42 protein-coding genes and 2 pseudogenes (1 of these 44 cut by a window edge) are annotated in these 51,473 nt (G+C 68.9%); 14 read left to right on the top strand and 30 right to left on the bottom strand.

Translation table 11 applies throughout. The features are described from left to right. A pseudogene (locus ABIB25_RS10925) lies at positions 1 to 181 on the top strand (IS630 family transposase); the annotation flags it as partial. A 215-nt stretch (positions 182 to 396) separates the two neighbouring features. After that, positions 397 to 2,787 carry a bifunctional lysylphosphatidylglycerol flippase/synthetase MprF gene (locus ABIB25_RS10920; RefSeq protein ID WP_354528460.1) on the top strand — a complete coding sequence of 797 codons (2,391 nt, stop codon included), beginning with the start codon at positions 397 to 399 and terminating at the stop codon, positions 2,785 to 2,787. Here ABIB25_RS10920 and ABIB25_RS10915 read toward each other — a convergent pair whose 3' ends face one another. Further along, entirely contained in the window at positions 2,788 to 3,060 is a 273-nt protein-coding gene (locus ABIB25_RS10915; RefSeq protein WP_354528459.1) for a hypothetical protein, read from the bottom strand. A gap of 56 nt (positions 3,061 to 3,116) precedes the next feature. On the opposite strand from ABIB25_RS10915, the gene ABIB25_RS10910 reads away from it, so the two are divergent. Then, a complete protein-coding gene (locus ABIB25_RS10910) occupies positions 3,117 to 3,407 on the top strand; it encodes a type II toxin-antitoxin system Phd/YefM family antitoxin (RefSeq protein ID WP_354528458.1) in 291 nt (96 codons plus the stop codon). Next, a complete protein-coding gene (locus tag ABIB25_RS10905; protein ID WP_354528457.1) occupies positions 3,404 to 3,808 on the top strand; it encodes a type II toxin-antitoxin system VapC family toxin in 405 nt (134 codons plus the stop codon). Before ABIB25_RS10910 ends, ABIB25_RS10905 begins: the two co-directional genes overlap by 4 nt. A 560-nt stretch (positions 3,809 to 4,368) precedes the next feature. On the opposite strand, the gene ABIB25_RS10900 is transcribed toward ABIB25_RS10905, so the two are convergent. The 3 genes from ABIB25_RS10900 to soxR all read right to left on the bottom strand — a co-directional run bounded on the left by ABIB25_RS10900 (position 4,369) and on the right by soxR (position 5,674). Next, the gene (locus ABIB25_RS10900; RefSeq protein ID WP_354528456.1) at positions 4,369 to 4,800 is read right to left on the bottom strand and encodes a TA system VapC family ribonuclease toxin; all 432 of its coding nucleotides are present in this window, start codon (positions 4,798 to 4,800) and stop codon (positions 4,369 to 4,371) included. Further along, entirely contained in the window at positions 4,797 to 5,057 is a 261-nt protein-coding gene (locus ABIB25_RS10895; RefSeq protein WP_354528455.1) for a CopG family transcriptional regulator, read from the bottom strand. Before ABIB25_RS10895 ends, ABIB25_RS10900 begins: the two co-directional genes overlap by 4 nt. 137 nt (positions 5,058 to 5,194) lie before the next feature. Next, complete coding sequence (gene soxR, locus ABIB25_RS10890) at positions 5,195 to 5,674, bottom strand: redox-sensitive transcriptional activator SoxR (protein WP_354528454.1); 480 nt, start codon at positions 5,672 to 5,674, stop codon at positions 5,195 to 5,197. Positions 5,675 to 5,793: 119 nt separating this feature from the next. Between soxR and ABIB25_RS10885 the strand changes: the two genes are divergently transcribed. Together ABIB25_RS10885 and ABIB25_RS10880 are read left to right on the top strand one after the other, a co-directional pair. Next, positions 5,794 to 6,582 carry an SDR family NAD(P)-dependent oxidoreductase gene (locus ABIB25_RS10885; RefSeq protein WP_354528453.1) on the top strand — a complete coding sequence of 263 codons (789 nt, stop codon included), beginning with the start codon at positions 5,794 to 5,796 and terminating at the stop codon, positions 6,580 to 6,582. After that, complete coding sequence (locus ABIB25_RS10880) at positions 6,561 to 7,700, top strand: S-adenosylmethionine:tRNA ribosyltransferase-isomerase (protein WP_354528452.1); 1,140 nt, start codon at positions 6,561 to 6,563, stop codon at positions 7,698 to 7,700. Before ABIB25_RS10885 ends, ABIB25_RS10880 begins: the two co-directional genes overlap by 22 nt. Here the strand turns inward: ABIB25_RS10880 and ABIB25_RS10875 are convergent. Both ABIB25_RS10875 and ABIB25_RS10870 read right to left on the bottom strand, forming a co-directional pair. Continuing rightward, entirely contained in the window at positions 7,679 to 8,044 is a 366-nt protein-coding gene (locus tag ABIB25_RS10875; RefSeq protein WP_354528451.1) for an MmcQ/YjbR family DNA-binding protein, read from the bottom strand. The genes ABIB25_RS10880 and ABIB25_RS10875 overlap by 22 nt on opposite strands. A 31-nt stretch (positions 8,045 to 8,075) precedes the next feature. Further along, a complete protein-coding gene (locus ABIB25_RS10870) occupies positions 8,076 to 8,834 on the bottom strand; it encodes a deoxyribonuclease IV (RefSeq protein WP_354528450.1) in 759 nt (252 codons plus the stop codon). Between the two features lie 71 nt (positions 8,835 to 8,905). On the opposite strand from ABIB25_RS10870, the gene ABIB25_RS10865 reads away from it, so the two are divergent. The 3 genes from ABIB25_RS10865 to ABIB25_RS10855 all read left to right on the top strand — a co-directional run bounded on the left by ABIB25_RS10865 (position 8,906) and on the right by ABIB25_RS10855 (position 11,713). Further along, positions 8,906 to 9,274 carry a GNAT family N-acetyltransferase gene (locus tag ABIB25_RS10865; protein WP_354528449.1) on the top strand — a complete coding sequence of 123 codons (369 nt, stop codon included), beginning with the start codon at positions 8,906 to 8,908 and terminating at the stop codon, positions 9,272 to 9,274. A gap of 77 nt (positions 9,275 to 9,351) precedes the next feature. Further along, entirely contained in the window at positions 9,352 to 10,482 is a 1,131-nt protein-coding gene (locus ABIB25_RS10860; RefSeq protein WP_354528448.1) for a M48 family metallopeptidase, read from the top strand. Between the two features lie 76 nt (positions 10,483 to 10,558). Then, positions 10,559 to 11,713 carry a metallophosphoesterase gene (locus ABIB25_RS10855; RefSeq protein WP_354528447.1) on the top strand — a complete coding sequence of 385 codons (1,155 nt, stop codon included), beginning with the start codon at positions 10,559 to 10,561 and terminating at the stop codon, positions 11,711 to 11,713. Positions 11,714 to 11,734: 21 nt separating this feature from the next. On the opposite strand, the gene ABIB25_RS10850 is transcribed toward ABIB25_RS10855, so the two are convergent. Beyond that, entirely contained in the window at positions 11,735 to 12,649 is a 915-nt protein-coding gene (locus tag ABIB25_RS10850) for a hypothetical protein (RefSeq protein ID WP_354528446.1), read from the bottom strand. Positions 12,650 to 12,718: 69 nt separating this feature from the next. Beyond that, positions 12,719 to 13,090: a hypothetical protein gene (locus tag ABIB25_RS10845; protein WP_502919784.1), complete on the bottom strand. Its 372-nt coding sequence runs from the start codon at positions 13,088 to 13,090 to the stop codon at positions 12,719 to 12,721. Positions 13,091 to 13,164: 74 nt separating this feature from the next. Here ABIB25_RS10845 and ABIB25_RS10840 point away from each other — a divergent pair, with 74 nt between their 5' ends. The 3 genes from ABIB25_RS10840 to ABIB25_RS10830 all read left to right on the top strand — a co-directional run bounded on the left by ABIB25_RS10840 (position 13,165) and on the right by ABIB25_RS10830 (position 15,382). Then, entirely contained in the window at positions 13,165 to 13,929 is a 765-nt protein-coding gene (locus tag ABIB25_RS10840) for a glycerophosphodiester phosphodiesterase family protein (protein WP_354528445.1), read from the top strand. 55 nt (positions 13,930 to 13,984) lie between these two features. After that, positions 13,985 to 14,719: a thymidine kinase gene (locus tag ABIB25_RS10835; RefSeq protein ID WP_354528444.1), complete on the top strand. Its 735-nt coding sequence runs from the start codon at positions 13,985 to 13,987 to the stop codon at positions 14,717 to 14,719. Positions 14,720 to 15,040: 321 nt separating this feature from the next. Further along, positions 15,041 to 15,382, top strand: a complete 342-nt coding sequence (locus tag ABIB25_RS10830) for an RNA polymerase-binding protein RbpA (RefSeq protein ID WP_090478812.1) — start codon at positions 15,041 to 15,043, stop codon at positions 15,380 to 15,382. Positions 15,383 to 15,468: 86 nt separating this feature from the next. Here ABIB25_RS10830 and ABIB25_RS10825 read toward each other — a convergent pair whose 3' ends face one another. The 3 genes from ABIB25_RS10825 to ABIB25_RS10815 form a co-directional block, all read right to left on the bottom strand. After that, complete coding sequence (locus ABIB25_RS10825) at positions 15,469 to 16,278, bottom strand: polyprenol monophosphomannose synthase (protein WP_354528443.1); 810 nt, start codon at positions 16,276 to 16,278, stop codon at positions 15,469 to 15,471. 107 nt (positions 16,279 to 16,385) lie between these two features. After that, positions 16,386 to 18,062, bottom strand: a complete 1,677-nt coding sequence (lnt, locus tag ABIB25_RS10820) for an apolipoprotein N-acyltransferase (RefSeq protein WP_354528442.1) — start codon at positions 18,060 to 18,062, stop codon at positions 16,386 to 16,388. 76 nt (positions 18,063 to 18,138) lie between these two features. Next, the gene (locus ABIB25_RS10815; RefSeq protein WP_354528441.1) at positions 18,139 to 19,785 is read right to left on the bottom strand and encodes an amidohydrolase; all 1,647 of its coding nucleotides are present in this window, start codon (positions 19,783 to 19,785) and stop codon (positions 18,139 to 18,141) included. Positions 19,786 to 19,893: 108 nt separating this feature from the next. Between ABIB25_RS10815 and ABIB25_RS10810 the strand changes: the two genes are divergently transcribed. Beyond that, positions 19,894 to 22,317: an HAD-IC family P-type ATPase gene (locus tag ABIB25_RS10810; protein WP_354528478.1), complete on the top strand. Its 2,424-nt coding sequence runs from the start codon at positions 19,894 to 19,896 to the stop codon at positions 22,315 to 22,317. A gap of 32 nt (positions 22,318 to 22,349) precedes the next feature. Here the strand turns inward: ABIB25_RS10810 and ABIB25_RS10805 are convergent, their stop codons facing one another. The 4 genes from ABIB25_RS10805 to ABIB25_RS10790 form a co-directional block, all read right to left on the bottom strand. Continuing rightward, positions 22,350 to 23,702, bottom strand: coding sequence for an MDR family MFS transporter (locus tag ABIB25_RS10805; protein ID WP_354528477.1), 1,353 nt, complete (start codon positions 23,700 to 23,702; stop codon positions 22,350 to 22,352). A gap of 220 nt (positions 23,703 to 23,922) precedes the next feature. After that, positions 23,923 to 26,043, bottom strand: a complete 2,121-nt coding sequence (locus ABIB25_RS10800; protein ID WP_354528440.1) for a prolyl oligopeptidase family serine peptidase — start codon at positions 26,041 to 26,043, stop codon at positions 23,923 to 23,925. 45 nt (positions 26,044 to 26,088) lie between these two features. Next, complete coding sequence (locus tag ABIB25_RS10795) at positions 26,089 to 26,604, bottom strand: Lrp/AsnC family transcriptional regulator (protein WP_502919791.1); 516 nt, start codon at positions 26,602 to 26,604, stop codon at positions 26,089 to 26,091. Next, positions 26,601 to 27,761: a M24 family metallopeptidase gene (locus ABIB25_RS10790; protein WP_354528439.1), complete on the bottom strand. Its 1,161-nt coding sequence runs from the start codon at positions 27,759 to 27,761 to the stop codon at positions 26,601 to 26,603. Before ABIB25_RS10790 ends, ABIB25_RS10795 begins: the two co-directional genes overlap by 4 nt. Positions 27,762 to 28,323: 562 nt before the next feature. On the opposite strand from ABIB25_RS10790, the gene ABIB25_RS10785 reads away from it, so the two are divergent. Beyond that, positions 28,324 to 29,322: a 5'-3' exonuclease gene (locus tag ABIB25_RS10785; RefSeq protein WP_354528438.1), complete on the top strand. Its 999-nt coding sequence runs from the start codon at positions 28,324 to 28,326 to the stop codon at positions 29,320 to 29,322. Positions 29,323 to 29,340: 18 nt separating this feature from the next. Here the strand turns inward: ABIB25_RS10785 and ABIB25_RS10780 are convergent, their stop codons facing one another. The 15 genes and pseudogenes from ABIB25_RS10780 to prcA all read right to left on the bottom strand — a co-directional run. Continuing rightward, positions 29,341 to 30,183 (bottom strand): DUF4333 domain-containing protein, encoded by an 843-nt coding sequence (locus ABIB25_RS10780; protein WP_354528437.1) that lies wholly within the window; start codon positions 30,181 to 30,183, stop codon positions 29,341 to 29,343. Between the two features lie 288 nt (positions 30,184 to 30,471). Next, entirely contained in the window at positions 30,472 to 33,297 is a 2,826-nt protein-coding gene (locus tag ABIB25_RS10775; protein ID WP_354528436.1) for a DEAD/DEAH box helicase, read from the bottom strand. Continuing rightward, positions 33,294 to 34,277 carry a twin-arginine translocase subunit TatC gene (gene tatC / locus ABIB25_RS10770; protein ID WP_354528435.1) on the bottom strand — a complete coding sequence of 328 codons (984 nt, stop codon included), beginning with the start codon at positions 34,275 to 34,277 and terminating at the stop codon, positions 33,294 to 33,296. The genes ABIB25_RS10775 and tatC overlap by 4 nt, the downstream gene beginning before the upstream one ends. A gap of 175 nt (positions 34,278 to 34,452) precedes the next feature. After that, positions 34,453 to 35,412: a helix-turn-helix transcriptional regulator gene (locus ABIB25_RS10765; RefSeq protein WP_354528434.1), complete on the bottom strand. Its 960-nt coding sequence runs from the start codon at positions 35,410 to 35,412 to the stop codon at positions 34,453 to 34,455. Further along, the gene (locus ABIB25_RS10760) at positions 35,409 to 36,509 is read right to left on the bottom strand and encodes a helix-turn-helix transcriptional regulator (RefSeq protein WP_354528433.1); all 1,101 of its coding nucleotides are present in this window, start codon (positions 36,507 to 36,509) and stop codon (positions 35,409 to 35,411) included. The genes ABIB25_RS10765 and ABIB25_RS10760 overlap by 4 nt, the downstream gene beginning before the upstream one ends. A gap of 161 nt (positions 36,510 to 36,670) precedes the next feature. After that, a complete protein-coding gene (gene pafA, locus ABIB25_RS10755; protein WP_354528432.1) occupies positions 36,671 to 38,029 on the bottom strand; it encodes a Pup--protein ligase in 1,359 nt (452 codons plus the stop codon). A gap of 9 nt (positions 38,030 to 38,038) precedes the next feature. Beyond that, the gene (locus ABIB25_RS10750) at positions 38,039 to 39,241 is read right to left on the bottom strand and encodes a hemolysin family protein (protein ID WP_354528431.1); all 1,203 of its coding nucleotides are present in this window, start codon (positions 39,239 to 39,241) and stop codon (positions 38,039 to 38,041) included. Next, a complete protein-coding gene (locus ABIB25_RS10745; RefSeq protein ID WP_354528430.1) occupies positions 39,238 to 40,674 on the bottom strand; it encodes a hemolysin family protein in 1,437 nt (478 codons plus the stop codon). Before ABIB25_RS10745 ends, ABIB25_RS10750 begins: the two co-directional genes overlap by 4 nt. A 128-nt stretch (positions 40,675 to 40,802) precedes the next feature. Then, positions 40,803 to 43,466, bottom strand: coding sequence for a CHAT domain-containing protein (locus ABIB25_RS10740; protein ID WP_354528429.1), 2,664 nt, complete (start codon positions 43,464 to 43,466; stop codon positions 40,803 to 40,805). A gap of 75 nt (positions 43,467 to 43,541) precedes the next feature. Further along, on the bottom strand, positions 43,542 to 46,130 hold the full coding sequence (locus ABIB25_RS10735; protein ID WP_354528428.1) for a CHAT domain-containing protein: 2,589 nt from the start codon (positions 46,128 to 46,130) through the stop codon (positions 43,542 to 43,544). 10 nt (positions 46,131 to 46,140) lie between these two features. Beyond that, on the bottom strand, positions 46,141 to 46,641 hold the full coding sequence (locus ABIB25_RS10730; RefSeq protein ID WP_354528427.1) for a carboxypeptidase regulatory-like domain-containing protein: 501 nt from the start codon (positions 46,639 to 46,641) through the stop codon (positions 46,141 to 46,143). Next, a complete protein-coding gene (locus tag ABIB25_RS10725; protein WP_354528426.1) occupies positions 46,638 to 47,318 on the bottom strand; it encodes an RNA polymerase sigma factor in 681 nt (226 codons plus the stop codon). Before ABIB25_RS10725 ends, ABIB25_RS10730 begins: the two co-directional genes overlap by 4 nt. Then, positions 47,315 to 49,000, bottom strand: a complete 1,686-nt coding sequence (locus ABIB25_RS10720) for a S8 family serine peptidase (protein WP_354528425.1) — start codon at positions 48,998 to 49,000, stop codon at positions 47,315 to 47,317. Before ABIB25_RS10720 ends, ABIB25_RS10725 begins: the two co-directional genes overlap by 4 nt. 169 nt (positions 49,001 to 49,169) lie before the next feature. Then, complete coding sequence (locus tag ABIB25_RS10715) at positions 49,170 to 50,609, bottom strand: S8 family peptidase (protein WP_354528424.1); 1,440 nt, start codon at positions 50,607 to 50,609, stop codon at positions 49,170 to 49,172. Positions 50,610 to 50,861: 252 nt separating this feature from the next. After that, positions 50,862 to 51,473 (bottom strand): annotated as a pseudogene (gene prcA / locus ABIB25_RS10710) (proteasome subunit alpha) (its annotated part continues 192 nt past the right edge of the window); the annotation flags it as partial.

Raw genomic sequence — 51,473 nt, 5'->3', positions numbered from 1 at the left:
CATCATCACCCGGCAGGCGATCCGCCGCGGCACCTTCACCTCCGTCAAAGACCTCATCGCTGCCATCGGTGCGTTCATCGACGGCTGGAACGAACGCTGCCACCCGTTCATCTGGACCAAAACAGCCGACCAGATCCTCGCCAAAGCCCACCGTAAGAAGACTTCAAACACGCGACACTAGGGCCTCGGGGTCACGACAACCGAGTACCAGTTCACTGATTCGACATGCCATGGGCGAAACCTACTCGCTGACGGCTGCAAAGACGGCCTCGGTCACGCCATCCGGTGTCAGGGGGCTAGCACCCCCCGAACATCGGGTGGTAGGCGGCTTCCGCCTGCCAGGCAGCACATCTGTACTGGGGTGGATGGGTCTAGCTGTCTACGTCAGGAGTCACCATGCCCTCTGCTGCAACCGTTCTCACTTCGAACGAGCGAGCACCCGCCGTCACGGTGCCACCCCGCCCACGCCTGACGCTCCTTGCGGGCCGACACCTGGTCGCGGCGTTCAGGGGCATCCCGTTCACCATTGCCGCCCTGACGCTACTGCTGGGCATGGGGATCGCCACGGGCACGCTGTGGCGGCCGATGGATCCGTCATCCGGCGTGCTCGAGGTCATGTCCTTCGGCACCGCGCGGTTGCACGACGGCCACTGGCGGACGTTCGCCACGGGCGCGTTCGTGCTGCCGAGACCTGAGTTCTACCTCGTCGTCGGCGCTTTGCTGATCGGCGGGCTGGGCAGCTACGAACGTAGGGTCGGTCCAGCGCGGGCAGCATTGGCGCTGCTCGGCACTCAACTCGCCGGCACCGTCGCAGCGGCCCTGCTGGTGTGGCCCTTCCAGGATTCCCCGTGGGCATGGGCGTCAAGTCTCACCGGTCAGGTCGATCTCGGACTCTCCGCCGGCGCTCTCGGAGTCGCCGGCGCGGCGACCGCGCTCATGAGCCAACCATGGCGGCAGCGGATTCGGGCCGGCGGGCTGATCTACCTGTCGGTGACAGTGCTGCGGTCGGGCTTGCTCTGGGATGTCGAACACCTGCTGGCATTCTCCGCCGGAATCCTTGGTGCACCCTTCTTGGCCGGACGGCCACGCCCTGCCCGCCCCGTCACCAAGATCGACCGCCTCCAGATCAGGGTCGGCGTCAGCTTCTTCATTGCTTGTTTGGCAATGACAAACCTGGTGGACGCGGTGTATCCAGGATTGGGCGGCGTGTTCGGGAATGGTCTTCCGGTCCATTCCCCGATGCATGGGATAGTCACGATGGTCGGCGAATCGGTGATCGCCCTGCTGGTGGCCGATGCACTGCGCCGGGGCCGGGCGGCGGCCTGGTGGGTAGCCGTCTCCGGTGCCTCGTTGATCGCGCTGAATTCGGCCCTGAACACCGCAGGCTCTATTCGTGTGATGGACTTCCTCTGCGCCACAACCGCTCTGGTGCTGCTAGTGTCGTACCGCAGTCGTTGGTCGTGGCGTGCGCCGGACGGTCTGGCGGGGCGGTCGGTGCGACGCCTGCTCATTGCCGTCATAGGGTTCGGAACTGCCGTCATGGGAGTCATTGCGATTCTCGGTCAGCACTTCCGGCCGGTACCGGACCTGCTCGACGTCGGCCGCGAAGCCATGGCGCGGCTCACCTTCAATACCGGTCCACTCACCCCTGAGGATGGACTCGCCAGGGCTTCGCTGGGCGTTCTCGCCCTCGGATGGGGTGGAACCCTGATCATCCTGATGGCCAGTTGGATGTACGCAGATCACGGTCCGAGGTCGGGCCCGACCGAGCTCCTCGGCCGACTATTGCGACGCTACGGCGGCGGGTCGCTCGGCTGGATGCGAACCTGGCCGGCCTTCAGCAACTGGACCAGCCCGGACGGCCAGAGCATCATCAGCTACCGCGTCGTCGGGACCGTCGCCATCGCCATCGGCGACCCGGTGGGTCCGCAATCACGTCACGCCGATGCCATCCGCGGATTTTGTAGCTTCTGTCGGGACGCGGGGTGGACTCCCTGCGCCTTCGCCGCCACGTCGGCGTTCACGGCGGGAGCGCCAGAATTGCACAAAGTTCAGATCGGCGAGGACACCGTGCTGAATCTGCCTGACCTGGAATTCGTCGGGAAGTCCTGGCAGGATGTCCGAACCGCGATCAATCGTGCAAAGCGGGAAGGCATCACGATGATGACAGGACGGCTGATAGATTTTCCCCCCGACCTGAGGGCCAAGATCGAGCGCCTGTCCCAGGAATGGGTCGAGGGCAAACCACTGCCGGAGATGAGTTTCACGCTGGGGACCGTCGACCATGCCCTTGATCCGGAAATGCGAACCCATATCGCGATCGACAACTCGGGCACCGTGCAGGGAATCACCACCTGGCTGCCGGTACACCGTGACGGCGATGTCGTGGGCTGGACGTTGGACCTCATGCGTCGACGAGGAGATGGCTTTCGCCCGGTCATGGAGTATTTGATTGCCGAGAGCGCACTTGCCTTCAAAGCGGAGGGTTGCGCGACGGTCAGCCTGTCGGTTGCGCCATTGGCGCGGAGATCTCGGATCGTCGGCCCTCGGAGGTTGCTGGACCGGACTCTGGACGGTATGTCAGCGGCGCTGGAACCCACCTACGGATTTCGGTCGCTGTTGGCCTTCAAGGCAAAATTCCAGCCGGAGTTCAAGCCCGTCTACCTGGTGTACTCACACGCAGCCGACCTCCCGGTGGTCGCGATGGCCATCGGCCGGGCGTACCTGCCGAGCCTGCACGCCGGGCAAGCCGCCGGTCTGCTACGCAGTCTCTGCGCGCGAGGATGATCAGGCACCCGATCGTGTGCCGATCGCCCTGACCTTCGCGGACTCCAGCCAGGTCGTGTAGCCGATGGTCGCCGGCGCTTCGATGGGTAGATCACCTTGGGCCAGCGCGGTGGTCTCGTAGTCCAGCAGCGCACCGGTCTGCAGGTCGAAGATCAGGGTCTGGCGTTCTGTGTAGCCAGGGGTGTTCGTGTCGGTCCCGACGGCGAGACCATTCCGTCCCGCTCGATCGGTGACAGTTCCCAACAGTGAGATGTCCGGTTTTCCTGAAATCATCGCGAGATCTGATATCAACCTGCCGCCCTGTAGCACCTTGGTGCTACAGTGTCTTCATGGACACGACGATCAGCCAACGCGAGTTGCGCAACGACAGCGGCCTGATCATGAGGCGAGTCGAGCAGGGGGAGTCCTTCGTCGTTACCCGTAACGGCACCCCGGTCGCTGATCTCGTACCGCACGACAAGAATGGCGGTGTCCGACGGCCACGGTTCGTCCCGGTTGACGCCATCGCAGCTGGGATCGCGGTGCTTCCGGACTGGGACACCAGTCGGTTCCGTGATGAGCTCGACGACCTCGACCGCGTCGTTGACGATCGCGACGTCGATCGCTGGAACGATCGATGAGCTCGGTCGTCGAATCGGCCTTGCTGGATACTTCTGTCGTCATCAACTATCCGGCTCGGACGGTAGCGGCACACACGGCATCCGCGGCCGTCAGCACGATCACGCTCGCCGAACTGGCCTATGGGCTCCACTCGACCGATCCGCTACTGAACACAGCGCGAGAGCAGCGCTACCACTGGGTCAGTGACACCTTCGACCCGATCCCGTTCGACAGCAACGCAGCGCGCATCTACGGTGCGCTCTGCGCCAGCGGCCGTGCGGCCGGTCGCGATCCGAAGCCCCGTCGATTCGACCTGCTCATCGCGGCGGTGGCCGTCTCACTCGGCATCCCGTTGCTCACTCGCAACGAGAAGCATTTCCGGGGTATCCATGCATCGCTGACAGTCATTCCGGTCGGCTGATCTGGATCGGTCCGTCGCGCAGCACGGGAGTGATCTACAAGGAGGTCCTGCCCATAGCCCTCCTTACTGACACCCGGCGTATCAGACTGAGGCGAGTTCGGCGGAGCTGCCGAACCTGCACGCCCGCCAAGCGCCCGGTCTGCTCCGCAGTCTCTGCACGGGCCGGCATCCCAACAACGGTCGACCGGGACGGCCTGTACTCGGTCGTCACTGTTGTATCCGGTGGAAACCCATCGTAGGTATAGAAGCCCGAGGTCCAGCTCAGGCAAAGACTGGAGGCGAGCGACGATGACCGTCAACGAGCCAACCAGCGAGGCAACCAACACGGTGCGACCCCTTCGATTCGGAGTCGTCGCCCCTGTTGGATCTGATCTGGCGGCGTGGCGGGACCAGGTTCGGCGCGTCGCCGACAGCGGCTACTCGACGCTACTGGTGCCCGACGTCCCACCGGTCGGCAGACCCAACCTGACATAATGTTCATTATCGGCATCTTGGATGCAGGTGGATCGACCAGCCGGGATCTGCAGCACACCCATTTTCGTCACTATGACGAATAAGGGTCAGACCAGCGGGTTGCGCGCACGCAACCCGATATCCGCCCAGCGCGCGAAGTCACGGTCACGACTGCACAGCTCGAGTCCGTGTTCCAAGGCAATGGCCGCGATGTGGGCGTCGGTCACCAGACGCGCACTGGTTTGCGCCCCCAGCAGATCGTCGAGGAGATCAAGGTGCCGCGGCCCCGGTTCCGGGATCCAGGTGCAGGGACGAGCCAGCCAAGAGCGGGCTACTGATAGGGCGTCCTCGACGGGCATCGGGCGCTCCCACACGCGGGGCTGGCTCACGACGCGGACGAAACCGGTGATGCACACCCATGGAAGTCCCACTCGCGCCGTGCCGGACAATCTCTCCTGCAGCCATGCGTGAGCAGCCGGGTGATGTGCCGCAGACGTCATCGTGGCGTCGACGAGGAGGTTGACGTCGATCAGGATCACGATCGGGCCGGCAGTGCTCGCTCGATGTCCTCGGTGTCGAGGAGTTCCACCAGGGCGCGAAGGTCGGTGACCAGCGGCCGGCCGGGGTCGAAGGTGGGCAGCTCATAGGGTTCCTGACCCGTCGAGGGCTCTTCGGATGCAGCCAGACCGGCGCGAAGCAGGTCGTTGACTTCCTCGCGCAGCCGGGTTCCTCGGGCCGCGCGCCGTCGTTCCAGCGCCGCAGCAACGTCGTCATCCAGCGTCAGCGTCGTCCGCACCCTCCCAGTCTACCTGACGAGACATCACGGCATCAATAACTTGATGCGGGCGCATCAAACCTGACAGAGAGCGGGGTCGACCCGTGGTTCAACCTGTCTTTCACGTCTGCCCGACGGCAACCGGCGCGACGACAGTCTCAGCGGTGTTCCGACCCGTGCTGCTCACGGAGCAGTGGCGGCAGCAGGGCCGCCCCGGCCGGGACGGCCGAGCTACCGAATGAATCGCCCGGGTTGTACAGACCGCACACCTTCATCGACAGGCATCCACACCCGATGCAGGAGTCGAGCCTGTCCCGGAGAGCCTCGATCGCCGCGATCCGGTCGTCCAGCCTGCGACGCCAGTGCCGCGAGATACGGCGCCAGTCCCCCGGTGTCGGTGTCCGCGATGACGGCAGCTCGGCCAGCTCCGCACGGATCTCCTCCAGCGAGAGGCCGACATTCCGGGCGGCCCTGATGAAGGCCAAACGGCGCAGCACTTGTCGGTCGTACCGACGTTGCCCACCACCGGAACGGTGGGCCTCGATCAATTGTTCGCGCTCGTAGAAACGCAGCGCGGACGCCGCGAAACCACTGCGGCGGGCCACATCCGCCACTGTCAACAATTGCTCGACGTCCATACGAAAAGGCTACGCCACACTTGGAGTTGTCTTCAACTATAAGTCTGCTCTAGCCCTTGACCTCAACCATGGTTCAACTTCCAGGATGGAATTCAGCAACCCATCTCGGAAGGAACATCATGCCCAAGGCACTCATCACCGGCGCGTCCCTCGGACTCGGCCGCGCGTTGGCCCTCGCGCTCGCATTTGACGGATGGCACGTCATCGTCGATGCACGCGGACCCGATGCCCTCGAACGACTTCTCGACGACGCCGGCCCCGCCCGGAGATCGCGGATCACCACCATCGCGGGCGACGTCACCGATCCGGCGCACCGGGCCGATCTCGTCGCAGCAGTAGGCCGCTCGACCGCCCTCGATCTGCTCGTCAACAACGCCAGCACACTGGGCGCCACTCCCCTGGCTCCGCTCTCGGCGACGGCATCCGGTGCGCTCGACGCCGTGCTGCAAACAAATACCATTTCACCGCTGCTGCTCGCCACGGCACTGCTGCCGCAGTTGTCGGCGTCCGCTGGGACCGTCATCAACGTGTCGTCCGACGCCTCCGTCGAGCACTACGAGAACTGGGGGCTGTACGGAGCGAGCAAGGCCGCGCTCGACCATCTGACACTGACGCTTGCCGTCGAGAACCCGGCACTCCGCTGGTACGCCGTCGACCCCGGGGACATGCACACCGCGATGGCGCAGGAAGCCTTCGCCGGGGAGGACATCTCGGATCGTCAGGTACCCGAGAAGGTAGCCGTACCGGCCATTCTCGACCTTCTCACCTCACGACCACCCAGCGGCCGGTACACCGTCGGCGAACTGCGCCCACGCGCCGACACAGCACCGATGGCAACAGCACCGATCGCCACATTACCCAGCGCCACACCACCCACCACCACGGCATGGATCGGAGCAACGAGTTGACCACCCACATGGCCTCCCCCAGCACCACATTTACCTTCCCGGCCAGCCGAACTGCGACCCGACCGGCGGAGGCCAGAGGACTCCGCCGAGACGGCGTGCGTCTACTCGTGGCCTCCGGCGCTGGCATCGTGCACACCACCTTCGACCGGATCGGCCAACACCTCCGGCCGGGAGACCTGCTGGTGGTGAACAACTCCGCCACGGTGGCAGCCGAGATCGACGCCACGGCGGAGCAGCACGGGCCGGTGGTGCTGCACCTGGCCGCGCGCCTGGAGGATCTCGACTTCGTGGTCGAGCTCCGGAGCGCACCGGACGCAGCGGAACCGGTGCTGGACGCTGCCGTCGGCGAGATGGTGGCCGTGGGCCGGGGGGTCACCTTGCGACTACTCGCCCCGTATCCGGGAGCCGGGTCCTCACCAACAGGGTCGGGCAACCGGTTGTGGCGGGCATCGGCGTCGGACCCCACGGCACTTGAAACTGTATTGGCCGCACGGGGCCGGCCGATCAGCTACGGGTACCTGCACGGCCGATTCGATCTCGCCGCCTACCAGACGGTCTTCTCGCTGATCCCCGGCAGTGCCGAGATGCCAAGTGCAGGGCGGCCTTTCAGCGATCGACTGGTCACCGAACTGGTTCGCTCTGGAACAGCGGTGGCACCGATCACCCTGCATACCGGGGTGTCGTCGCAGGAAGCCGGCGAGGGTCCGCAGGCCGAGTGGTTCGAGGTGCCGCCCTCCACCGCGGCTTTGGTGAACCTCACCAGATCCAGGGGTGGGCGGATCGTCGCAGTCGGCACCACGGTGACGCGCGCCCTGGAGTCGACCGTCGACGCCGACGGTAGGGCCCAGGCGGCCTCAGGTTGGACGGAGCACGTGGTCACGCCCGAGCGACCTCCGCGCCTCGTCGACGGACTGATCACCGGATGGCACAACCCGGAGGCATCACATCTGCTCCTGGTAGAAGCGATCGCGGGCCCGGCGATGACCCAGCGTGCCTACGACGCGGCGGTCGAGAACGACTATCTCTGGCACGAGTTCGGCGATTCGGCGCTCCTGCTCCCGACCACGACTCCTGATCGAAGCATCGGCAGGCGGGCCTATCGCAACCTGATCCGCTGATGCTTCGGAAGCGAGTCGACCACCAGGTCGAAGGAGTCCTGGATCATCTCGAGGACCTGTTCGTCAGGGAGGGAACCGTCGATGGTCACCGTGTTCCAGTGACGTTTGTTGAGGTGCCAGCCCGGCGTGATCGCGGGATGGCTGTTCCGCAGCGCGACTGCGATCTGGGGGTCGCACTTCAGCGCCACATGCAGGGGCGGGGGCGCCGTCAGCTGGGTGAACACGAACACCTTGCCGACCACCTTGAACGTGCAGAGTTCCGGACTGCTGTCGAACGGATACTCCTCGACGGCAGCCGGCAGGTCGAGACAGAACCGGCGGATCTCGTCCGTGGTGAGCGGCATGGGTCCGAACCTTTCTCCGGAGCGAAGAAACTCAGTCCAGGAACTTCCGCAGGAAGGTGATGTCGGCACTCTGACCGTCGCCCGGGGTCTCGACGATCACGTCGGAACCGGCGGCGGTGCAGACCGCGGCGATCTGCTCGGCCTCGATCGTGCCGTCGTCGAAGTTGGCGTGCCGATCGGCTCCGGAGTCGAACCCGTCGCGACTGCTGTTGGCGTGCACGAGGTCGATCCGGCCGGTGATCGCCATGACCCGATCGACGACGGCACCGAGTTCCTCTCCGCCGGCGAACGCGTGACAGGTATCGAGGCAGAACCCGACGCCGTACTCGCCGACCGCATCCCAGAGACGGGCCAGCCGATCGAACCGTCGGGCGATGGCGTGATTTCCGCCGGCGGTGTTCTCGATCAGGATCGGGACGGGGAACTCCTCGCGCTCGAAGACCTTGTGCCAGTTCTCGAATCCCTTGTCCAGCTCGCTGTCGGACGCCACGTGACCGCCGTGCACGATCAGGCCCCTGGCCCCGATGTCGGCGGCCGCGGCCGCGTGCTGCGAGAGGATCTTGCGGCTCGGGATGCGAATCCGGTTGTTCATCGTCGCGACGTTGATGATGTACGGGGCGTGGATGTAGAGCGGGATGTCGGCCGCTCGCAACGCCGCGGCGTGCGGATGCTCGACAGGCTTCTTCCAGCCCTGGGGATCGGCGAGGAAGAACTGGGCCGCGCCGGCACCGACTGCGGCAGCAGCCGTCAAGGGATCCGACGAGTCGACGTGAGCACCGATGGCAACCATGCTCCGAACGCTAGCCGAACACCCCGACACCGGCAGCGGACACGGCCCGCCCAGGTCCTATCGTTGACCCCATGGACAACCCGACTCCGCACGCCACCACCGACTCGAAGACACCTGAGACGCCACCGGCGATCGTCGTGCGCGACAACGAGGTGGAGGACCGGTTCGAGCTGTTCGTCGACGGAGCGCCCGCCGGGCTGCTCGACTACCGGGTGCAGGGCAACGACTATGCGCTGACCCACACCGAGATCGACCCCGACTTCGAGGGCCGTGGCATGGGGTCGCAGCTCATCTCCCACGCGCTCGACCAACTCCGCGCCGGCGGCAACGGGATCATCCCGGACTGCCCCTTCGTCCTCTCCTACATCCAACGGCACGGCGAGTACCTGGATCTGGTCCCGACCCGATACCGGGCGGATTTCGACCTCCCAGCGCACTGACCGGGGCTAGGGTTCGGCTGCAGGGTCCAACAACGCCAACAGACGAAACAGCAGTTACGAAACGGGGAGGGCTTTTCATGGCCAGAACGGTCGCACGCAAGCGAGTCACCTTTCCGGGGATCAGCTCACGCGCCTGGGAACATCCCGCCGATCGATCGGCGCTCGTCGCGTTGCGAGCCGTACCCGGCTTCGACACCGTGCTCAAGGCCCTCGCCGGACTGTTCCGCGAGCGCAAGCACCGGCTGATCTTCCTGGCGTCCTCGGTCCGCGTCAGCGATCGGCAGTTCGCCGAGATCGACCGGCTGTTCAGCGACGCCCTGCTGACGCTCGACTCGCCCAAGCGCCCCGAGCTCTACGTCCGCCAGAGCCCGGAGGCGAACGCGTTCTGCATCGGGATGGACGAACCCTTCATCGTCGTCAGCACAGGCCTGATCGAACTGCTCGACGATCCCGAGGAACTCAGGTTCGTCCTCGGGCACGAACTCGGCCACGCGATGAGCGGCCACGCGGTCTACCAGACCATGCTGAACCACCTGCTCCGCATCGCGGACAACCTCGGCTGGCTGCCGCTGGGTGGTCTGGCGCTCCGCGGGATCATCGCTGCGCTCTACGAGTGGAGCCGCAAGTCCGAGCTGTCCGCGGACCGGGCCGGGATGCTGGTGGCACAGGATCCCCAGGTCGCGCTGCGGGTGAAGATGAAGATGGCGGGCGGCGCCAGCCTGGGCAAGATGGACACGGTCGCGTTCCTGGAGCAGGCCGCCGACTACGAGGCGGCCGGCGACGTTCGTGACGGCGTCCTGAAGTTGATGAACCTCGAGCGCCAGACCCACCCGTTCTCCGTCGTCAGGGCAGCGGAGATCCGCAAGTGGGTCGAGGACGGCGACTACAAGAAGATCATGGCCGGCGACTACCCGCGCCGCACCGACGACTCCCAGGCCTCGATCGCCGACGAGCTCAGGTCTGCCGCCCGCAGCTACCGGGACAACTTCAACGCCTCGAAGGACCCGCTGGCCCAGACCGCCCGTGACGTGGGCCGTGACTTCGGCGGCGCGGCCAGCTCGGTCGGCCAGAGCATCGCCGACGGACTCACGGGTCTGTGGAAACGATTCGACGGCAGCCAGTCCGGCGATGCTGCACCGGATGCCGGGCCAACCGACGAGGAGGATCCGAAGCCGCCGTCGGGCAAGAAGGGTTCGTCGAAGAAGTAGACCGATCACCGGACGTGACCAACTCGAACAGCCCGCCGCACCCCGCACCGCGGACGTCCCCAGCGAAAATGAGCACATGCGCCCCAGCCGTGGACCCTTCCTGACGGTCCTCATCGTCGTTCTGCTGCTCCTGCACGGTCTGCCCTGGTGGCGTCTGGTCCTGGCCCCGCAGTGGCCGACGGCCGCGACGGTCGCTGGCACCGTGCTGGCGGTGGTGGCGTTGGTCGGCTTCCCGCTGGCCATGTTCAAGGGGCACGGCAAGGCGCACCACGACGGCCTGGCGGTGCTGGGTGACAGCTGGCTCGGCATCATCTGGCAGCTGTTCGTCTGGACCATCGTCGGTGAGCTGCTCGACCTCATCCTGGCGATCACCGGGATGCACGGTCCGGAACGCAACCGCTGGACTGCCGGCGTCGTGCTGGTGTGGACGGCACTGATCTGCGGCTGGGGCCTCTGGCAGGCCCGCCGCATCCCGCCGGTCCGCACGGTCGAGATTCCGATGCCGCGTCTCGGCGCCGGGTTGGACGGTCTGCGACTGGTGATGATCGCCGACACCCACTTCGGGCCGATCAACCGTGCCCGGTGGTCGGCCGGGGTCGTCCAGCGCGTCAATACGTTGGATCCCGAGATCCTCGCCCACGCCGGTGATCTCGCCGATGGATCGGTCGAGATGCGCCGGCTGCAGGTGGCTCCGCTCGGGAACGCCGAGGCGTCATTGGCGAAGGTCTACATCACCGGCAACCACGAGTACATGTCCGGCGCCGCGGACTGGGTCACCCACATGGACGGCCTCGGCTGGACGGTGCTGCGCAACGGCCACCTGATCGTCGAACGAGGCGGCAGCCGACTTGCCGTCGCCGGGATCGACGACCTGACGGCCAAGGCGTCCGGAGTGCCGGGGCACGGGGCCGATCTGGACGGGGCTCTCGCCGGGCTCGATCCCGACCTGCCGATCCTGCTGCTCGCCCACCAGCCGAAGTCGGTCCGGATGTCCGCACCGGCCGGGGTGGACCTGCAGATCTCCGGACACACCCACGGCGGCCAGATGTGGCCCTTCCACCACATCGTGCGGCTCGAACAGGGCGCTGTCGCCGGGCTGTCCCGGCACGGTGAACGCACCATGCTCTACACCAGCCGGGGCAGTGGATTCTGGGGACCGCCGTTCCGGATCTTCGCGCCCAACGAGATCACCCTGCTGATCCTGCGCAGCAGCGTCCCGTCCAACGGTTGAGGGCCGGTCGGGAATCCGGCGTCAGACCAGCGGTACCGGCCCGTTACCCAGGTTCATCAACGGCCCGACGAGCTGGTGACCGACGTCCGCAGTCACCACACAACTGAGTGCGCCACCCCCGCTACCAGCGACCGCGGCTGACGTGAGCCGACCGCCCGCACTGGGGTCCGTCATGCCGGTCAGCTTCCTGGTCAGGGCCGCGCACGTCGAGTTCAACGCGGACCGTGGAACCGTGTTGTCGGCGAAGGTGTAGCCGAAGATCTCCGCGGGGTGCGGCAGGCTGCAGTCCACCAGGTCCAGCGTGCCGGCGCTCACCGTCCGGAGGCAGCTGGCGTAGTTCGCCGGCGGTGCCCCGTCGCGGAAGGCGTTCCTGACCGTGTGGTCGTAGTGGGTGGCCCGGCGGCTGACAGGATCGGGAACGTAGCTGACGCAGGCGATCCACTGCTGTCCCATGGTGCGCTGCAGCGCGTCTGGACCGGCCACGAACAGGAACGACGACAGCACCACCGGCGACCAGTAGGTGAACAGACTGGCCGGGTGCCCGAAGATCGTCGGATCGCCAGGGTGGCCCGGGCGGCTCCCCAGCCCGAGGTACCCGATCACGTCCTGGGCGCAGATGTTGACGTTCGGGTCGACCGGTGGTCCGTCGCTGCCGTCCTGGGGGAAGGCCGGTTCGGCCGCGACCGGCAGGACCGACACGACCTCCCCGTAGCGGGGTCCGGCACACGGTCCGGTGCTGACCGCGGCGTGGTCCGGCGCCCGGACCTGCTGGTCCGGGTCGACCGGCTTCAGCAGGCAATCACCCACCGACGGCGGCGGCGGGACGGGCACCGTGACCGCAGTCCCCGCCAGGCGCCTCGGCGTGAGCTGCGGTACGACGACAGCGGCCAGCAGCACCACCGCCAAAACCACCAGTCCGGCCCACCGCCTGTCCACCCACCCATCATGGCTCGCGCGGTACCCGGATGCTGTCGGACGACGGCCGGAGCTGATCGATGAGGCAGCTCAGCGGATGCGCTCGGCGGAGCGTGCCGACACGATGAGCTGCGCCACCAGCGGCTCCAACTCGTCCGGTGACGCACCTTCTTTCAGTGCGGTGGCCACGTCCTCGGCGGCGCATCTGACCTGGTAGAGCCGGTCCGCGAGGTCGTCACGCTCCTCGACCGAGAGCACGACGGCATCGGCCGGCAGCTCGCCTCGCTGCAACCCGCTGCGGTTCTCGTAGGCGCGCTGGCGGCAGGCCTGCGCGCAGTAGCGCCGACGCCGCCCGACCGTCCCCGCCGACGGCAGTCCGCGGCCGCACCAGAGGCACCGATGCGCACTCTGCTCGCGGCTGTTGGCCGTCACCTGCTGGTCCGTCACCATCGTCGCCGCCATGGGTTCCACCGTAGGCGCCGGGACTGCTCCGGAGCGGCAACGGCGCACCCTCTGACGCGTGACACACTGCACGCATGACGGCCTACCTGGACGGTTCGGGTCCGCGTGCGTTCGCCCATCGTGGTTGGCACATCGGCGATCTCGCGGGTTGTGAGAACACCATGGCCGCCTTCACCAGGGCCGTCGACGAGGGCTACCGCTACCTGGAGACAGACGTCCACGCCACCGCCGACGGCGTCCTCATCGCCTTCCACGACCACCACCTCGACCGGGTCACCGACGGGCGGGGCCGAATCAGGGACCTCACCTGGGACGAGGTCAGCAAGGCGAGGATCGGCGGCCGTGAGCCCATCCCGCTGATGGCCGAGGTGCTCGAAGCGCTGCCGCACGCCCGGTTCAACATCGATCCGAAATCCGACCGCGCCGTCGGGCCGCTGATCGACCTGCTGCGGACGTCGCGCGCCGTCGACCGGGTCGGGCTGGGATCGTTCTCCGATCACCGCCTGACGACGCTGCAGCGCGCGCTCGGACCGACCGTTGCCACCTCGCTGGGCCCCCGCGCCGTCGGGATGCTGGCCGCGGCTGCCAACCTGCGGCTGCCGGCCAGGGTCGGGGCCGCAGTTGCCGCCCAGGTACCGGTCCGTTACGGCGCCATCACCGTCGTCGGGCGGGCCTTCCTCAAGACTGCCCACGCCGCCGGCATCGAGGTCCACGTGTGGACGATCAACGAGGCCGACGAGATGAGACGGCTGCTCGACCTCGGGGTCGACGGCATCATGACGGACCGACCTGACACCCTCCGACTGGTCCTGGCCGAACGCGGGCAGTGGGAAGGCTGATTGCCGTCCGCAGGCGCAGGTTCCACCGGACCATCCTCTTCAGTACAGTCCGCTCGTGTCCCCCGCTCCCCAGTCCGTCGTCCATGACCAGACCGAGCCGACCACGGCCCTCTCCACGGTTCCGGCCGCCGGCTCCAGACGGGGCCAGCAGCCGACCGGAGCGCTGAAGTTCTTCTACGGACCGATGGACTGCGGGAAGTCGACGCTGGCGCTCCAACTCGATCACAACCACTCCCGGCAGGGGCGGCGCGGTCTGCTGCTGACCCGGCTCGACCGTTCCCATCGCGGCCAGATCACCTCCCGGATGGGCATCACCCGGGAGGCCATCGAGGTTGACGACGACATCGATCTCGCCCATCTGGTGAAGGCCTCCTGGGCCGCCGGCCGCCGGGTCGACTACCTGATCGTCGACGAGGCCCAGTTCTTCACCCCCGTCCAGATCGACCAGTTGGCCCAGCTCGCCGACGACGTCCAGGTCGACGTCTACGCCTTCGGTATCGCCACCGACTTCCTGGGACGGCTCTTCCCCGGCTCGGCCAGGTTGTTCGAACTCGCCGACGAGGTGCTGCCGCTGCAGGTGGAGGTGCTCTGCTGGTGTGGTGGGCCGGGACGGTTCAACGCCAGGGTGGTCGAAGGAGCGGTGGCCACCTCCGGCGAGCAGGTGGTGGTTGCCGACACCGCGCTGGACGAGGCGGAGATCCGCTACCAGGTGCTCTGCCGTCGCCATCACCGCTCCGGTGACCTCGGCCCGAATTCCGGCGACGCCACCCTCCCGCTCGGTCAGCCCTGACCCCCGGCGGGCTGCACGAGGCGTGAACGCCGGTGGAACTGTGTGGGAACCATCACCATCGGTGCCGCATCCTGGTAGCCTGCCCGCGCCGAACTACAGATGTGCGTTAGCGTGTCACGCTGTCCCTTCTCGTGGCGGTGATGGCTAGCTCGCAGTTCTCCTCGCCTTGCGAACCATCCGCAGCGCGATCGGGAACGAACCAACTCCGAAGGGCGTTACTAGTCAGTAGCGCCCGAAGGGGCAGCACGCCGGGAGAACGTTCCGGCCCCCGGTATCGCGCTCGAAACGCAGTACCGGACGAACAATTGCGAAAGGAACACCATGGCTGACCGCGTCCTGCGCGGAAGTCGCCTCGGCAGCACCAGCTACGAGGCTGATCGCAACCACGATCTGGCCCCCCGCCGAACGGCCACCTTCCGGTGCCCGAGAGGCCACGAGTTCACCGTGCCGATGGCCGATGACGCCGAGGTACCGGCGGTCTGGGACTGCCGGATGCACGGGCTCGAGTCCGCCCTGATCGACGGCTCGGCCCCCGAGGGCAAGGCCGTGAAACCGCCGCGCACCCACTGGGACATGTTGCTGGAGCGTCGATCGATCGCCGAACTCGAGGAAATCCTCGGTGAGCGTCTGGCCGAGCTCAAGGCTCGTCGCACCGCTTCCTGATCACAGACGAAAAACACCGAGAACGGCCCCGCTCCCCTTTCCGGGGGGTGGGGCCGTTCTCGTACCCGGGCCAGGCCGGGCCGCTGTCAGCTCCGGACGATCTCCTTCTTGCCGGTGACCAGACCCTTGACCTGGTGCCAGCGGTGCACCGCGCCCCACAGGGTGATCTTCAGCAAAGCCTCGCGCACGATGCTGCCGCTCATCTTGGAGACACCGATCTCGCGCTCGGTGAAGGTGATCGGCACCTCGACCGCGCGGAAACCCCCGAGGATCGCTCGCCAGGCCAGGTCGACCTGGAACACGTAGCCGTGCGAGGCGACCTCCTTGAGCGGGATCGCCCTGATCACCTTCGCGCGGTAGGCCCGGTAGCCGGCGGTGATGTCCTTGACGCCGACGCCCAGCGCGAGGCGCGAGTAAAGATTCGCCCCCCTGGAGAGCACCAGCCTCCGCAGCGGCCAGTTGACGACGGATCCGCCCTTGACATACCGGGAACCGATCACCAGATCGGCGTGGTCGAGGGCCCCGAGCAGCCGTGGCAGTTGTTCCGGTGCGTGCGAGCCGTCCGCGTCCATCTCGACCAGGACGTCGAAGCCATGCCGCAGGCCCCAGTCGAACCCGGCGAAGTAGGCCGGCCCCAGACCGTTCTTCTCGGTGCGGTGCAGCACCGCGATCATGTCGTCGGCGCCGGCCCGCTCGTCGGCAATGTCGCCGGTCCCATCGGGACTGCTGTCGTCCACCACGAGGATGCTGACGGAGGGCACGGCCGCCCGGACCCGGTCCAGGATGATCGGCAGGTTCTCCCGCTCGTTGAAGGTGGGGATGATGACCAACACCCGGTCGGTGCGGTCGAAGTTGTCGGCCTGGTCGGAGCGGTCGTCGGGGTTGGCGGGGCTCACGGGTGTTGCTTCTCCTTCGAGGCCGAGGTGGATCGACGGCCCGGTCGCGATACGCGCCGGCCCCGATGTCGGGTCGGCCCTGATCCGGATGGTGCTGAACGACAAACCTAGAGGGTTGAACTGTGCCTGCGTGTACGCCGGCGGGCCAGCAGGGTGCTCAGCGCCAGGGCGAGCAGTCCACCGGCGGTGAGCACCCACTCCAGCGGGCCGCCGACGACGGTGCCCGGCGTGGTGGCGGAGATGAGTGGGACGGTCGGAGTCATGTAGCCGGCGGTGAACAGCCCGATCCGTGATTCGACGCCGCCGTCCGGCCCGATCACCGCGGAGACGCCGCTGGTGGAGGAGATCAGCACTTCACGGCCGTGCTCGACGGCACGCACCCGGCTCATCGCCTGCTGCTGGTAGGTCTCGTTGGTGTAGCCGAAGGTCGCGTTGTTGGTCTGGACGACGAGGACCTGCGCGCCGCCGTCGACGACGTCGCGGACGATGTCGTCGTAGACCACCTCGAAGCAGATGACGTCGCCGATGTTGACCCCGGCGATGTTCAGGTTCCCTGGCCGGGTGCCGGGCAAGAACTCACCCTGCTGCAGGTCGACCTTGTCGGAGAAGATCCGGAAGAACGACCGGTAGGGCATGTACTCGCCGAACGGCACCGGATGCATCTTGGTGTAGGTCTGGTCGGAGAGCTTCGCGGCCGGGCCGGTCACCGGATCCCAGACGATGCCCATGTTGTAGTTCTTGCCCGGGGTCCCGCTGCCGACGACTGCGCCGACGAGGACCGGGACGCCGATGTCACGAACGGCCGCCTGGATCACGGCCGCCGCGTCGGCGTTGGCGTAGGGATCGATGTCCGACGCGTTCTCCGGCCAGATCACCAGATCGGGTTTCGGCGCCGTCCCGGCCCGGACGGCCTCGGCCAGCTTGTGCGTCTGCAGCGCGTGGAGATCGGTGACCGCACGGCGTCGCGCGTTGAACTCCAGACCAGGCTCGGGCACGTTGCCCTGGATGACGGCGATGTTCCGGGTCGGGGCGCCCTCGCCGCTCAGCTCGGTGGTCAGCCCGACCAGGCCGAGGACGTAGGGCAACAGCACCAGCGCGACCGGCCCGATCAGCAGCACCGGGCGGAGTTCCCGGCGGTGGCGGAACACCGCGCGCGCCAGCCCGGCCACTGCAAATCCGCCCAGAGCGGTGAGGAAGGCCAGACCGGAGGCGCCGAGCAGCGACGCCACCGGGAGCAGCGGTCCGTCGGGCTGCGAGTAGGCGATGCCACCCCAGGGAAATCCACCGAAAGGTGCTCGGGCGCGCAGGGCTTCGCCTGCGATCCACGCCGCCGCGGCCCACACCGGCCACCATGGCAGCCGACGGCTGGCCGCGGCGATCAATGCGCCAACGGGCATCAGCAGGATCGCCTCGGCGATGGCCAGCGCGGTGGCCACCGGGCCGACGTACACCGTCACCCAGTTCAGGAGTGGCACGTAGAAGGCCAGGCCGAACAGCAGGCCGAGGCCGAGCGCCGGGCCCATCCGGCGGCCGTGCACGGCCAGGCCGAAGAGGCCGAGGCCGACCAGGGCCATCCACCACAGGGTGGTCGGGGCGAACGAGAGATTGAGGGCGTAGCCGCCGGCAGCCGCACTCAGGACGCGGAGACCCCCGGTGCCGAGCAACGTGGTTCGCCACCGGCGGAGACGCCCGGGCCCGCCGGGATGACCGGCCTGCCGCAGCTGCTTCCTGGTGGCACGCACGAGATCGGCAGAAGGCGCGCTGTCGACCGTCGGGGAAACCACCGGTTCAGAATAGTGCCGCCGCGGTGGTGGTCCTGTCAGCTACGACTGCCACCCGCCCGGCCGCTCGAGTCCGGCCTCAGCCTGCCGCGGCGGCGGGGACGCCGTGGAACAGGCCGGTGTCGTAGACGACCCGGCCGCCGGCGATGGTGGCGATGGTGGTGGGCAGCGTGGCGCCGGGGGTCAGATCGGGCAGCAGCGGGACGCGGGAGCGGGGGTCTGTCGACCAGCGCGCGACCAGGGGGTTCGCGGCCGGCCGAACCAGCTCGCCGGTGATGAAGACGGCCAGGTGGGCCGGTGCACCGACGGTGATGGTGCCGATTCCGCGATCGGTCCGGCCGGCGGCACGGTGCCCACCCCGGGTGTGCGCGGTGAAGGCGGCGCGTGGCGACAGTCCGGAGCCCGCGGTCCGGTGGTGCACCGCCGCCTGGACGGCGGCCCAGGGGGAGGCCGCCGTCACCGGGGCATCGGAGCTCAGCGCCAGGGCCACCCCGGCGGAGGCGAGGGCGGCGAACGGGTTCATCAGCACGGCCCGGTCGCGGCCGAGCCGACGCGCGTACATCCCGTCGACGCCGCCCCAGGCCGCATCGAACATCGGCTGCACGCAGGCCACCGTGCCGGTCGCGGCGAAGGCGGCGATCGCCTCCTCGTCAGCCATCTCGGCATGCTCGATGCGCGGCACGCAGCCCGCCATGACGACGCTGCCGTTGTCGCCGAGCCGTGACGTGGCTCGCCGCAGGGCCCGACCGACCGCGCTGACGCCGTCGTCGCCGATGGCGTGGAACCCGGGCTGGATCCCGGCAACCGCGCAGGCCCAGAGGTGCTCGGTGAGCTCGTCATCACTGAGATACCTGGTACCGCAGTTATTCTCGTCATCGCTGTAGGGATGGGACAGTGATGCGGTCCGAGAACCGATGGCGCCGTCCACCGACAGATCCCCGGCCAGCGCGACCGCGCCGGTGGTCCGGAGGAGTTCCGCGGCTTCCTGGGGGTCCGAGACCGCTGCGGCGAGGTAGCCCCGCACGGAGATGGCGGCCCCCAGGTCGAGCAGGGCGCGCAGGTCCTGCCGGCCTGGGCCGTCGCCGGCGGCGCATTCGTGGATCTCGACGATCCCGGCCGCCGCACACGAGTCGAGGAAGGCCCGCTGGGCTGCCGCGCGCCGCTCCGGGGTGAGCAAAGACTTCGCCAGGTTGCGGACCTGGTGGTGGGCGCCCCTCTTCTGCGGCAACGTCGGGTGCAGGTCCGACAGATCCGACCCGGCCGGGGCGCCGTCGAGCAGGGCCGTGCTGATGAGGGCCGAGTGCACGTCGACCCGGCTGAGGTAGGTGGGGCGCGAGCCGACCGCGTAGTCGATCTCGGAGCGGGTGGGCGGCCGGTTCTCCGGCCACGCCGTCTCGTCCCAACCGTGCCCCCAGAGCAGGGCACGGGGTCCCAGACCTGCTGCAGCAGCGGAGATCCGGTGCAGGCAGTCGCCGAGCGAGGTGGCCGGACCGAGGTCGAGCCCGGTCAGAGCCAGGCCGGCGTCGGTGGTGTGGACGTGCGCGTCGACGAATCCAGGGGCGACCAGCGCACCATCGAGGTGGACGACGTGGTCGGGCTCCCCCGCCATCTGCACGGCATGCTCCCCGCCGATCCAGCTGATGATCCCGTCGGTGATCGCCATCGCGGTGGCATCGGGGTCTGCAAAGGTGTGGACCCGCCCGCCGCGGAGGAGGATCGTCGTCATGCGGTCAATTCCTTCATGCCTCCAGTCAATCACTGCCAGCCGGCGGTGCGGTTCTGGCCGTTTGCGGGTAAACGGCTCTTAAACTCTGAGATCATTTGTCAGGTGACGATGCTCCCCCAGAACGCCGTGTCGGCCGAGGCCCACCGGACCCGCGAGACCGGTCTGACCGCAACGGAAGTCGAAGAGCGGGTCGCGCGCGGCCAGGTCAACGCCGCCGACGTGACCACCTCCCGGTCGATCTGGCAGATCGTCAGGACCAACGTGATGACGCGCTTCAACGCGATCCTCGGCGCGTTGTTCGTGCTGATCATCATCACCGGGTCGTGGGCCGACGGACTCTTCGGCCTGGTGCTGATCGTCAACTCCGGGATCGGTGTCACCCAGGAGTGCCTGGCCAAGCGCAAGCTCGACTCGCTGGCCCTGCTCAACGCTCCGATCACCCGCGTCGTGCGCGAGGGTCGGCTGCTCGAGATCCCGACCGCCCAGGTGGTTCTCGACGATCTGATCGAGTTGCGCACCGGTGATCAGGTCCCGGCCGACGGCACGCTCTTCTCGGCCGCCGGGTTGGAGATCGACGAGTCGAACCTCACCGGAGAGTCCGACGCGGTGCCCAAGTCCGGCAGCGACAGCGGCGACCAGGGCGACACCGTCATGTCGGGCACCGTCGTGGTGGCCGGCAGCGGCCGGTTCCAGGCCTCCGCGGTCGGCGTCGACGCCTACGCCAACAAGATCGCCGCACAGGCCCGGCGGTTCACCAAGACCCGGTCGGAGATCCAGGACTCGGTCGACAAGCTGCTGAAGTACATCACCTGGGTCATCGTGGTGGCGCTGCCGCTGCAGATCTGGGCGCAGTATCGCGCAAACGCCGACCAGGGCTGGCGCGAGGTGATCATCCGGTCCACCGGCGGCCTGGTCGGGCTGGTCCCCGAGGGGCTCGTGCTGCTGACCTCGGTGGCCTTCCTGCTGGCTGCCGTCTCGCTCACCCGTCAGCAGGTGCTGGTGCAGGAGCTGGTCGCGGTCGAAGGCCTGGCCCGCGTCGATGTGGTCTGCCTGGACAAGACCGGCACACTCACCGTCGGCGACATCGTCTTCGAGGAGATCATCCCGCTCGGCGACGTCGACGAGGCTGCTCTCCGGGTCGCGCTCGGCGCGCTCGCCGACGACCCCAACGCCAACGGCACCCTCAAGGCCCTCGCCAGTGTCATCCCGGCCCCGGCGGACTGGGTCCGATCGGCGAACATCGCCTTCAACTCGGCTCGGAAATGGAGCGCGGCCACCTACGACGGCCACGACACCTGGGTGCTGGGTGCGCCGGACATGCTGCTGGACGCCGCCGACCCGATCCGCGAGCGGGTAGCCGGGTACGCCACCACCGGACGCCGGGTACTGCTGCTGTCCAACTGCACCTCGTCGTTGACCGGTCAGGACCTGCCGCCGGGGCGGTGCGCGCAGGCGTTGGTGGTGCTGTCCGAGCAGATCCGACCGGATGCGGCCGAGACCCTGGCGTACTTCCGGGACCAGGGCGTCGGGATCAAGATCATCTCCGGTGACAGCACCACCACGGTCGCGGCCATCGCCCGACGCGTCGGCCTCGAGTTCACCGAGGACGGGGTGGTCGACGGCGGCTCGTTCGGCACCGACCCGGCTGACCTCAAGGAACTGGCGGAGCGGACCACCGTCTTCGGGCGGGTCTCGCCCGAGCAGAAGCGGGCGCTGGTGCAGGCCCTGCAGGCCGGCGGTCACGTCGTCGCGATGACCGGCGACGGCGTCAACGATGCCCTGGCTCTCAAGGACGCCGACATCGGGGTCGCCATGGGCAACGGGGCCCAGGCGACCAAATCCGTGGCTCAGCTCGTGCTGCTGGACGGCCGGTTCTCGCACCTTCCGACGGTGCTGGCCGAGGGACGACGGGTGATCGGCAACGTCGAGCGCGTGGCCAACCTGTTCGTGGCGAAGAACGTGATGAGTTTCCTGGCCATCATCACGGCCGCGGCGTTCGCCCTTCCGTTCCCGTTCCTCCCGCGACAGCTGACCCTGGTATCGGCCGTGACCATCGGGATCCCCGCCTTCTTCCTGGCCCTGGGGCCCAACAAACGGCGGTACGTACCCGGGTTCCTCCGACGGGTGCTCGGTTTCGCGGTGCCGGCCGGCACCATCGCCGGCATCGTCGTGATCGTGTCGTACCTGTTGGGGCGCCACCACTACGGAGTCACCGGCAGCTGCTCCATCGGCGGCGCCGTGAACGATGCCTGCTCGCAACCGGGCACCGGTGCGACGATCGCGTTGCTGGCCACGTTCTTCTGGATCGTGGTGGTGCTGGCGCGGCCCTTCCTGCTGTGGAAGGCGGCGCTGATCGGTTCGATGGCGGGCCTGGCCGTCCTGGTCTTCCTGCTGCCGTCGGGCCGGCAGTTCTTCGGCTTCAACCTGCCGTTCGGCCTGTTCCTGGTGTCGATGGCGGTCGGCATCGCCGGTGCCGTCGCCATCGAGATCGTCTACCGGGTCACGCCGCACACGCGACCCACTGCTTCCTGACGACGTCAGACCTGGATGGGGATGCCCAGATCTCAGACCACGACCTGATCCCGACGGCGGGGCAGCATGCCGGCGGACGCGACCATCACCACCGAGATCACCACCACGGCGATGAAGACGTGGTGCGAAGCGATGTTCACCGCGGTGGGCGACTCGTCGACCCGGCCACCGGAAGTCAGGACCGCATTGGCGATGGCACCGAACAACGCCACCCCGACCGCGCTCCCGATGGACCGGCTGAACATGTTGGTGCCGGTGACGACTCCCCGGTCGGACCATCCGACGCTGGACTGGGCGGCGATCAGGGTGGGGCTGGCGACCAGTCCCATGCCGATCCCGACGATGAAGCAGTAGATCCCGACCGCGACGATGGAGGAGTCCCGGCCCAGGCTCAGCATCAGGCTGGTCCCGATGACGACGACAGCGCCGCCCAGCAACGCCGTCGACCGGAAGCCGATCCGGAGGTAGACCCGCCCGGCCAGGGCGGCCGCGATCGGCCAGCCGAGAGTGAGCGTGGCCAGGGCGAACCCGGCCACCAGCGGACCGGCGCCGAGCACCACCTGCACGTAGGTGGGGACGTACGAGGTCAGGCCCAGCAGCACGGCGCCCACCATCAACGACACCGCACTGCCGCCGACCAGCACGCGGCGCCGGAAGATCCAGAGCGGCAGCACGGGTTCGGCGGCCGAGCGTTCGGCGAAGACGAAGGCCACCAACGACAGCAGTCCGACACCGAAGATCAGCAGACTGACGGGCGAGGTCCAGGACCAAGCTCCCCCGCCCTCCAGCAGGCCGAGGATGACCAGCGAACAACCGAGCGTCAGCAGGGTCGCGCCGAGGTAGTCGATCCGGTGGGGTGTCCGGTTGACCTTCTCGTGGAACTTGCGGATCAGCATCCAGCCGGCGAGGAAGCACATCGGGATGTTGACGAAGAAGATCCAGCGCCACGAGATCCACTCGCTGAAGACCCCGCCCAGCGTCGGTCCGACGACCGATGAGATGCCCCAGACGCTCGCCAGGTAGCCCTGGACCCTGGCCCGCTCCTCGAGCGAGTAGATATCACCGACGATGGTGATGCTCATCGGCTGGACCGCACCGGCGCCCAGACCCTGCACCGCCCGGAAGGCGATCAGCGCCGGCATGCTCCAGGCAAAACCGCAGAGGATCGACCCGACGAGGAACAGGCCGATGCCCAGCAGGATGACGGGCTTGCGGCCGAACATGTCGGCGACTTTCGCGTAGACCGGTACCGAGACCGCCTGCGCCAGCAGGTAGATCGAGAACAGCCAGGGGAATTCGGAGAAACCGCCGAGGCTCTTCACCACCGAGGGCACCGCCGTCGCGATGATCGTCGAGTCGAGTGCGACGAGCGAGGTCGCCAACATCAGCGAGATCAGGATCGGGCCGCGATCGGAGCGGAATCCGACTGCACTCACCGGCGTCCCGGCGTTGGAGCCTGTCTTGTCGGTGCTGGTCTTGGCGGTGGTCGTCACAGGTCTGGTTCGGCTTTCGTCGTCGCTCGTCTTGGTCGCACAGATCTTTCCCATGCTAACCACTTCGCGCGGCTCGCGATTCCGGGCAACCATGCGGGCCACCGTGGGTAGGTCAGCCGGTCACCGGTGCTCGTAGCCCCGTCCAGTGCGCCGCAAAGGCCAGCTGGTCGGCGTACTCCTGGGCGAGCGCCGTCGCCGGCTTGCCCATCCCGTGACCGGCTCTGGTGTCGATCCGCAGCAGGATCGGCGCAGTCCCGGCCTGGCAGTGCTGCATCTGCGCCCCGAACTTGAGCGAGTGCGCGGGCACCACCCGATCGTCGTGATCACCCGTGCTGACCAGCGTGGGCGGGTAGCGGGTGCCCTCGCGCAGTGCATGCAGCGGCGAGTAGGCGTGCAGGGTGGGAAAGTCCTCGGACCTGTCGGGTGAGCCGTACTCGGTCGTCCAGGCCCACCCGATGGTGAACAGGTGGAACCGGAGCATGTCCATCACGCCGACGGTGGGCAGGGCCGCGGCGAAGAGGTCGGGGCGTTGCGTGATCGCCGCCCCCACCAGCAGTCCGCCGTTGGACCGGCCGTGCACGGCCAGCTGGGCCGTGGTGGTGATCCCATCGGCCACCAGCTTCTCGGCGCACCCGAACAGGTCGTCGAAGACCCGCTGCTTGTGGTGCAGCATGCCCGCCTCGTGCCAGGCGGTGCCGAATTCGCCACCACCGCGCAGATTTGCGACAGCAAGCACGCCGCCGCCGGCGATCCAGGTGGCGAACAACGCCGAGAAGCTCGGTGCCAGGGCGATGTCGAATCCGCCGTAGCCGTACAGCAGGGTCGGGTGAGGGCCCTCCGCCAGATCGGCGCGGTGCACCAGGCTCATCGGCACCGGGGTGCCGTCGGCAGAGATCCCCTGGATCCGGGTGGCGGTGACGGCGGGCAGCTCCACCGCCCCGGCCGGCCCGGCCAACCGTTCGACGGCGCCGAGCGTGTCAAGCCGGTACGTCAGCTGACGATGGTCGAACCCGGTGGTACCGACGAAGATCTCGTCGCTCCCCGAACGGGACCGCACCGCGATGAACGACACCTGGTCACCCAGCGCGGGTGCGGCCACGAAAGCGCCGGAGCGATCGACGATCTCCAGGTGGTGGGCGGTGTCGACCGACCACATCAGCAGGAACGAGTCGCGCGCGAGGCTGACGTCGGACAGGATCTGGGTGTCGGTCCCGGAGATCAGCTCCTTCCATGGCGACCCGGGCGAGGCCAGGTCCACCGCGACCAGCCGTCCGGCCGGTGCGTCCCGCTCGGTCCGCAGGTACAGGATGTCGCCGTCGGCCCCGACGACGTGGTGTGCGTCGGCTAGCTCGGCGACGACCGGTGTCTCCCCGGGCAGAATCACGCTGCGGCCGTCCTCGTCGGACGCCACCCGCCGGACGAACACCGTGGTGCGGGAGTCCGTTCCGGGTGAGGCAGTCAGCACGAGCCAGCGACCGTCGGCGCTGAACCAGGCGTCGACCATCCACTCCTTGGCCTCGGGCCGTGACCAGATCAGCTCGTCCGCCGACTGGTCGGTGCCCAGCCGGTGCAGCGCCAGCCGGCCGATCCCGGCCGCGTCGGTGAAGGCTCCCGAGGTCTCGGTTTCGGCGTCCGGGTAGCACCAGTAGAGGAACGACAGACCGTCCGGCAGCCAGGTCGGATCCAGCCACTTCGCTCCGGTCAGCCGGTCCGGCAGGTCCTCACCCGTCTCGACGTCCAGCACACCCACCGTGCGCCAGTCCGAGCCGGCGTCCGAGCGGGTGTAGCCGGCCAAGGTGCCGTCGTCGGTCACCTGGATCCCGGTGAGGGCCGCAGTGCCATCGGCGGACCACCCGTTCGGATCCAGCAGAAGGCGCCCGTGGCCCGCCGTGAGCTCGGCCGGGGTGCCGGCGGTGAACAGCTGGTCCTGGTCCTTCTCCCCCGGGTTGCCGATCATGAAGTAGTGCCCGCCGCGCTCCCACGGCACTCCGGTGCGCGGCGCGGTGAGCAGTGCGGTGGTACCCGCCAGGAACGTCTCACGCCCGGCGAGTCCGTCGAGATACGGCCTGGACACTGCGTTCTGGGCCGCCACGAAGGCTGTCGTCCGCGGCGAGTCCGGATCCTCGAGGTACCGGTAGGGGTCGGGCACGCTGACACCGTGGAGGACGTCAACGGTGTCGTCGCGGTCCGCGGGCGGATAGCTGGCCGGTTCAGGATCTGGGACGAGTGACATACCCCGATCACATCACGCCGATGACGGCGCGTGGCGCCCGGGCGGTCAGCTCTCCGCGTTCACCGGGTTCAGCGAGGCACCGGTGGTGCCGGGTACCTGAGCGGGCGCGCCGGCCGTCACGGGACGGTCCTCGAACGGGGTGGACAGCACGACGGTGGTCCTGGTCGACACGTTGGCGGTCGCTCTGATCTGCGCGAGCAGCGCCTCCAGAGCCGACGGTGACGCGACCCGCACCTTGACGATGTAGGACTCCACCCCGGCTACCGAGTAGCAGGATTCGATCTGCGGCAGCGGCAGCAGACGCTGCGGGTAGTCGTCCGGTTCGGCCGGGTCGATCGGCGTCAGCGAGACGAAGGCCGTCAGCGGAAGTCCGATCTGCTCGCCGTCGATCCGGGCTGCGTACCCGCGGATGACGCCGCGCTGCTCCAGCCGACGCACCCGCTGGTGCACGGCGGAGACGGACAGTCCGACCTTGTCCGCCAGTTCGGTGTAGGAACATCGGCCGTCCGCGGCCAGCACAGCCGCGATCCGCGCGTCGAGTTCTTCCAGCACCGGGCTCAGCCCCCGACCGTGATCAACGTCTTGGCCGCGTTGTTCATCAGCAGAGGTCCGTCCCGGCCGACGACGACGATGTCCTCGATGCGAACACCGAACCGGCCCGTCAGGTAGATGCCCGGCTCGACCGAGAAGGCCATGCCCTCCTCCAGCAGCATCGCGTTGCCGCTGACCATGTACGGGTGCTCGTGCACCTCGAGACCGATCCCGTGGCCGGTCCGCGTGATGAAGTACTCGCCGTAGCCGGCCTCCTCGATGACCGATCGAGAGGCCTTGTCGATCGACTCGGCCGTTGCGCCGGTGCGGACGGCGTCGACGCCGGCCTGCTGGGCCTGCCGGACGATCTCGTAGACCTTGTCGAAGTCGGGATCGCCCCCGTCACCGGCGACCTGGTAGGTCCGGGTGCAGTCGGAGTAGTAGCCGGCCGGGCTCGGGCCGCCGATGTCGATGACCACCGGATCACCCGGTTCGATCACCTTCGGCGAGGCCTCGTGGTGCGGGCTGGCGCCGTTGCTGCCGGAGGCCACGATGACGAAGTCGGCGCGGGTGTGACCTTCTTCGACCAGCGCAGCGGCGATGTCGGCCGCCACCTCGGCCTCGGTGCGGCCGGGGCGCAGCCACTCGCCGATGCGTGCCTGCACCCGGTCGATGGCAGCGCCGATGTCGGCCAGCGCGGCGACCTCGTCGGCGGCTTTGCGCATCCGCAGCTCGCCGATGATCTCTCCTGCCAAGCGGAGCTCCGAACCCTGTTGTGCCGCTTGGATTCCCAACGCGTGCACGGCCGGCATGTGGTAGTCGACGGCCAGCACGGTGGCCGTGAGCGGGAGCAACCCGATCAGGGCCTGGTAGGGGTCGGCGCCGTCGGTCCAGGTGGTGAACGGGACCCCGAGCTGCTCCAGCGGGCTGCCCGACCATCCGGGCCGCTCGAGGGTCGGGACCAGGATCTGCGGCTCGCCGACCGCCGGGACCACCAGCGCGGTCAGCCGTTCGTGCGAACCGACCGAGTGGCCGGCGAAGTACTGCAGATCGGCGCCGGGCGCGATGATCACCACGTCCACCCCGGCCAGGCCCGCCTGGACGGCCAGCCGGGCCAGTCGGTCCGCGAACGCAGCGTTCGCGGCTGCGGGAGAGGGCGACGGCGACGGCGAAGATTCGGCGAACATTCTCGGGATCCTAGCCTCGATCACCGAAACTGCTGCGTCCCGGACCAGCGTCGAAACAGATGAAATTGCGATCGACCTCAGGTCATCAGATGTCTACAACCGGGGCGTTACCAGGAGGATGGTGGCTGACCCTACCCATGCGGACGATCGGGGAAGGGAGGTCCAGTCGAGGCTGCTTCCGGCGCACCGACGTCGAAGCCACCGAGGTCAGCAATCACGGTTCGCCCAAACCCCGGTGTCATTCACTTCGAGGGAACCGCGCGCGGAGTCTTGTCCGCCAGATCTAAGTGTCCCAATTAATTCGAGGGAAGTATATCTCCTACTCGGGAACAGGGCGCCAACGAAAAGTCCACGGTCAATACCCACCACGCTGTCGAATTCCCCCACTGTCAAATGCGCTAACTGACGACCGCGACGATGGCGCTCGACCCAGGCCGCGCCGTTCGGCGTCGCCGGTGGAGGCCGGACCCACGCCGGGCCCGGGCCCGGAGTGACTTCCCGACGGCGACGAGATCCACCGAGGTGATCGACCCATGAGCGGGGACCGGTAGCGTCGTCGAACATGCTGCAACTGCTCGATCTGGCCGGTATCTACTTCCGCGCGTTCCACGGGGTCCCCGCGACCACGGTCGGGCCGGCCGGGCAACCGGTCAACGCCATCCGCGGAACCTTGGACATCGTTCGGCGGGTGATGCTCGACGGGAACCCGACGCGCGTGATCGCCTGTCTCGACCTGGACTGGCGTCCGGCCTGGCGGGTGGAACTGGTCCCGACCTACAAGACCCACCGGGTGGCCGAGGCTCCGGCCGACGATAACCGTTCGGAAACCGCGGCCAAACGGAATGAATCGACCAAAGCTCGACCTCTACATGAAGGTGAGACTGCGATCGAGGAAGTGCCTGATCTGCTCAGCCCGCAGATCCCGGTGCTGCTGGAGGTGCTGGCGGCGATCGGGATCAGCACGGCCGGCGCGCCGGGTTTCGAGGCCGACGACGTCATCGGCACCCTGGCCGGCCTGGAGCGCGAGGACGAGGTCGAGGTGGTCACCGGCGACCGGGACCTGTTCCAACTGGCCCGTGACGCCCCGACCGTGGTGCGCGTCCGCTACGTCGGCGCCGGGATGAGCAGGGTCGTGGTGCTCGACATGAACGCCGTGGCGGAGAAGCACGACATCCCGCCAGGCCGCTACCCGGATTTCGCGGTGCTGCGCGGAGATCCGTCCGACGGGCTGCCGGGCGTGGCCGGCGTCGGTGACAAGACGGCCGCCGCACTGATCAGCACCTACGGGTCGATCGAGGCTGTCATCGAGGCGACGAAGGACCCGAAGTCGACGCTGACGAAATCTCAGCGGCAGAAGCTGGCCCCGGCTCTGGATTACCTCGCAGTGGCGCCGACCGTCGTCCGGGTCGCCCAGGACGCACCCGTCACCGTGTGGCCTGCCGGCGACGGCAGGCTGCCGAAGGCTCCGGTCGATCCCGACCGCCTGCTAGAGCTGTCACGCGAGTACGGACTCAGCTCGCCTGTCGCCCGGCTTCTCGACACCCTGAGCTCGCGAGATTGAGGGGCCGGGGGACACGCCTCAGTTGGGCACGCCGACTTCGTACTGGCCCTTGTCGTCCTTGACGGTGATGGTGATCGTCTTGGCCGCGCCGGCGATGGTGGCGGTGCAGTTGAACGTCGTGCCGGTCTTGACCGCTTGGTCCGCGGGGCAGACGACGTTCGTCACGCCGGTGGTGCCGTAGCCGGCCGGTGGTGCGTCGGTCAGGATCTTGGTGACACCCGCGGCGACCTTGGTGTTGTCGAAGGTGTCGCCCTTCTTGATCACGCCCGGGTACACGAACAGCACGATCGCGACGACGGCCAGCACCACGACGGCGGCTACCACCCCGATCAGCATGCCCTTGCTGGACTTCTTCGCGGGAGCAGAAGGCTGACCGTAGCCCGCCGGCTGACCGAATCCGCTCTGCTGACCGTAGGCCGCGGGCTGACCGTAGGAACCCTGCTGACCGTAGCCACCTTGCTGACCGTAAGCAGGCTGGTCGTAGGTCGGTGCTGCGCCGTAGGCCGACTGCTGGCCGTAGCCTGCGGGCTGGCCGTAGCCAGCCTGGCCGTAGGACTGCACCGGATCGGCGGCCGGTTGGCCATAGGCGGGCTGAGCTCCGCTGGGCTGGCCGTACGCAGGCTGGCCGTACGCAGGCTGGCCGTACTGCTGTCCCGGTTCGGCGGCAGGCTGGCCGTAGGTCGGCTGCTGGGGGGCGCCGTAGCCGGGCTGCTGGCCGTACGCCTGCTGAGGTGGCTGCCCGTAGGCAGGCTGGGCGCCGGACTCGGGGGCAGGCGGCGGCTGGTAGCCGGGCTGCCCGTACTGGGGCCACTGCTGGCCCGGATCACCCTGTTGTCCGCTTGGACCGTATGGCGTGCTCATTTCTGATCCTGCCTCTTCGCGCAAGCGCTCATCGTGGCCTTCGCCCCGCCGTCCGTTCGCAAATCGTTGCGATCCACCGATGCCTCCTCGATCACGCCGGCCCGCACGCCGCCGTCACTGGTGATCCAACCACGATGCGGGCCGTTCCACGTGGACCGGGCTGTGGCGGATGACGAATTAATCTTCTCGGGTAGGGATCGAGTATTCGTTCGTACGCGAACCTACCGACAGGTGAAGAGCCTTGTCTGGATGTTACTGATACTCGGGACACGGACCTGTTTCGGTCGTTCACATCGCGCCCCGCGCCACCACCCCCCTGCGCAGCGCGGTGAGGGCCTGTTTCGCCGTCCCGGCCAACAACGGTTCGGCCACCGTCCGCACCTGGTCCAGTAGGTCGATCACCTGGCGGCACCACCGGACGAAATCGCCGGCCGACATGTCGGTGCCGGTGGCATTGGCCACGGTGAGGGCCTGGGTCAGGGTCTCGCCCCTGGCCCAGGACGCCACCGCTGCCGCGAACCCGAGGTCAGGACTCCGGGTGGCAGGCAATCCCGCGGCAGCCTCGTCAGCGCTGATCTCGGTCCAGATCCTGGTGGTCTCGGCCATCGCGGTCGCCGCGGCGCCGGCCGGTGGCCGGGGCGCGCTGACCCCTTCGCGTCTTGCCTCGAAGACCAGGATCGACACCACCGCAGCGAGATCTGCCGGTCCGAGAGCCTCCCACACCCGGTCCTGCAGGCATTCCGCGACCACCAGATCGCTCTCGGACCAGATGCGCGAGAGCATGCGTCCGGCGTCGGTGAGCTCGTCGCCGTCCACGTACCCGCGTCGGTCGAGCAGCGCGAGGATCCGGTCGAGGGCATCACCGAGCGAGTTGCGGGAGCCGGTCACCCTGGCCTCGAGGGCGGCGTTCTCCGTCTGCAGCCGCAGCCACCGACGAGCCCATTGCAGGTGGGTGTCCCGGTCGGCGCAGCCGTGCACCGGGTGGGAGCGGACCGCGCGCCGCAACGCCGCGATGTCGACGTCCTCCATCGCACCTCGCGGTACCGTGCCCTTGGTCGCGACCCGGCCCCCGGCCAGGGCGGCCCCGAGGGCCGAGGCGATGTCGCGGCGAACGCCCGGCGCGCGGTGGTCGACGAACTTGTCCAACTTGATCCGTCCGAGACTGGGCACCGGACCGCGGAAGTCGTTGGCAGACAGTCGTCCTGCCCACCGACCTGCGGTGACGACCAGTGGGCGCACCGAGTCGTCGAACCCGACACCGGGATCGAGCACGACAGCCAGACCGGCTCGGCGACCGGCCGGGATGGAGATGATGTCACCGCGGGTCAGGCTCATCAGGTCATTGGTGGTGGCGTCCCTGCGACGAGCGGCGCCGGCTTTCGCCTGGGTCTTCTCCTGCGACGCGAGTTCGTTGGTCAGCGCGAGGTACTCGGCGGTGTCCCCCAGGTGGCACGCCATCGCCTTGAAGTGGGAGGCGATTGCCTGGTCGTCGCGGCGCACCTGCCGGACCAGGCCGACCACCGACGAGTCGGCCTGGAACTGGGCGAAAGACTGCTCCAGCAACGCTTTTGCCGCCGTCCGGCCCATCCGGTCGGTCAGGTTGACGGCCATGTTGTAGCTCGGCCGGAACGAGGACCGCAGCGGGTAGGTGCGCTTGGACGCCAGACCGCCGACGACGTGGGGGTCCATTCCCGGCGACCAGAGCACCACCGCGTGGCCCTCGACGTCGATGCCGCGGCGCCCGGCGCGCCCGGTGAGCTGGGTGTACTCCCCCGGCGTCAGGTCGACGTGGCCTTCGCCGTTGTACTTGACCAGCTTCTCCAGCACGACGGTCCTGGCCGGCATGTTGATCCCGAGCGCGAGGGTCTCGGTCGCGAACACGGCCTTCACGAGGCCGGCGACGAACAGCTCCTCGACCGTCTCCTTGAACGCGGGCAGCATCCCGGCGTGGTGCGCGGCGATCCCGCGCTCCAGCGCCTCACGCCACTCCCAGTACCCCAGCACGGCGAGGTCGGCCTCCGGCAGGTCGATGGTCCGTCGGTCGATCACCGTGCGGATCTCGGATCGCTCGTTCTCGCTGGTCAGGCGCATGCCGGAGCGCACGCACTGGGTGACGGCGGCATCGCAGCCGGCGCGCGAGAAGATGAAGGTGATGGCGGGCAGCAAACCCGAGCCGTCCAGTCGCTCGATGACGTCGACCCGGGAGGTCGGGCGCCACCGGGCGCCACCGGCGTTGCCACCGAATCCGGCCCGTCCGCCCCGGCTGTTGGTGCGGCCGCGGTTGCCGCTGCCGCCCTGGCCGCCGTTGAACCGCCCGGCCAGACCCTCGGCATCCGACACCGCCTTGGCCAGTGCGGGTTCGATCTTGATCCGGGCGCTCGGGCGGCTCGGGTCGAAATCGCTGCCGGAGGTGCTGAACAGGTCGTACAGCCGGCGTCCGACGAGCATGTGCTGCCAGAGCGGCACCGGGCGGTGCTCGTCGACGACGACCGTGGTGTGCCCGCGCACGGTCTGCAGCCAGGCGCCGAACTCCTCGGCGTTGGACACGGTGGCGGACAGGCCGACCACCTGGACGTTGGCCGGCAGGTGCAGGATGACCTCCTCCCACACCGCGCCTCGGAACTTGTCGGCGAGGTAGTGGATCTCGTCCATCACCACGGCCGTCAACCCGTCGAGGTCCGGCGAGTCGGCGTAGAGCATGTTGCGCAGCACCTCGGTGGTCATCACCACGACGTCGGCGTGCGAGTTGATGGAAGTGTCGCCGGTGAGAAGACCGACCCGGTCGGGACCGTATTCAGCCACCAGATCGGAGAACTTCTGGTTCGAGAGCGCCTTGATCGGGGTGGTGTAGAAGCACTTCCCGCCGGTGGCCAGCGCGCGGTGGACCGCGAACTCGCCCACCACCGTCTTGCCGGCACCGGTCGGTGCGCAGACGAGGACCCCGCGACCCTCCTCGAGCGCCCGGCAGGAGTCGATCTGGAACCGGTCCAGCTTGAATGGGCGGCTCTCGGCGAACTCCGTCAGGAACGGGTGTCCCGCTCGGTCCCGGGAGCGCGCGTACCGCTCCGCGGGTGAAATCGTCTCCTCGACGTCAGGCCAGGGGCCATCGGTCACGTGGCATCACCGAAGTCGCCGCCGGGAGTGTTCACCACGACCGGCTGCGGGGCGGACACGGGCGTCGGCCGCTCGATGTCATCGGTGGCGGTGCCGCCGTGGAACCCGGCCGTGGTGGGAACCGGCGAGGCCTCGTCGTCGGAGAGGTCCGTCAGGCCCTCGGCCTCGTCCCGGTTGCCCTTGCGCTTGTCGTGGAGCTTGGTGACCTGCACTGCCACCTCGTAGAGCACGACGAGCGAGACGGCGAGGGCCGACATGGTGATCGGGTCGTTGCCGGGCACGACCAGCGCGGCGAACACCACGATGCCGAAGATCGAGTAGCGCCTGGCCTTGGCCAGCTTGGCGCCCTTGATGAGACCGATGATGTTCAACATGATCAGCAGCAGCGGAAGTTCGAACGAGACGCCGAAGATGATCAGCAAGGCCATCAGGAACTGGAAGTACTTGGACGGGTCGAGGCCGCTGACCACGCTGCTCCCGGCGAAACCGAGGAGAACGGTCAGGCCCTCGCTGATGACGTAGTAGGCCAGCACGGCGCCGGCGGCGAAGAGTACGGCGGCGGTGGAGACGAAGATCCGCGCGAACTTGCGTTCCTTGTCGTAGAGCGCCGGGGTGACGAATCCCCAGAGCTGGGTGAGCCAGACAGGCGAGGAGAGCACGGCGCCGACCATGAAGCCGGCCTTCAACCGGATCGCCAGGGGGCTGAACACATCGGTGGCCAGGAGCGCGCACTCGTGGCCCGGAATGTTCAGGCGCTTGCTCGCTGGCACCTTGCAGTACGGGCCGGTGAGGATGTCGCCGAGGTTGGGGATGTGCAGCGACGGAATTGCGACGGTGTACCAGATGAAGCCGACCACGGTGCCGAGAAAGAGGCCGAGGGCGGCCCACCCGAGACGCTTGCGGAGCTCGTACAGGTGCTCCATCAACGACATCGTGCCGTCGACCTTCGGCTCGTCCTTCTTCCGGCGGCGAAGCTGCACTGAACACTCCTTGGATGACGAGCGGGCCGGCAAGGCCCACCTTCGATGATGCCACGAGATGGTGCTGCGATCTGCGGCTGGTTCTGCCGCCGGTTCTGCTGTTGGTTCGAGGCCGTGGGGCGGCCGGACTGCGGAACCGGCCTGGCAGAACGGGTTCACCGTGTCTTGGCGTCTGTCAGCGGTAGGCCGCCAGCGCCTGCGCCGCTCTCTCGGACACCCGCAACGTGAGGTCCGGACGGTCCTCGATGACGGCGCCGCCACCGAGCGAGAGCACCAGGCGGACCAGCCAGTCGTCACCGCCGGCCCGCAGGCTGATCCGCAGCTCCCCCGGCCCGTCGTCGGCGCCGGGAAGTTCGGTGCTGCTCTCGGTCTGGTAGTAGTCAGCCACCCAGCGGGCCGAGGGCGCCAGGCGCAGGGTCACCGGTGGGATCTGCGGATCGGGGTGGAACATCTTCTCGGGGATGTCGGAGTCGACCCAGAGCTGGCCCTGGGCCGGTTCGTCCAGCACCTTGACGTCCTCGATGCGGTCCACCCGGAAATGACGGACCGCGTCGGCCGAGTGGCAGTAGCCCTCCAGGTAGGCGTGCCCGTCGGTGACCAGGAGGCGGATCGGATCGACGATGCGTTCGGTGAGGGCGTCGCGGGAGGCCGTGTAGTAGCGCATCCAGAGTTGCCGTGAGTCGTCGACCGCGGTGCGCACCGCGCCCAGCGCGGGAGCGGCGTCGGCCGCCGCCACCCGGACCGCGCCGGCGGTCTCGGCGCCGGCCTGTTCCAGCTTTGCGAGCGCCGAGTAGACGGCGTCGGCGTCCACCAGGCCCGGCAGGTCGGCGAACGCGCGCAGGGCGACGGTCAACGCCACCGCCTCGTCGGACGTCAACCGGACCGGCCGTTCGATACCGGCGTCGAACGCGATCGAGACCGTCCCGCCCTCCTCGTCGAGCACGACGTCGATCAGGTCGTCCGGATAGTAACCGGGAAGACCGCAGACCATCAGCAGGTCGAGGTCGGCAGCGATCTGGGTGACGTCGACCCCGAACTCCACCGCCAGGTCGGCCAGTGCCACACCCGGACGCCGGGAGATGTACGGGACCAGCCCGAGCACCCGCGCCAGCCGATCCGTTGCGGTTTCGGTCATTTCGAATCCTCGAGCAGCACGGGTGCGTCGTCGACGAACCGTAAATCGTCATCGGTGTCGGTGTTCGAATTGTTCAAGGCCGGGCCGTCGGTGCCGACGGCCCCGACCAGCAGCCTGATCACGGCCTCGCGCAGGTCCGGCGGGTCGATGACCATCACCTCGGGTCCCTGCTCGGCGATCGTCCTGGCCGTGTCCCAGAGGTGGGCGAACGGCATCCGCACCACGTCCCAGCCGTCGTGCCCGCCGACCGGGTCCAGCTCGGCGGCCGTCGGATCTGCGGCTTCGGGGGCGGGTCGGCCGACGCGGTCGGCGGTGCGGCGAAGGCCGGTCGCGGAACCCGGCCGGATCAGCAGGGTGGCCGAGCGGTCGGCGGGCACTTCGACGCTGTCGGCGACCATGGCCAGCAGGTCGAGGCCCTCCGGCACCGACGCGGCACCGGCGCGGCCCACGGCTGTGACCGCCCCGACGATCCGGGAAAGCCGGAAGGTGCGCAGCGCGTTCTTGTCGGTGTCCTGACCGACGAGGTACCAGCGGCCGCCGAAGGACACCAGGCCCCACGGCTCGACGTTCCTGGTCTGGCCCTGCTCGGCCGGGGTCTTGCGGTAGTCGAAGACGACGGCCCGACCGGCGCGGACCGCGGCGTAGAGCGGTGCGAACGACGGATCAGCGGTCCGGACGCGCGGCTGCAGCAGGGCGGCGGCCTGCGCGTGCTGCTGCGCATCGGGGTCGGCGGGGGTCGAGTCCCTGATCTTGCGCATCGCGTTGGACCCGGGACCGGCCAGCGCCGTCGTCTCCCACAACCGCGCCGCCAGACCGAGCGCTGCGGTCTCGGCCGGCGTGAACGACAGCTCGGGCAGGGCGAACTCGCCGGGCGGGATCCGGTAGCCGTCCGATCCGTCATCCGGGGTCTGCAGCGGGATGCCCAGATCACGAAGTTCGGTCTTGTCACGCTCGAAGGTCCGGAAGAAGGCTTCCTCGGTGGGTGCATCGGCGTACCCGGCAACCTTGTCCCTGATCCAGGCCGCCGTCCGAAAACGCGGTGTGTTCAGCAGGGCGATCACCAGGTTCAGCAGTCGTTCCGCTTTCGCCGTGGCCACGTGGACCAGCCTTCCACACCTGTGGTCCCGCGCAGAGTCGCGGGCAAGCGCGGCGTGGAGCGGGTTCCAGGTGCGCCAGATGCAAGACCGAGGAAGTCGACGGATACCGGGTTTGTATCCGAGACGACGAGAACGCAGCAGGTGGCCCGCCTGGGAGCCGCTTACAGGGACTCGATCAGCTTGGTGACCCTGTCGTCGGTGTTGCGGAAGGGGTCCTTGAGGAGGACGGTGCGCTGGGCCTGGTCGTTGAGCTTGAGGTGCACCCAGTCGACGGTGTAGTCGCGGCCGGCGTCCTGCGCGGCGGCGACGAACTCGCCCCGCAGCTTGGCGCGGGTCGTCTGCGGAGCCACCGTGGTGGCCTCGGTGATCGCCTCGTCGGTGACGATCGTCGCAGCCAGACCCTTGCGGACCAGCAGCGAGTGCAGCCCGCGGCCGGGGCGGACATCGTGGTAGGTCAGGTCGATCTGGGCGATCCTGGGGTCCGACAGCTCCATGGAGTTGCGGGCCGCGTAGGAGTCGATCAGCTTCTTCTTGATGACCCAGTCGATCTCGGTGTCCACGCCGGAGAGGTCGCCGGTCTCCACGCCCTTGAGGGTGCGGCCCCACAGGTCGAGCACCCGCTCGGAGATGGGGTCGGAGCCGCGGGAGGCCACGTAGTCGACGGCCTTCGTGTAGTACTCGGTCTGCGCGTCCAGTGCGGAGATCTCCGAGCCGGACGCGAGCCGGACCGGCCGCCGTCCGGTGATGTCGTGCGAGATCTCGCGGATCGCCCGGATCGGGTTGTCGAAGGTGAAGTCCCGCAGCTGCACCCCGGCCTCGATCATCTCGAGGACGAGCGCAGCGCTGCCCACCTTGAGCAGGGTGGTGGTCTGGCTCATGTTCGAGTCACCGACGATGACGTGCAGGCGCCGGTAGCGCTCGGCGTCGGCGTGCGGTTCGTCACGGGTGTTGATGATCGGGCGGGAACGGGTGGTCGCGGACGAGACGCCCTCCCAGATGTGGTCGGCGCGCTGCGAGAGGCAGTAGGACGCGCCGCGCGGCGACTGCAGGATCTTGCCGGCGCCGGCGATCAGCTGACGGGTGACCAGGAACGGGATGAGACCGTCGGCGATCCGGGAGAACTCGCCGGCCCTGGCGATCAGGAAGTTCTCGTGGCACCCGTAGGAGTTGCCGGCCGAGTCGGTGTTGTTCTTGAACAGGTAGATGTCGCCACCGATGCCCTCCTCGGCAAGCCGGGCCTCGGCGTCGACGACGAGGTCCTGCAGGATCCGCTCCCCCGCCTTGTCGTGGGCGATGAGCGTCAGGAGGTCGTCGCACTCGGCGGTGGCGTACTCCGGGTGCGAGCCGACGTCCAGGTAGAGGCGGGAGCCGTTGCGCAGGAAGACGTTCGACGACCGGCCCCACGACACCACCCGGCGGAACAGGTATCTCGCGACCTCGTCCGGCGACAGGCGGCGCTGACCGTGAAAGGTACAGGTGATGCCGAACTCGGTTTCGATGCCCATGATCCGCCGCTGCATACGGCGAGACTATGCCCCCGCGCGCCTGCGCCTGATGAGGTCCCGTGTCGCCCGCTGCTCGGCATCGGCCACGGAGCCCGAGGTCTGGGGCCGACGGCGAGTCTCGTCGCGGATCTCGCCGATCAGTTCCTCGATGACATCCTCCAAGGTCACCAGCCCCAACCGGGCCTGCGCGGGCGGCTCGGCCTGCGCGCTGACCAGGGCCGTCAGCTGCCCGGCGGCGTCCGGTTCGGTGGCGGTGACCACAGCCGGGAGTTCCGGCGCGGCGACCTGCGCCAGATGCGCGCCGCGGCGACGCATCCGATCCAGCGCCAGCCGCAGTTCCGACCCGGCGACGACCACCGGCAGCGGACGGATCTTCGCCGCCGGGATGGGCTCGTCACGCCGTTCGGTCGGGATGTCGATGACGTCGCGGATGTGCAGGTACCCGACGTAGCGCCCGTCCGGATCACGGACCGGGAAACGGGAGAAACCCGTTCTGGCGCAGGCCTGCTCGACCTCCGCCGCGGTGACGCCGGAGTGCAGCGAGACGACGTCGGCGTCGGGCAGCAGCACCCGGTCGACGGTGGCCGTGTCGAACTCGAGGGCCGAGGTGATCAGGTCGTGTTCCTGGCGGTCGAGCAGCCCCTCGGAGCGGGATTCACCGACCAGGCCGGCCACCTCGTCGCGGGTGAAGGCCGAGACCACCTCGTCCTTCGGCTCGCGGCCGGTCAGCCGCACCACGGCGTTCGCCATGTGGTTCAAACCACGGACGATCGGTCCGAGGAAGAGCGCGATGGCGCGCAGCGGCGGCGCCAGCAGGATCGCGGTGTTCTCCGGGCCGGCGAGCGCGACGTTCTTCGGCACCATCTCACCCAGGGCCACGTGCGCCGAGACGACCAGCAGCAGCGCCACCACCAGCGCGACCGGGTGCAGCGCTCCGTCCGGGACACCGAGCGAGTGGAAGACGGGCTCGAGGAGACTGGCCACCGCCGGCTCGCCGAGAGCACCGAGAAGCACGCCGCACACGGTGATCCCGAGCTGCGCGCAGGCCATCATGACGGAGACGTTCTCCATTGCCCTGAGCGTGGTCCTGGCCCGGGCGCTGGTCACGGCCCGCGGCTCGATGACGGTCCGCCGCGCCGAGATCAGCGCGAACTCGGCGGCCACGAAGAAGGCGCTCAGCCCGAGCAGCACCACCACCAGGCCCACCAGCGCCCAACTCGAACTCATCTGACCTCGCCGTTGTCGTCGAGCTGACCGACGGCGGACAGCACCACGGACTCGATCCGGCGTCTGGCCCGCGCGGCGACGGTCAGCCGGACGGTCACCACCCGCGGCAGGTCGTCGAGCGGGTTCAGCGGGATGGCGAGGTCGTCGGCGGAGCCGTCGACCCGGGCGGCCAGCACGCCGAGCGAGACCCCGGCCAGCATGGTGGCCGGCACCTCGACCGTGTCGGCGCTCTCCGGCATCCGTCCCAGCCGGGCGATGACCAGACCCGCGACGGTTTCGTAGGCGCCGGAGTCCGGCAGCGTGATGCCGGTGATCTCGGCGATCTGATCGGGTCGCAGATCACCTGGCAGCAGCCAGGTCTCGTCGTACTGGCGGGCGGCACGCGGATCGTGGGCGTCGTGCTCGTCGGTGATCTCGCCGACCAGCTCCTCGACCACGTCCTCGAGGGTCAGGATGCCGGCCGTTCCGCCGTACTCGTCGGCCACCACGGCCATCTGCAGACCCTGCTCACGCAGTAGGTCGAGGAGATCGTCCAGCGGGATGGTGGCCGGGACGACGGGGACCTCGGACATCAACTGCTCGACCCGGACACCACCCCGTTCGTCGGGCGGGACGGCAACGGCGCGCTTGAGGTGCACCAGCCCGACCACGTCGTCGGAGTCGGCTCCGGACACCGGGAACCGCGAGTGGCCGGTCGCGGCGGCCGCCACCAGCACGGCGTCCGCGGGGTCGGTGGCCTTGACGAAACGGACGCGGGTGCGCGGGGTGAGCACGTCGGCCGCGGTCTTGCCGGAGAACGAGATCGACCGGGAGAGCAGACCGGCCGTCGGTGCCGCGAGCGTGCCCTGGGCGGCGGACCGGCGCACCAGGGACTGCAGTTCCTGCGGGGAGCGAGCCGAGCGCAGCTCTTCCTGCGGCTCGATGGAGAAGATCCGCAGCACGCCGTTGGCGATCCCGTTGAGCACGAAGATCAGTGGGCGGAAGAGCCAGGTCGAGAACCGCAGCGGCCTCACCACCGCCTTGGCGGTCGCGAGGGGCTCGGAGATGGCGATGTTCTTGGGAACGAGCTCACCGAACACCATCGACAGCACGGTGGCCACGATCAGCGCTAGCACGACCCCGATGGACGACGCAGTTTCTGCGGACAACCCGATGGCGCGCAACGGGTCTGCGATCAGGGCGGCCAGCGAGGGTTCCATCACGAAACCCAGCGCGAGCGTGGTGACGGTGATGCCCACCTGCGCGCCGGAGAGCTGGGTGGACAGCGACCTCAGGCCGACCAGCAACGACTTGGCCCCGTCGTCGCCGGCCGCCGCCTGCTGCGCGACGGTGGCCCGGTCGACGGTGACGAGACTGAATTCGGCGGCGACGAAGATGGCGGTGCCCACGATCAGCAGCAGGCCGACCACCAACAGGATGATCTGGGTGATCACGGAGCAGGCCTGTGCAGGCGGAGGTCAGGAGGGCGCAGGGCCGGGTGTCTGTCCATGATGTGTGAGCCAAGGATAGCGGGCCCGCCCGGTCTTCCGGCCGGCCGCACGGGATGGGCCGCGGATGTGTTTCAGCCGACGCCGAAACAGGTGAGCGGGACGGGTTCGCTCCCACCCGCAGCGACGGCGGCGGCAAGGGCGACAGCCGGTCGGTCGCCGGCCAGCAGTCGCCGGTGGTACTGCACCATCGACAGTGCGGCCACGTCGTCGGCGATGCGGCTGACCCCGGCCACGACGGTGGAGACCCCGCTGCGCAGGAGCGCGGCGGCCAGACCCAGCGGTTCACCACCCGGCCGGTCGTCGTCGCTGCGCCCGACGTCACAGCTCGACAGCACGACGTGATCGGGCAGCGACGGATTGGGGGCGATGTCGTAGCCGTACAACGGTCCGTCGGCCAACTGCACCCAGGAGAACAGCGGCGACTCGACTTCGTGGTGTCCGTGGGCCGCGATGTGCAGCAGTCCGCCGTCGGGGATCCCCTTCAGCACCGCCGTGCCGGTGGCTGCCGTGCCGACCAGCGTCGTCGCCTCCGGGTAGAGAGCGGCGACCTGCTCGGCCTCCGCGGCGCCGAACGGCAGATCCGGGCCGGCCACCGCCAGTACCCGTCTGCGTCGCCGGTGTGCTTCCGGGTCGGTATCGGTGCGCTCCCGTCCGGACAGGGCGGCGGTCACCGAAGCCGTCACCGACACCGGTCGACCACGGAGTTGCGGAAGCAACCCCCAGGGCACCGTGGTCAGCACACCAAGCCCCGCCACGAGCACCGTGCCGTCACCGATCAGCGGGAGGATCGGCTCCAGCAGGTAGGCCCCGACTCGCTCCAACCCGCCGATCAGCGATCGGTGGGCCACGACCCGGACCAGCTCTGGGATCCGTTGAGCCGCAAGCAGATCCAGATCAGCCGAGACTCGCCGAATCCGGCCCTGCAGTTCCTCGAACGACCCCAGTCGATGAAACCGGGCCCGGCTCGCCGTCACGACCAGGGCATGAAGCGCGCCGTCGCCTCGGATGTAGGCGACCACCCCGGGACTGTCGGGATCGTCGGCCAGCCGGCGCTGCACCGCGGCCAGGGTCAACGGTTGCCGGACGGCACCACTACCGGATGCCGACCAGGCCATCGCCTGCACCTGACGACGCATCTGACGGACCCGCACCTCAAGGGAAGGGTCTCGATGCCCGGCCAGCACGGCCTGCCGGGCCTGCTCGTACCCGGCCCGGAACTCGCCGAGTTCTCTGGCGAACTCCGGGTCGGCCGGCGGCCGCACGGCCGGCAGCCTGGTGCTGACGCCGCGGGCGCGCTCCAGCCATTGGAAGATCGCCGCCGGCGAACCGGTCTCCACGGCCGTGCGAAGACCGAGGCGGGCCAGTTCCATGCCGTGCACAGCGCCCGCGGTCTGCAGATCCTGCGAACCGAATCGGGCCTGGAAGTGGGACAGCACATCGAGGCCGCGCCGGATGTGGGCGAGGCCGGCGCTGCGGTGACCGACGGCGAGCTCCAGCCGGCCGTCCACCAGGTGACCCTGCAGCCGGGTGACGAGCCTGACCCCGCCGGAGCGAAGTCCGGCAGTCTTGGCGGCCTCCGCCGCGGCGGGGATGTCGCCGGAGTCCAACAGCGCCTCGGCCTGGAGCAGCATGGCGGTCCTTGCCTCCTCGACCAGCCCGAGAGCGACCAGCTCGTCGGCCAGGGCGCCGGCCTCGCCGGCGTCGCGGCGGGCCCGATTTCGCTGGACTCCGGTAATCCCCGCACCGCGGGTGGCGATTCCGCCGGTGTCCGGTTCCGCGGCACCGGTGGGCGGATCGAGTCGGTGGTCCTGCCGACGCTGGGCCCGGACGGCCTGCAGTCGAAGCGTTCTCGCGGCCAACGCGGCCGGGTGGTTGCCTCGGCGGCGGGCCGTCTGCTCGGCCCGGCGCGCCGCATGCAGGGCCGCGACCGGATTGCCGGCGAGCAGGTCCAGCTCTGCCCGCACCGAGTAGGCATCCACGAGATCGGCGGTGGCGCGGTTGATCCGGAAGAACTCCAGCGCCTGGTCGATGTGCTCGCCGGCTGCCTCGACCAGCCCGGCGGAGGCCAGCACCCTGGCCCGGTCCAGCGGTGAGACCCCGTCCTGCGCCGCCCGGGGCCACGCCGCGGCGGCGGTCTCCATCGCGGCCAGGGCGGCCGGCAGATCGCCGGCCAGATAGCGGACGAACCCCAGGTTGTGCTGTGCCATGAAGGTGATGTCGCCGCGATGGAGCTCCCGCGCGATCGCTCCGGCGGCCAGCGTGTCGGCGGCCGCCGGATCCAGACGGCCCGCCACGATGTGCAGCAGACCCCGGTTGATCAGCGCACCGGCCAGGTCCTCCAGACCTTCGGGTGTGTGCGAGGCGCGCAGCTGCGCGACGGCGGCGTCCAGATCCTCCAGCGCGGCGTCGGGCCGACCGGTCCTGACGAGGATCAGGCCGCGGGCCACCCGAACCGCCGGCAGGACCTCCTCGCAGGTGGCAGCCTCGTCCAGCAGGTCGCGTGCTCTGGCCGTGTTGCCCAGCTCGGAGCTGTTGTACGCGTAGGCGACCAGGATCCGGGCCCGCAGCACGGGATCAGGGGCTGGCTGCTCGTCGAGCCGCTGAAGTGCCCGTTGCGCCAACCGGAGACCCGTCGACCATTTGCCGTCATCGCTGGCCGAGCGCGCCATGGTCCACAGGTCCGTCGCCGACAGATCACCACGGCCGGGTGAGGTGTGCCGACGATGCGGATTCACCCATCAAGTCTCACAGCCCGCGCAAGCCCCCGTTCGCAGCAGGGCTCGCGGCTGCCCAATCAGCAAACGGGTAGCTCAGGAGCCTGCGCCGAAGCAGGTCAGCGGGGCCGGTGCTCCCTCGGCGCGCGAGATGGCGTCGGCCAGCGCGACCGCCGGTCCATCCCCGGCCAGCAGTCGCTCGTGATAGACGACCATCGTCGATGCCGCGACCTGGTCGGAGATCCGGCTGACCCCGGCGACCACCGTGGACACACCACTGCGCAGCAGCGCGGCGGCCAGACCGAGCGGCTCACCGCCGGGCCGGTCGTCGCTGCGTCCGACGTCGCAGCTGGAGAGCACCACGTGGTCGGGCAGCGTCGGGTTCGGTGCGATGTCGTACCCGTACAGCGGTCCGTCCATCAGCTGGACGGACGAGAAGAGCGGGCTGTCCGTCTCGTGGTGCCCGTGCGCCGCGATGTGCAGCAGACCCCCTTGCGGGAGCTGACCGAGCAATGCCTCGCCGGTGGCCTCCGCACCGACCAGCAGACCGGCTCCCGGGTGCATCGACGCGATGGTGGTCGCCTCGTCGGCGCCACCGGGCACGTCGGGGCCGGCCACCGCGAGCACCCCGCGGAGGTACGCCCGACTGGGGCGCCCACCGGCCGACATCGCCACCGTCACCGAGGAACTCACCGACACCGGACGCCCGACGAACTGCGGGAGCAGGCCCCAGGGCAGGGTCGCCAACGGCCCGACGGCGGCAACGATCACCGGCCCGCCGGTCAGCAGCGGCAGGATCGGCTCGAGGAGGTGATGACCCAGGTGCGCGAGGTCGGCGGCCAGCGACTGCTGCGCCACCGCCATCATCGGGGTCGGGATCCGGGGCGCGGCGAGCAGATCCAGATCGGCCGAGGTGCGCCGGATCCGGGCGTGCAGGCTGGGCCAGTCGATCAGCGGGCGGTGGACCGCCCGACGCGCGGTGATGACCAGGACGTGGGTCTCCCGGTCACCGTGCAGCAGCGCGACGACGGTGGGATCCGACGGGTCGACTGCCAGCAACCGTTGCACCGCAGCCAATGTCAGCGGGCGCTGCACCGTGCCCGATCCGCTGACCGTCCACGACCTCGAGCGCACGTGATTGCGCAGGTCCGCGACCCGACGCTCCAGCACCGCGTCCCGATGCCCGGCCACGGCGGCGGCGCGGGCGTCGATGGTGGCCAGCCGCAACTCCCCGAGGGTGTCGGCGAGCTCGGCGTCGGCCGGCGGGTGGACCGCGGGCAGACGGGTGGTAACTGCGCGGGAACGCTCCAGCCACTGCAGGATCAACGCCGCCGAACCGCTGTCGACCGCCGTCCGCAGTCCGAGCCGGGCGAGGGCGGCCCCGTGGATCGACGCCCCGGACTGCATGTCCTGGGAGCCGAACCTGGCCTGGAAGTCGGCGAGTTCGTCCAGCCCCCTGCGGATGTGGGCGAAACCCCGGACGTGGTCCTGCTGACGCAGGTCCAGCCTGGCCGACACCAGCCGTGCGTGCAGGCGCACCCCCATCGGGACGTCACGCCCCAACTTGCCGGCGTGCTGGGCCTGGGTCCTGGCTCCGTCGACGTCGTCCGTCTCCAGCAGTGCCTCGGCGGCCAGCAGGTGAGCGGTGACCGCGTCGGTGGACAGGTCGGCGGCCACCAGACCGTGCGCCAGTTCCGCAGCCCGGCGGGCGTCCCGCTCTGCCGGTGCGGGCCGGTGCGACCGGCCCCCCGATCGACGCCCGGCTTCGGCCTTGAGCTCCACCAATTCGGCCAACATCGCTGCATTATCGTTGCCGCGCTTGATATTCAGTGTCTTGGCACGACGGGCCCTGGTGAGCGCCGAGCGCCAGTCACCTCGGAGCAGGTCGGTCTCGGCTGCGACCGCAAGAGCGTCGGGCAGCTCACTCAACGCCTTGTTCCGGTCGAAGTCCTCGACTGCGAGCCGGCTGAACTCCGAGGCCTCACGGATCAGCCCAGCCACCAGCAGAACCCTGGCGCGGTCGAGTGCGGGCATCCCTACCGGTGGGTCGTCGACCGATCGTTGCGCCAACTCCATCGATTCCAGTGCTCCGGGCAGATCACCCGACAGGAACTGGAGGTAGCCGAGGTTGTGGGCGGCCATGAAGGCGCCCCAATTGTCGCCGGCCGTGGTCGCTGCATCGAGAGCGCCCTGCGTGTCGGACCTGGCCGGCGACAGCCGGCCACCGCCCATGTGCAGCCAGCCCCGGTTCAGCAGGGCCGCCGACAGCACTCTCGGGTCGGTGTCGGCTGCCCCGATGACGTGGTCGAATGCCCGCAGCGCAGCTGCGTCGTCGCCGCTGCGCATCAGACTCATCGCGCGCGCTCCCCAGATTGCCGCCTGCATGCTCGCATCGTGCTGCTCGGCCAGTTCCAGCACGGCCAACGCCGTCTTGACGTCGCCCAGCGCCGAGTGCTGGTAGGCCTGGGTGATGAGCACCAGGCAGGACAGCTCCGATACGTCCGACGAGCCGATTCCCAGCGCGGAGATCGACTTCAGCGCCCGCTCGCAGTACCGGAGGGCAGACAACGGATGGCCGGCATCGCCCGCCGCTCTGGCCTTCTCGAGCAGGGAGACGGCCGGTCGCAGGATGTCGACGTGACCGGTTCCGTTGCCGGTAGATTCCTGGACGCCGTCCCTGCTCACCGACCCAGTTTCACAGGTGCAGCGCGGGCGTCACCACCGGGATCCGGATGGTCGGGTCGGAATCGTCCGTCGGGTGCAGCACCAACTGCACGGATCCGGAAGGCACCGATTCGAAGACGAACCGGCCGGTCTCGTCGCACTCGGCCGTCATGGTCGCTCCGTCGGTCCGCAGTTCCGCGTGGAGTCGACCGCCGGGGGCCGCCCAGCCGTCGAGCCGGAGGCCGTTGTCGGGTTGGGCCTGCACCGAGATCATCACGGTCAGGTTCTCGCTCGAGAAGGTCACCCGCTTGGCGTGTTCGACCGACCTGGTGCCGGAAGCCCCGGCCAGGCTGAGTTCCGAGTCCACCAGCCGGGCCACCTCGGCATCGAGGTCACCGATCTGCAGCCCGAACAGCACCACCTCCGGCAACATCACGGGCATGGGGTCGAGTTGGTCGTAGACGTCCACCAGGTCTCCTAGGATATCCAGATCCCTTTGATCCAGCGGCTTTCGGTGATCCTGATCGTTCATGACCACTCCTCCCCCTGCAGTCGTGTGCGGAGCTTGTCCAGACAACGGCCCCTGGTGGGGCCGATGGATCCAACGGGCATACCCATGTCCTTCGCGATCGCCGCGTAGTCCGGGCGAGGCGCGAAGGCGATCACGGCCAGGAGGCGGCGACACCGCTCCGGTAACGACGAGACATGCGCCCAGAGCCGACGCTGCTCGTCGGTCAGGACGGCGGTCGCTTCTGCGGAGTCGGCGCTGGGCAGGTCCTCGTCGGTAGGCTCGTTCCCGGAACGCTGCGCCACCAGGGCACGGTCGCGCCAGGCCTGCCGACGCAGCGTGACCGTCAGCCACCGCACCACGGCCAGCGGGTCGGTGATGGAGTCGCCGCGACGGACGAGAGCGAGGAACGTCTGCTGCACGCTGTCCTCCGCTTCCGCCGTCGAGAGACCGCACTGTCGCGCGGTGTGCCAGAGCAGCGGACTGACCAGGCGCACCAACCGATCGATGCCTCCGGGTACCCCCAGCCGGTAGTCCTGAAACGCCAGGGCCGCCTGGGTGACGAGGTCGCCGAGGTCGCGTGGGGCTCCACCGGGCCGGCGCTGAGCCGGCAACGGCGACGGTGTGTCGACCCCCGGTGCGGCGCCATCGCCCGGTTCGTGTTCGGATGCTGTCACCGGCACTCTCGTCTCCGTCGTCATGGCGAATCCGTCTTCCACCGGCCCATGGCCCGTGATGGCGCCAGTGCCCGGCGCATACCCGGGTCGTCGGGACAGCCGGCCTCGACCAGCTTGGCCAGATACTTCCCGGCCAGCACCGGGGCCGCGAAACTGGTCCCGCTCCAGGTCGCGAAACCACCGCGGAACTGGTCCGGATCGATGGTTCCGCGGCGCTGACCGTTCGGCCCGCGCAGCGAGGTGTCCGCTGACCAGGCACCCGAAGCGAGAACCGGCGCTGTGCTGACCACGTTGGCTCCGGCGGCTTCCCCATTGACCCAGGGGCCGTCGTTGGAGAACAGCGCGACCGACGAGTCCGGGTTGAGCGCGGCCACAGCCACCAGCGGCAGACAACCGGGATCGGTGAACCCGCCGTGGTCGGCGAACGCCGCCGGGTAGGAACGCCGGTCGGTGCAGTCGTTGCCGGCCGCGGCGAAGGTCATTACCCCGCGCTGGCCCAGGTCGAGCAGCAGCACCTCGAGACCGGCGGTGTAGTGCACGTCCTCGGCCGTCTCCACGTAGTAGCCGAGCGAGAGAACCAGCACATCCACCGATCCCGGCTCCTGCGAGAGGTGGACCCCGAGTGCGGTCACCGCGGTAGTCAGCTCGTCCTCGGCCACCACACCGTCGCCGCCCATCACCCGGAGCGCGGTGATGTCGGCGTCGGGGCAACTCTGGCGGAGCAGACCGGTGATGAAGGTGCCGTGCCCGGCGTGCGAGGCGAGCATCCCGGTGAGCGCGTCCGGAATCGCTCCTGCGGCTTCGGGGTCGGTCGCGGCCACCGCCGGGGCATCGACGTCGAGCCCGACATCGTCCCCGTTGCTGAGCAGCAGGCGACGTTGGACGGGTTGGGCCACGAACCACGGGTGCGCCCCGACCCCGGTGTCCATCACGACGACGTGCGGCGAACACTTGCCGTGTCGTCGCGGGGGGGCGAGGACCACGCTCACCGGACCGTGACCGCCTGATCCGCCCTGGAGGTACTGGTCGACGCCCGCCGACGTGCCCCTCGTGAACGGGTTTCCGCCGATCACGCTGGTCCCCCGCGTGAACGGGTTGCCACCGATGACGCTGGTCCCGCGTGTGAACGGGTTGCCCGAGATGCTCGCGGCCGCGAACATCAGGTGATCGAGTCCGACTGACCGGTCCAGCTCGGCGTCGGCGAGGTTCCTGACCGCCTGCAGGAGCGGCCAGACGTCCACCGCCGGGGCGGGTCCGGCCAGCGACGAGCGGAAGCGGACGGGCACCACGAGTGGCACTCCGGCCTGCTCGGCCAGCCCGAGCAGGCGGGCCAACTTGTTGTGGGCCAATACATCCCGGCCTAACCGACGTTCGTCACCCCTGGATTCGCGACCGCCTGCGTCGTCGGTGCCTGCTGCGCTGTCTGCGTTGTCCGTGTTGTCAATGTCGATCTCGGTGAAGGCATCTGGTTCGACGGCCGTGAGGTCAAACCTCGCCGCCAGCTCTGTGACGACGGCGTTCAGGCGTTCCACGTCGGCGCGGCTCGCACCGGTGACCAGCAGGGTGTCGCCGCGGTAGACCGTGGTGGTGGGAGCGGGACCGCCCGGCTGACGGACCGCCGTGGCCGGATCGAGCACCCTGGCGTCGTACCGGTCGAAGGGGTCGGCTGACGCCGGGGCCCCTGACGGAACGGCGGGGTCGGTCACTGGGGCCTCCGTTGTGCTTCGGATGTCGTGATGGTCGGATCAGGTGTTCGGACCGCGATGAACCGCAGGACTGCGACGAACCAGAAACTGTGCCGGGCAGGATCGTCCCAGCTCCTGGCACTCAGGAGGCCGCGGCGCCCGTCCTGATACATCTACTGTTGGCCAGAAGTTACCGCACTGCGTGATCGACCCGGCTGCGGCCGACCGGCACCAGAGCGCGGCGCTCCTCGATGGCCGGGAAACCGGCCTCGGCCAGGCGCCGCAGATACTCACCGGCCAGCACCGGAGCGGCGAAGGACGTCCCGCTCCAGGAGGCGAATCCCGATTCGAAGCCGTCCGGATCGATGCCGCCCCGGACACGGCCGAGTGGGCCGGCCGTGCGCGTCCCGGCCCGCTCCGACCCATCGGTGCCGATCGGTGCCGCGGACACCATGTTCACCCCCGGCGCCTCCGCGATCACCCAGGGACCGTCATTGGAGAACTGCGCGATGGTGCCATCCGGATTGAGGGCCGCCACCGATACCAACGGCATCACGTCCGGGGCGGCGAACGCCGGATCGACGGCGAAGGCGGCCGGATAGGACGGGCGGGTCGAGGCGTCGTTACCCGCTGCGCAGAACACCGCGACGCCGAGCCGGCCGAGTTCCAGCAGGATCTGCCGCAGACCGGTGTTGTAGACCAGGTCCGCGTCGGTCTCGGTGTAGTAACCAAGGGACAGCACGAGGGCATCGGCCCATCCGGGCTGCTCGACCTGCCGCCGGGCGATCGTTCGCAGCGCGTCGGTCAGCGTGGATTCGGCCACGATGCCGTCGGCGCCCATGACGGCCAGCGCCACGATGTCGGCCTCCGGGCAAGCCTGCCGTAGCAGCCCGGCGATGAAGGTCCCGTGCCCGGAGTGGCTTGCGAGGGTTCCGAGCAGGGTGTTCGCGACCGCCCCGCTGCCGTCGGCGTCGATGCCCCTGATCGATTGCGGGTCGATCTCCGGCCCGACGGTGCTGCCGTCGCCCAGGGTGATGGTGGTCTGCACCGGACGCTCCCTGAACCACGGGTGGTCGCCGATCCCGGTGTCCAGGACCACCACCCGCGGCCGACGCCCGGCCGGGCCGGGGACCGGAGCCGGGATCACGAAGTTGACGGGACCTCGTCCGGCGTAACCGGAATCGCCGTAGTGGTCGAGTCCGGGCCTCCCGTGGCCGATCGCAAACGGGTTGCCGCCCAACTGTTCCGCCGTCGTCATCAAGTGATCGAGGGCGACGCCCGCCGCGACCTGCGGGTCGGGATGGGACCGGAGCCGATCGACCACCGTCCAGGGATCGACCGGAACGATCGACGCTTCGCCCGGTACCAGGCGGGAGAACGACGACCGGTGCTCCGACGGCTGGTGCTCGGCGGTCCAGTGGTCGACGGCGAGTACCTCGTCGATCGCCGACCTCACCCGTTCCCGGGCGTCCGCATCAGCGGCGAGCACGATCAGGCCTTCGCTGCGATAGGCCGTCGACCTTCCGTAATGACGCCCGGACGTCGAGGTCCCGTGTTCGGTCGTGCTGCCCTGCCAACGTTCGAGCACTGTCGCCAGGTGCGGAAGGTGCGAACGCCGGGGTGTCGTCACGAACATCTTCGAAGGAGGGACTGCCGGGGGCAGTGATACCGCGACCGGCGACCGGCGTAGATACCACTGCGGCGATCAGTACCCCGGCTCGGGCTGTTCACCCTCGGCTGCACCAGATTTCGCTGCTTCCCCGGCGGCCGGCTGCGGCTCGACGGTCTCGGCCCCAGCCGTCCCTGCCCCAGCCGTCCCTGCCCCAGTCGTCCCGGATTCAGCAGTCCCGGCCGCGGCAGTCTCGGCCCCAGCCGTCCCTGATTCAGCAGTCCCGGATTCTGTCGTCCCGGATTGAGCCATCTCGGATTCGTCAGCCGCAGCGCCCGCCGGGACCAGCAACTCGTCCAGTACCTCGCGTTCCAGCCGACGGAACGTGCGGTCCGGCACCGTACGTTCCAGCACCGCGACCTCGAGCTGGGTCGAATCGAGCGTGCGCGGGGCGCCCTCGCCGCCGGCTCCGAGCGAACCGACGGCGGCAGCCAGCGCTGCGGCGAGATCCCACCCGACGGCGAACTGCGTCTCCATCGCTGCGGCCACCGGCTCGGTGGCGCCGCCCATCACGATGTAGCGGGTCTCCTCCATGATCGAGCCGTCGTAGGAGATCCGGTACAGCTGGTCGCGCTGACCCGGTGCGCCCAGCCTGGTCTCGCCGGGGGCTGGCACCGGTTCGCCAACGGACCTGGCGACCTCGGCCACGCACAACTCGACCTCGTAGGGCTTCTGCTGCTCGGAGAAGATCGACCCGAGGGTCTGCGCGTAGGCGTTGGCCAGCCAACGGGCGGTGACGTCGCGGCGGTCGTATGAGTAGCCGCGGACGTCGGCCAACCGGATGCCCGCCGTCCGGAGGTTCTCGAACTCGTTGTAGCGGCCGAC

The sequence above is a fragment of the Nakamurella sp. UYEF19 genome (genome assembly GCF_040546275.1).
In the GTDB taxonomy this organism is placed as follows: domain Bacteria; phylum Actinomycetota; class Actinomycetes; order Mycobacteriales; family Nakamurellaceae; genus Nakamurella.
The sequence above is the reverse complement of the archived record's forward strand: the minus strand, read 5'-3'. Positions and strand labels throughout refer to the sequence as shown.

What these genes read in the sequence shown, in the direction of transcription:
- ABIB25_RS10790 (WP_354528439.1), bottom strand. Translation starts at nt 27,761, where the DNA reads ATGTTCGCCGAATCTTCGCCGTCGCCGTCGCCCTCTCCCGCAGCCGCG.
- ABIB25_RS10800 (WP_354528440.1), bottom strand. Translation starts at nt 26,043, where the DNA reads ATGTCACTCGTCCCAGATCCTGAACCGGCCAGCTATCCGCCCGCGGAC.
- ABIB25_RS10915 (WP_354528459.1), bottom strand. Translation starts at nt 3,060, where the DNA reads ATGATTTCAGGAAAACCGGACATCTCACTGTTGGGAACTGTCACCGAT.
- ABIB25_RS10875 (WP_354528451.1), bottom strand. Translation starts at nt 8,044, where the DNA reads ATGCCGCTCACCACGGACGAGATCCGCCGGTTCTGTCTCGACCTGCCG.
- ABIB25_RS10780 (WP_354528437.1), bottom strand. Translation starts at nt 30,183, where the DNA reads ATGAGCACGCCATACGGTCCAAGCGGACAACAGGGTGATCCGGGCCAG.
- ABIB25_RS10805 (WP_354528477.1), bottom strand. Translation starts at nt 23,702, where the DNA reads ATGTTGGCGACCTCGCTCGTCGCACTCGACTCGACGATCATCGCGACG.
- ABIB25_RS10870 (WP_354528450.1), bottom strand. Translation starts at nt 8,834, where the DNA reads ATGGTTGCCATCGGTGCTCACGTCGACTCGTCGGATCCCTTGACGGCT.
- ABIB25_RS10880 (WP_354528452.1), top strand. Translation starts at nt 6,561, where the DNA reads ATGGATCGGAGCAACGAGTTGACCACCCACATGGCCTCCCCCAGCACC.
- ABIB25_RS10860 (WP_354528448.1), top strand. Translation starts at nt 9,352, where the DNA reads ATGGCCAGAACGGTCGCACGCAAGCGAGTCACCTTTCCGGGGATCAGC.
- ABIB25_RS10910 (WP_354528458.1), top strand. Translation starts at nt 3,117, where the DNA reads ATGGACACGACGATCAGCCAACGCGAGTTGCGCAACGACAGCGGCCTG.
- ABIB25_RS10905 (WP_354528457.1), top strand. Translation starts at nt 3,404, where the DNA reads ATGAGCTCGGTCGTCGAATCGGCCTTGCTGGATACTTCTGTCGTCATC.
- ABIB25_RS10885 (WP_354528453.1), top strand. Translation starts at nt 5,794, where the DNA reads ATGCCCAAGGCACTCATCACCGGCGCGTCCCTCGGACTCGGCCGCGCG.
- ABIB25_RS10830 (WP_090478812.1), top strand. Translation starts at nt 15,041, where the DNA reads ATGGCTGACCGCGTCCTGCGCGGAAGTCGCCTCGGCAGCACCAGCTAC.
- ABIB25_RS10785 (WP_354528438.1), top strand. Translation starts at nt 28,324, where the DNA reads ATGCTGCAACTGCTCGATCTGGCCGGTATCTACTTCCGCGCGTTCCAC.
- ABIB25_RS10855 (WP_354528447.1), top strand. Translation starts at nt 10,559, where the DNA reads ATGCGCCCCAGCCGTGGACCCTTCCTGACGGTCCTCATCGTCGTTCTG.
- pafA (WP_354528432.1), bottom strand. Translation starts at nt 38,029, where the DNA reads ATGCAGCGGCGGATCATGGGCATCGAAACCGAGTTCGGCATCACCTGT.
- ABIB25_RS10750 (WP_354528431.1), bottom strand. Translation starts at nt 39,241, where the DNA reads ATGAGTTCGAGTTGGGCGCTGGTGGGCCTGGTGGTGGTGCTGCTCGGG.
- ABIB25_RS10815 (WP_354528441.1), bottom strand. Translation starts at nt 19,785, where the DNA reads ATGACGACGATCCTCCTCCGCGGCGGGCGGGTCCACACCTTTGCAGAC.
- ABIB25_RS10765 (WP_354528434.1), bottom strand. Translation starts at nt 35,412, where the DNA reads ATGACCGAAACCGCAACGGATCGGCTGGCGCGGGTGCTCGGGCTGGTC.
- ABIB25_RS10845 (WP_502919784.1), bottom strand. Translation starts at nt 13,090, where the DNA reads ATGGCGGCGACGATGGTGACGGACCAGCAGGTGACGGCCAACAGCCGC.
- ABIB25_RS10725 (WP_354528426.1), bottom strand. Translation starts at nt 47,318, where the DNA reads ATGACGACGGAGACGAGAGTGCCGGTGACAGCATCCGAACACGAACCG.
- ABIB25_RS10730 (WP_354528427.1), bottom strand. Translation starts at nt 46,641, where the DNA reads ATGAACGATCAGGATCACCGAAAGCCGCTGGATCAAAGGGATCTGGAT.
- ABIB25_RS10920 (WP_354528460.1), top strand. Translation starts at nt 397, where the DNA reads ATGCCCTCTGCTGCAACCGTTCTCACTTCGAACGAGCGAGCACCCGCC.
- ABIB25_RS10810 (WP_354528478.1), top strand. Translation starts at nt 19,894, where the DNA reads ATGCTCCCCCAGAACGCCGTGTCGGCCGAGGCCCACCGGACCCGCGAG.
- ABIB25_RS10840 (WP_354528445.1), top strand. Translation starts at nt 13,165, where the DNA reads ATGACGGCCTACCTGGACGGTTCGGGTCCGCGTGCGTTCGCCCATCGT.
- soxR (WP_354528454.1), bottom strand. Translation starts at nt 5,674, where the DNA reads ATGGACGTCGAGCAATTGTTGACAGTGGCGGATGTGGCCCGCCGCAGT.
- ABIB25_RS10865 (WP_354528449.1), top strand. Translation starts at nt 8,906, where the DNA reads ATGGACAACCCGACTCCGCACGCCACCACCGACTCGAAGACACCTGAG.